Consider the following 57,671-nt stretch of genomic DNA (forward strand, 5'->3'; position numbering starts at 1 on the left):
ACTGAGGACATCGCAAGGAGCTTCAGGTGTTCAATGACATAGGACCGCTCGAGCTGATCACGCTCGTTGTCCTCGCCGTGCTCGTCTTCGGTCCGGACAAGCTTCCGAAGGTCATCCAGGACGTGATGCGCACGGTCCGGAAGATCCGTGACTTCTCGGAGAGCGCCAAGCAGGACATCCGGCAGGAACTGGGCCCCGAGTTCAAGGACTTCGAGTTCGAGGATCTCAACCCCAAGACGTTCATCCGCAAGCAGCTGGACAACGACGAGCTGGGGATCAAGGAGATCCGCAACGGCTTCGACCTGAAGAAGGAGATGGCCGAGGTCACGGACGCGGTGCACAGCGCCGACAGCTCGTCCTCGGCGTCCTCGTCGTCCCCGTCCGCCGGTTCCGCGGGCGGCCGGATCGACATGACGAAGAAGCCCGAGGCCCCCGGCGCCCGCGAGGAGCACCCGCCGTTCGACGCGGACGCCACCTGAGCGCCGTATCCGGGCCGTCGAACCCTCGACGCGTCACGTACGCCACCTGGCGTACGTGATGCGTTTCATATGCCGTCAGGGCCGCGCACGGCCCGAACGGGACCTCGGAGCGCCTCGCGCGCCGGGCGGTTTCCCGGCTGCCCGCGGCGAGGTGGATATGCTGCCGAGTTGTTGCGCGGACCGGACGAGTACGCCCGTAGGGGGGCGGGCCGCCCGGATCCGACGAGAGCGAGGAGGCGTCCGGGCACATGGAGACGACAAGTGGAGCGGTCGCGCAGGCACCGGCCACGGAGGGTGGACAGCAGTCCCCCGCCGCCTGGCGCACGGTCGACGGCTACCTGCCGGCGACCTTTCCCTGGTACGGCCTCGACGAGGCCTTCACCGGGCCGCGCTGGCTGATGCAGGTCGGTGCGGCGGCCGACGGCGCCGTCGAGCACGGGTCGATCGGACACGGTGAGGAGCCGTCCGTCCGCCACGAGTCGACCGAGGACCGGGAGCGCTTCGCGGTCGTGGTCACCGTCGCCGCCAACCCGGTGCGGCACAGCCCGGACGGCACCGGCGTGCTGGAGGCCACCTCGGTGTCCTCGGCGGCCTGGCTCGCGGGCGTCGGGCTGCTGTCCTTCACCTGGCCCGGCCAGATGGACCACAGCCTGCGCGACTCCTGGCTGGACCAGCAGACCGAGACGGCCTGGGTGCTGGCCGACGACCTCTCCGGACCGGACTGGTCGACGCTGTCCCTGCCGGTCGACGGTGTGCCGACGCCGTTCCACTACCGGGAGTCCGAGTTCGGCTGGGTCCTGGCCGGCTCGACCGAGACGGGCGTCCACGTGGGGGCGTACGGCAGGGGCATGAGCGCGTACGGTCTGGGCTTCGCCATGATCAAGGACATCACGACGTACGCCTAGCCGAGGCACGGCGGCACGGCAAAGGGGGGCTGTCCCGAGCGGGACAGCCCCCCTTGCCGTACCGGCTCTAGAACTTGTTCCTCGGCGTGATGCCCAGGGACAGCCCGGACAGGCCGCGCTGACGTCCGCCCAGCTTGCCCGCGATCGCCCGCAGGGCCGAGCCGGCCGGGGAGTCGGGGTCGGTGAGGACCACCGGCTTGCCCTCGTCGCCGCCCTCGCGCAGCCGGACGTCGATCGGGATGTTGCCGAGGACCGGGACGGTCGCGCCGGTCGTACGGGTGAGGCCGTCGGCCACCGTCTGGCCGCCTCCGGTGCCGAAGACGTCGACCATCTCGCCGCAGTGCGGACACGGCAGGCCGGACATGTTCTCGACCACGCCGACGATCTTCTGGTGGGTCTGCACGGCGATGGAGCCCGCGCGCTCGGCGACCTCCGCGGCCGCCTGCTGGGGCGTGGTGACGACCAGGATCTCCGCGTTCGGGACGAGCTGCGCCACCGAGATGGCGATGTCGCCCGTGCCCGGCGGCAGGTCGAGCAGCAGCACGTCCAGGTCGCCCCAGTAGACGTCCGCCAGGAACTGCTGGAGCGCGCGGTGCAGCATCGGGCCACGCCAGACGACCGGGGCGTTGCCCGGGGTGAACATGCCGATCGAGATGACCTTCACGCCGTTCGCCGACGGCGGCATGATCATGTTCTCGACCTGGGTGGGGCGGCCGTCGGCGCCCAGCATCCGCGGTACCGAGTGGCCGTAGATGTCGGCGTCGACCACGCCCACCTTGAGGCCGTCGGCGGCCATCGCGGCCGCCAGGTTCACCGTCACCGACGACTTGCCGACGCCGCCCTTGCCGGACGCCACCGCGTACACCCGGGTCAGGCTCCCGGGCTTGGCGAAGGGCACCTCGCGCTCGGTCTGGCCGCCGCGCAGGGCGGTCGCCAGCTCCTTGCGCTGCTCGTCGCTCATCACGTCGAGGGTGACGTCGACGCGCGTGACGCCCTCGATCCGGGAGACCGCCTCCGTCACGCGCTGCGTGATCGTGTCGCGCATCGGGCAGCCGGAGACTGTCAGGTACACGGTGACCGCGACCGCTCCGTCCGCGCCGATCTCCACCGATTTGACCATCCCCAGTTCGGTGATGGGGCGGTTGATCTCGGGGTCGTTCACCGTCGCCAGTGCCTCGCGCACCGCGTCTTCCGTAGCCATAAGGACGATGGTACGGCGCCGGGCCGGGGCCCCGGGAAGCCCGTCAACGGTCGTCTATGTCACGTACGGGCGGCCGATCCGACCGTTCTGCCGGGAATGTGCGGTGTCCGTTCGTGCGCCGCTCCTCCAGCTCCTTCGTCACGTCCTGCAACTCGGAGCGGATCCAGTCACGGGTGGCCACCTCGCCCAGACCGATGCGCAGGGCGGCGATCTCCCGGGTCAGGTACTCGGTGTCGGCGATCGACCTCTCGTTCTGCTTGCGGTCCTGCTCCAGGTTGACCCGGTCGCGGTCGGCCTGCCGGTTCTGCGCGAGCAGGATCAGCGGGGCCGCGTAGGAGGCCTGGAGGGACAGCATCAGGGTCAGGAAGATGAACGGGTACCTGTCGAAGCGCAGATGGTCCGGCGCCGAGACGTTCCACACCACCCACAGGATGATGACGACCGTCATCCAGACGATGAACCTGCCCGTGCCCAGGAACCGCGCGATCCGCTCCGACAGCCGCCCGAAGGCCTCCGGGTCGTACTCGGGCAGGATCCGGCGCCGGGGCGGGCGCGGCTGGTCCAGCCGGGCGCGCGGCCGGGTGGCGGCGGTGGCGCCCACGGGCGTCCGCTCGCGGGCGGGGTCGCGCTCGCGCTCAGGTGCCATGACCGGCCGCTTCCTCGTCCGCTTCCTCGTCGAGGTGGAACTCCGTCTCCCGCCAGTCCTCCGGCAGCATGTGGTCCAGCACGTCGTCCACGGTCACCGCGCCCAGCAGCGAGCCGGCCTCGTCGACGACCGGCGCCGCGACCATGTCGTACGTCGCGAAGAACCCGGCGACGACCGGCAGCTCGGCGTCCGGTTCGAGGGGGCGCAGATCGTCGTCGATGATCGCGCTGACCAGGGTGTACGGGGGGTCCCGCAGCAGCCGCTGGAAGTGGACCGTGCCGAGGTACTTGCCGGTGGGTGTGTCGTCGGGCGGCCGGCAGACGTAGACCTGGGCGGCCAGCGCGGGGGAGAGGTCGGAGTTGCGGACCCGGGCGAGGGCGTCGGCGACCGTGGCGTCCGGCCGCAGCACGATCGGCTCGGTGGTCATCAGACCGCCCGCGGTGTGCTCCTCGTACGACATCAGGCGCCGCATGTCGGCGGCGTCGTCGGGCTCCATCAGGCTCAGCAGCCGCTCCTTGTCCCGCTCCGGCAGCTCGGACAGCAGGTCGGCCGCGTCGTCCGGGTCCATCGCCTCCAGGACGTCGGCGGCGCGCTCCTCCTTGAGCTTGCCGAGGATCTCGATCTGGTCGTCCTCCGGGAGCTCCTCCAGGACGTCGGCGAGCCGGTCGTCGTCGAGGGCGGCGGCGACCTCGGCGCGCCGTTTCGCCGAGAGGTGGTGCAGGACGTTGGCGAGGTCGGCGGGGCGCAGCTGCTCGAAGGTGGCGAGCAGGCTCTCCGCGCCCTGTCCGTGCTCCTCCAGGGAGAAGCCGGTGACGGCGGACCACTCGACGGTCAGCGTCTCGCCCCGGTCGCGCCGGAAGGCGCTGCTCTTGCGCCCCTTGCGCACGAAGATCCGGTCGACCTCCCAGTCGCGGCGGGCGGGCAGCTGTCGTACCGACAGGTCGAGCACGGTGACCTCTTCGTCGGTCTCGGTCAGCGTGACGCGGCGGTCGAGGAGCTCGCCGAAGACGAGCCGCTCGGTGGGGCGCTGTTCGAAGCGGCGGACGTTGAGCACGCCGGTGGTGATGACCTGGCCGGACTCGATGCCGGTCACCCGGGTCATGGGCAGGAAGATGCGGCGGCGGGTGGACAGTTCCACGACCAGTCCGAGCAGGCGCGGGGGCCGTCGTCCGACGCGCAGTATGACGACCAGGTCGCGCACGCGTCCCACCTGGTCGCCGTTCGGGTCGAAGACGGGAACGCCGGCGAGGTGCGAGACGAAGATCCGGGGGGAGCCGGCTGCCATCACTCACCGTCTCTTTCCGTCTGTCCAGAATTGCCCGCTCGGGTGGGGTTCAGGCTAGCCCGTACCGATCGGCCACGCCCTGGTGAGCGGTCCGGACGGACTGGCTCCACCGGTCCCGTACGGCCCCGGTACGCTGCCGTACGGCGTCGAGGACCCGTGAGAGAGGCAGCCCCGTCTGTGACTGCGATTGCCCAGGGCCGTGGCCGTCGGGCCGCGCTGGTGAGCGCGCTGTGTGCCCTGGTCGTGACCGGCACGGGACTGACCGGGTGCAGTTCGGACCCGGACGCGGGCACGAACGGGGTGGGCAAGCTGTCCGCCGGGCAGATCGAGAGCAGGACCAGGACGGCGGCCGAGTCCGTGGACGCGGTGCGGCTGTCGGGGACCGTGGTCGCCGGGGGGAGCACCTACACGCTCGACATGCGCCTGAAGCCCGACGGCGGGACCGGCTCGGTCACCTCGCAGGGGGCGACCTTCCATCTGCTGCGGATCGACGACCAGCTCTACCTCAAGGCGAACGCGGAGTTCTGGAGCCATGAGGACGGCAAGGCCGGCGGCGGCACGGACACGGCGGCCGCCGACAAGCTCGACGGCAAGTACGTGAAGGTGCCCAAGGACGACCCCGCCTACCAGCGGTTCAGCGGCTTCACCGACAAGGACGTCCTGCTCGACGGCCTGCTGTCCCTGCACGGCGCGCTCGGCACGGACGGCCACCACGAGCAGTCGGGCGTGCGCACGATCCGTATCACCGGCGACAAGGGGTCCGGCGGCACGCTGGACGTCTCCCTGGAGGGCAAGCCGTACCCGCTGCGCCTGGAGCGCGCGGGCGGCGCGGGAACGCTCACCTTCTCCGACTGGGGCAAGGACTTCGCGGTGAAGGAACCCGCGAAGGGCGACACGGTGGACTACGGAAAGCAGTTGCCCACGTCGTAGCGGCTGCCCCGGTCGTGGCGGCCGGTCAGGTCGTGGGGGTGGCCCGCGTCGTGGCGGCTGCCCTCGGTGTCAGGGGTGGCGGCGTCCGCGCTTCTTCAGCAGCAGTCGCGGCAGCCCCGCCGGAACGGGCTGCCGGGTGGTCGCCGGAGAGGGCACCGGGGCCTGGGCCAGCGAACCCTCGGGAAGCGGCGCCGTCGCCCCCGTGGGCTCCAGCCGCAGCACCCGGCACTCGCGGGACCAGCGCTCCGTCATGGCCTCGCCGTCGGGCGCGTTCAGCCGCTTGCCCTTGAGTTCGGCGACCGCCGCCGCCCAGTCCTCGGAACCGGGCGCGAGCCGGACGACCCTGGCCGTCCAGGAGACGAGCCGGCCGCCCTTGTCCTTGCTGCGGACGGTGACCTCGGCCTCGGTCCCTTCGGCCAGCCCCGGCAGTGGCTGTTCCCCGGGCCCGTCACCGACGAGGTGCGCCGCGCCCTCGTGCCACGCGTGCCACAGCGCACGCGCCGCCGGGGCGCCGGCGCCCCTGACCCAGATGAGGCCGGACTTCTTGGTGGCTTCCTCGACGAGGGCCTGGTCGAGGAGGGCCTGGTCGAGCGACTCGCTTGTCATGGGCCCAGCCTATCCAGGACCCGTCACAGCCAGCCGTTGCGCTTCAGCGTGCGGTGGATGCCCACGCAGAGGGCGACCATCGCCGACATGACCACGGGGTAGCCGTACTTCGTGTGCAGCTCCGGCATGTGGTCGAAGTTCATCCCGTACACCCCGCACACCATCGTCGGTACGGCGATGATCGCGGCCCAGGAGGTGATCTTCCGCATGTCCTCGTTCTGCGCGACCGAGGCCTGCGCCAGGTTGGCCTGGAGGATCGAGTTGAGCAGTTCGTCGAAGCCGACGACCTGCTCCTGGACCCGGGCGAGGTGGTCGGCGACGTCCCGGAAGTACTTCTGGATGTCCGGGTCGACCAGCCGCATCGGCCGCTCGCTCAGCAGCAGCATGGGCCGCAGCAGCGGCGACACGGCGCGCTTGAACTCCAGCACCTCACGCTTGAGTTGGTAGATCCGGCTCGCGTCCGTGCCGCGCGGGCTGCCCTTGCGGCCCGGCGAGAACACCTCGGTCTCCACCTCGTCGATGTCGTCCTGCACGGAGTCGGCGACCGCGATGTAGCCGTCGACGACGTGGTCGGCGATGGCGTGCAGCACGGCCGACGGGCCCTTCGCGAGCAACTCCGGGTCGTCCTGGAGCCGGTGGCGCAGCGCGCGCAGCGAGCCCTGGCCGCCGTGCCGGACGGTGATGAAGAAGTCCCGGCCGGTGAAGCACATGACCTCGCCGGTCTGGACGACCTCGCTGTTGGCGGTGAGCCGGTCGTGCTCGACGTAGTGGATGGTCTTGAACACGGTGAACAGCGAGTCGTCGTAGCGCTCCAGCTTCGGTCGCTGGTGCGCCTGCACGGCGTCCTCCACGGCCAGCGGGTGCAGCCCGAACTCGCCCGCGATACCGGCGAATTCGGATTCGGTCGGCTCGTGCAGACCGATCCACACGAAGCCGCCGTCGCGACGCACCAGGCGCATCGCCTCGTGCGGGGTCAGCGGCTTCGCGGTGGCGACGCGGGCCCCGTCGCGGTAGACGGCGCAGTCGACCACGGCGGACGGCGTCGAGGGGTCGCGGGTGGTGTCGTAGGCACCGCCGTCCAGTCGCGGACCGTCCTTGTGCAGACCGTCCTTGCGCAGCGAGACGCGGGACGGTCGGACCGCGGCGCGCAGTTCGCGGATCATCGACATGGGCAGGCTCCTTCGCAACGAGCAACGAAAGGCCGCCGGGGCACGGGTGGAACTGCCCGGAATGGGGACGTCCTGTAGGCGTCTCCCCGCCCTGGGGCAGGGGAAGGATGTTTGGCACGTCCACAAAGCGGGGAGCACCGCACCGTTGCGGTGGCGAGCTTCGCTGCTGATTCAGATCAGACAGATCAGGCAAGACGAAACGAAGTGCTCTTCCGTAGCGGTACGGATGCGAGAGGTGGCAGCCAGCCAGAGCCAGAGCAGCTACATCAGCGGCCGGAAGAGCGGGTGGTACTGCCAGGTCGACTTCGGTCCATTGCAGCCCCACCTCCTCCGGCCGGTCCCTCGTAAGGGAGTCCCATCGGCGTCAGGGCCTGATCGCGACGCTTCAGCGCGCTGCCCCGAACCACCGGGCAAGAGTATCAGCCGACTGAAGTGTCAAGTCGCTGCTTTGCCCTGTGCTGACGAGTTCTATGCTCACCGCATGGCTGATGTTCTTCCACTGGTGGAGGCCCGGTTGCGCACCGCGCTGGGCGAGCCGGACGCACGCGCCGCGGTCACCTTCCTCGGTACGGACCGCATCGAGGTGCTGCGGTTCCGGGACGACTCCAGGGAGGGGGCCGTCGTCCGCTACGCCACGCTCGGTATGTCCGCGCAGCCCATGGCGGACCCCACCGCGATGGTCGCCGACCCGGTCAAGGGGCCCCGGGCCGAGCTGGTCCTGTCCGTCCGCGCGGGGGTCGCCGACACCGACAAGGTGCTGCGCTCCCTCGCCGTGCTCGCCGCTTCGCCGCAGGTCGAGGGGCTGATCGTGACCCCGGGGGCCTCACTCGACGTGGGGGAGCCGCTGTGGCCGGGCGCCCCGTTCACCTCGGTCCTGGTCGCCGAGCCGGGCGGGCTGGTCGAGGACCTGGAACTGGACGAGCCGCTCGACCCCGTACGGTTCCTGCCGCTGCTTCCCATGACCCCGAACGAGGCCGCCTGGAAGCGCGTGCACGGCGCCCAGGCGCTCCAGGAGCGCTGGCTGACGAACGGGACGGACCTTCGGGATCCGTCCCGCAGGTCCGTCCCGCTGGAGTGAGCAAGGTCACCAACACCCGCCCGGAAAGCGTCGGTTGATTCGTCCCGCTGTTGCTCGAAGCCCTCAGCCCGCGAAGACGGTGACGCCGTCCTCTGTCGCGTGCCGGGTCTCCAACTGCTCCGCCATGGGGGTCCCCCCGCTCGAGCGAAGCCGAGAGTGGGGGAGGGTGAGCGCGTCGCGTCGTACGAAGACCACCACCGCGCCGACGACGGCCGTGACCGCCGCGACGACGAACGGGACGTGGACGTCGCTCCACTCCTCGATCTTCGGTGCGAAGAACGGCGCGGCGGCGGCCGCGAACCACCGCACGAAGTTGTAGCCCGCGCTCGCCACGGGGCGCGGCGCGTCCGAGACACCGAGCGCCAGCTCGGTGTAGACGGTGTTGTTCACCCCGATGAAGGCACCGGACAGGACGGTGCAGACGACGGCCGTGGCGTGGTCGCCGTAGCCGAGGACGAGCACGTCGGCGCCGAGCAGCAGGAGCGAGCCGCCGAGCACCTTCAGTGAGCCGAACCGCGCCTGCATCCGCGGGGCCACCAGCACCGAGAAGACGGCCAGCAGCACGCCCCAGGCGAAGAACACGGCCCCCGACCTGTAGGGGGTCATGTTCAGCACGAACGGGGTGAAGGCCAGCACGGTGAAGAACGTGTAGTTGTAGAAGAACGCCGAGACCGCGGCCGAGGCGAGGCCGCCGTGACCGAGTGCCCTGATCGGGTCGAGCAGCGAGGTCCTGCGGGCCGGCTTCGGCTGCTCCTTGAGGAACACCGTGATGCACAGGAAGCCGACCGCCATCAGGAACGCGGTGCCGAAGAACGGGTAGCGCCAGCTGGCGTTGCCGAGCAGGGCGCCCAGCAGCGGGCCGCACGCCATGCCGAGGCCCAGGGCGGACTCGTACAGCAGGATCGCGGCGGCGCTGCCGCCGGCCGCCGCGCCGACGATCACGGCGAGGGCCGTGGAGACGAAGAGCGCGTTGCCCAGACCCCAGCCGGCCCGGAAGCCGACGAGTTCGGCGACCGAGCCCGAGGTGCCCGCGAGGCCCGCGAAGACCACGACGAAGGCGAGGCCGAGCAGCAGGGTCTTGCGGCCGCCGATGCGGCTGGAGACGAAGCCGGTCACCAGCATCGCGAAGGCGGTGATCAGGAAGTACGAGGTGAAGAGCAGCGAGACCTGGCTGGCCGTGGCGTTCAGACCCTGGGCGATGGACGGCAGGATCGGGTCGACGAGGCCGATGCCCATGAACGCGACGACCGAGGCGCCGGCCGTCGCCCAGACGGCCTTGGGCTGTCGCAGGAGGCCGCCGGCTCCGGCGTCGAAGGGGTCCATCGGGTTCTCCGATCAGCGGGAAGATGGTTGGCGTATACACATATTAGATTAGCGTGGCTAACTAATGCAAGACGCACGTAGTTTTGGGGCGTGCGGGCCGACCGGTGACGCACCGGCGCGGGTTCCGTCCGGACGGGTGATCGTCCTTGACGTGGGCGTGCGGGGGTAGGACCGTGGGGCCCTATGAGGGGCGAACCCAGTTGCCCGAAGTGTGGTGGCCGGGTCAGGGCTCCCGGACTCTTCGCCGATTCCTGGCAGTGCGATGTCCATGGCGCGGTGCATCCGCTGCAGCCCGTGATCCCGCCCAGCGTCGAGGCCCTCAGTGTCGTGGTGCACCGCACCCAGGTGCCGGTGTGGATGCCGTGGCCGCTGCCGGTCGGCTGGCTCTTCACGGGGGTGGCCTACGCCGGTGACGACCGCAGCGGCGGCCGCGCCACCGCCGTGGCCTGCTCGGGACCCGGCCCGCTCGGCGGCATGGGGGAGCTGATCCTGGTCGCGGAGGAACTCGGGGTCGGCCTCGGCGCCCGCTACGCGGGGATCGACGCGCCGGATCCGGGCCCGTACATGAACGTCGAGAAGCCGCCCCAGGCCAAGGTGCTGGCCGCCGGCCGCCCGACCCCGCTCTGGCACGTCACCGGTGCTCCGGTCGACCGTGCCGTGTTCGCGGGTGAGGCGCTCGGGCTGTGGCTCTGGGCGGTGGTGTGGCCCGAGCAGTCGGGCCTGCTGATGTACGACGAGCTCGTGCTGACCGATCTGCGCGACGCCGGGGCCGAACTGGACCTGGTGCCCTGCGGCGCCCTGTCGCCGCGGCTGCTGGAGCCGTAGGCCCTGTCGGGGCTGTCGGAGTCCCGGTCCCGGGGTTTCGCCGCGGTCGCCGGCGCCCCGGGCCCGCTGTGCGGATCTGTAGGGGGCGTACCGGTGCTTCGGGTGTGACAAGGCGGGCGTCGTCCTCCCGCTATGCTGGAGCGTCCGCTTCCGTCCCGTCCGCCCCGTCACCGTCTGGAGTTCGCGTCGTGCGCATCGACCTGCACTGCCACTCCACGGCCTCCGACGGTACGGACACCCCGGCCGAACTGGTGCGTAACGCCGCCGCGGCCGGACTGGACGTCGTCGCGCTGACCGACCACGACAGCACCCGCGGGCACGCCGAGGCGACCGCCGCGCTGCCGCGAGGGCTCACGCTGGTCACCGGCGCCGAGCTGTCCTGCCGGGTCGACGGGGTCAGCATGCACATGCTGGCCTACCTCTTCGACCCCGAGGAGCCCGCCCTGCTCGCCGAGCGTGAGCTGGTGCGCGACGACCGGGTGCCGCGGGCCCAGGGCATGATCGCCAAGCTGAACGAACTGGGCGTGCCCGTCAGCTGGGAGCAGGTCGCGCGGATCGCCGGTGACGGTTCCGTCGGGCGGCCGCACGTCGCCACCGCGCTCGTCGAACTGGGCGTCGTGCCGAGCGTGGGCGACGCGTTCACCCAGGACTGGCTGGCCGACGGCGGCCGCGCCTTCGTGGAGAAGCACGAGACCGATCCGTTCGAGGCGATCCGGCTGGTCAAGGCCGCCGGGGGAGTCACGGTGTTCGCGCACCCGGCCGCCGCCAAGCGCGGCCGCACGGTGCCGGAGTCCACGATCGCCGAACTGGCCGCCGCCGGCCTGGACGGCGTCGAGGTCGACCACATGGACCACGACGAGGACACGCGGGTGCGGCTGCGCGGCCTGGCCGCCGACCTGGGCCTGCTGGTCACGGGGTCCTCGGACTACCACGGCAGCCGCAAGACCGTCGCGCTCGGCGAGTACACCACCCACCCCGACGTGTACGGGGAGATCACCCGGCGGGCGACCGGGGCGTTCCCCGTGCCGGGGACCGGCGGAGCCTGAGGCTCGTCCTCGCGCCCTGTCCCACCCGTCTGTCCACTTCGCAAGGCTTCCTCACGCATGTTCGACGTCGCCGTCTTCGGCTCTCTCTTTCTGACCCTTTTTGTCATCATGGATCCCCCCGGGATCACCCCGATCTTCCTCGCCCTGACCGCCGGCCGCCCCGCCAAGGTGCAGAAGCGCATGGCCTTCCAGGCCGTGTGCGTGGCCGGAGGGGTGATCGCCGTCTTCGGCCTGCTCGGCCACCAGATCCTCGACTACCTGCATGTCTCCGTGCCCGCGCTGATGATCGCGGGCGGGCTGCTGCTCCTGCTGATCGCCCTCGACCTGCTGACCGGCAAGACCGACGAGCCCAAGCAGACCAAGGACGTCAACGTGGCGCTCGTACCGCTGGGCATGCCGCTGCTGGCGGGCCCGGGTGCGATCGTGTCCGTCATCCTGGCCGTGCAGAAGGCCGACGGCGTGGCCTCGCAGGTCTCGGTGTGGTCGGCGATCCTCGCCATCCATGTGGTGCTGTGGCTGGTCATGCGGTACTCGCTGCTGATCATCCGGGTGATCAAGGACGGCGGTGTGGTCCTGGTGACCCGGCTCGCGGGCATGATGCTCTCCGCGATCGCCGTGCAGCAGATCATCAACGGCGTCACCCAGGTGATCCGGGCGAGCTGAGTCCGCCCGGCCGGGTCCGCGGACGCGGCAACGTATACAGAGCCCCGTGGGGCGCCGGTCGTTCCGGCGCCCCACGGGGCTCTGAAATCTGTGGATGGTGATCCGCGCGTTATGAGGCCGTGGTGTCGGCCGGACGGATCCACAGGCGCTGCCCGATGGCGGCGGCCTGCTGAACGATCCCGTTGACGGAGGCGGCGTCCACGACGGTGCAGTCCACGGGCGTGCCGTCGATGTCGTCGAGTCGCAGGATTTCGAAGCGCATGGGCTTCCCCTTCGTCTGGTCATCCTCCTGAGGAGAACTACTCGGTGGTATGAGCAGGGGTGTCTGTCCCCCGTTCTGTAGCTAGTCAACGCGCTGTGTGTTACAGACATTCCCTTGGCTAAAGAAATTTTTCGAACGTCTAACTACTGACCGGTAAAGAGGTTTGTGGAGACTGAACGGGACCGGTTGTGTTCGCAGCGTGACCGCCGGGACAATGGAGGCGATGAACGACGACCTCGCGGACCTGACCGCCCGCATCGACCGTACGAACGAACTGCTCCAGCGCATGCTCGCCGAGGTGGCGAAGACGCCCTCGACCCACGCGATCTTCGTCGACGCGGGATACCTGTACGCGGCGGCCGGCCGGCTGGTGGCCGGGACCGAGGACCGCCGGTCCTTCGACCTCGACGCCGAAGGCCTGATCGACGCGCTCATCGACCGCGCCCGCACGGTCTTCGCGGACAGCAGGCTGCTGCGGGTCTACTGGTACGACGGCGCCCGGCGCCGCATCCACACCGCGGAGCAGCAGTCCATCGCGGAGCTGCCGGACGTGAAGGTGCGCCTGGGCAACCTCAACGCCAACAACCAGCAGAAGGGGGTCGACTCCCTGATCCGTACCGACCTGGAGTCGCTCGCCCGCCACCGCGCCATCAGCGACGCGGCTCTGCTCGGCGGGGACGAGGACCTGGTGTCGGCCGTCGAGGCGGCGCAGGGGTACGGCGCCCGGGTGCACCTGTGGGGCATCGAGGCCCCCGAGGGCCGCAACCAGGCCGAGCCCCTCCTGTGGGAGGTCGACAGCCAGCGCACGCTCGACCTCGACTTCTTCAAGCCGTACGTGTCCCGGCGCACCGCCGCGACCTACGAGCCGTCGTCGGCGGCCGCCCGGCCCTCACGCGAGGACGTCCGCTTCGTGGGCGCCCAGATCGCGGCGAAGTGGCTGGCGGCGCGGGGCCGGGAGTCGCTGGTGGAACTGCTGCCCGGTCACCCCTACCTCCCCGGCTCGGTCGACCAGGACCTGCTGGTCGAGGCCGAGCAGCTTCTCGCGTACTCGCTGCGCGGCCAGTCGGACCTGCGGCGCGCCCTGCGGGACGGCTTCTGGGAGCACTTGCAGACGCAGTACTAGCCAGTGCCTGCCGGAGGGTGCGGGCGGGGCGGCCGGCGCTACTGCGGGTGTCTGTCCCAGAAGTCGGCGAGGGCGTCCGCGGTCGGCAGCGGCTGGTCCACGTTCGGCGAGTGCTCGGCACCGGGTACGACCGTCCGGTGCGCGCCCAGCCGCTCCGCCATCTCGTCCAGGAGGGCCAGCGGCCAGGTGTCGTCACGGGCGCCCGACAGCACGTGGAACGGCAACGGCAGGGCGGCGAGTTCGCCGATCCGGTCCGGCTCGCTGCACAACTGGCGGCCCGTCGCGAGTAGTTGGGCGGGCTTGGTGCTCAGCCAGCGGCGCCGCAACTGCTCCTGGGTGCCCGGGCCGCGGGCCGGACCGCCGACCTCCTCGGGGGGACCCATGGCCTGGATCGCCTCCCAGACCTCGGGCATCGACATCACGGCGAGCGCCTCGCGCAGCAGCTTCACGCGCGCCTCCTGGGAGGTGGAGATCCGGGCGGGACCCGAGGCGACGAGGGTGAGCGTGCGGAAGGGGGAGTGGTCCAACAGGGCGGCGGAACGCGCGATCTGGCCGCCGAGAGAGTGCCCGACGAGATGCACGCGAGAGCCGAGGGCCTCGGCCTGCGCCAACACGTCCCGCGCCAACTCGCCCTGATCGTAAGCGGATTCGTCCTCGGCCGGCCCGTCGGACTCGTACTGCCCGCGCCCGTCCACGGCGACGGTCCGGTACCCGCGACGCGAGAGCGCCCCGTGCACCTGGTTGAAGTCCTCCTTGCTCCCGGTGAATCCGGGCAGCATCAGGGCGATGCCCCGCGCCTCGGTTCCGGTGGCCGCGGGCATGTCGACGACGGCGAACTCGCCGCGTGCCGTGCGCAGCGGGTAGGCGCGAGCGCCGGGGGGCGTGTCGAAGGCGGTGGGGTCGGTCACGGGGTGAGGCTATCGGCAACGGCGCGGGGGCGGGAACGCCGGATGCCCGGCCCACATGGGTGGACCGGGCATCCGGGTTCGTGCTCTGCTCAGCTCTCCGCGGGGTCGGCCGAGGCCGCGACCTTACGGGTGCGACGCGCCCTCGGCTTGGCCTCGGGCTCGGCGCCCTCCGCCTCGGCGGTGGGCGCGGCAGCCGCGGTCTTGCGGGTGCGGCGCGGCTTGGGCTCCGGCTCCTGCGCGGTCTGCGCCGGGATGTCGGCCGCCGTTGCCGTGGCCTTGGCCGCCGCGGTCTTGCGGGTGCGGCGCGGCTTGGCTTCCGTGGCATCGGCCGTGTCCGTCGCTGCCGTCGCTTCCGGGGCGGTCGCGTTGGCGGTGGTCTTGCGGGTGCGGCGGGGCTTGGCCTCGGTCGCCTCCGCGGTGTCCACGGCCGTCTCGGCCGCCGTTGCCGTGGCCTTGGCCGCCGCGGTCTTGCGGGTGCGGCGGGGCTTGGCTTCCGTGGCGTCGGCCGTGTCCGTCGCTGCCGTCGCTTCCGGGGCGGTCGCGTTGGCGGTGGTCTTGCGGGTGCGGCGGGGCTTGGCCTCGGTCGCCTCCGCGGTGTCCACGGCCGCTTCGGCCGCCGTTGCCGTGGCCTTGGTCGCCGCGGTCTTGCGGGTGCGGCGCGGCTTGGGCTCCGGCTCCTGCGCGGTCTGCGCCGGGATGTCGGCCGGGGCCGTCGTCCCGGACTCGGCGGCCTTGCGGGTGCGGCGACGCGGCGTGGTCGCCGGCGCCTCGACGGCCTCGGCGGTGTCCACGGCCGTCTCGGCCGGTGCCGCCGCCGTCTTGCGGGTGCGGCGGGGCTTGGCCTCGGTAGCCTCCGCGGTGTCGACGGCCGTCTGCGCGGTGTCGGCGGCCGTCTCCACGGCAGCCGTCGCCTTGCGCGTACGACGACGCGGCGTGGTGACCGGCGCCTCGACGGGCTCGGCCGGCGCCGACTCGGTGACCTGGGCGGTCTCGACCGGAGTCACCGGCGTCTCCACCGCCGCGGGCGCCTCCGCGGCCCTGCGGGTGCGGCGACGGCGCGGACGCTCCGCGGCCTGCGGGTCGTCGAGGACCGCGTCCTCCACGACCGCGACGGCGGCGGTCTCCGCGACCGGGGACTCGGCGGTCGTCGCCGTGGCCGGCGTCGCCTCCGGGCCCGGACCGCCACGGGTGCGGCGGCGACGGCGCGGGGTGCGCGGGGCGGTGCCCTCCTCCGTCGCGGACGTCCGCTCGACCGCGGGTGCGCCGCCCGTCTCGGACACGACCGGCTGCGTCGCGTCCAGCGGCGTACCGCCACGGGTGCGGCGGCGGCGACGCGGGGTACGGGCCGGACGCTCGTTGTCGGCGGAACGGGACTCGTTGCGGTCGCCGCCCCGGTCGGGACGGTCACCGCGGCCGCCACGGCCGCGTGCCGCGCGGCCGCCCGGCTCGCCGAGGTCCTCCAGGACCTCCGCGTCGAGCCCGGCGCGGGTGCGCTCGGTCCGTGGCAGGACACCCTTGGTGCCCGCGGGGATGTTCAGTTCCTCGAACAGGTGCGGGGACGTGGAGTACGTCTCCGGCGGGTCGTTGAAGTCCAGCTCCAGCGCCTTGTTGATCAGCTGCCAGCGCGGGATGTCGTCCCAGTCGACGAGGGTGATCGCGATGCCCTTGGCGCCCGCGCGGCCGGTACGGCCGATGCGGTGCAGGTACGTCTTCTCCTCCTCGGGCGACTGGTAGTTGATGACGTGGGTGACGCCCTCGACGTCGATGCCGCGCGCGGCGACGTCGGTGCAGACCAGGACGTCGACCTTGCCGTTGCGGAAGGCGCGCAGCGCCTGCTCGCGGGCGCCCTGGCCGAGGTCGCCGTGGACCGCGCCGGAGGCGAAGCCGCGGCGCTGGAGCTGCTCGGCGATGTCGGCGGCCGTGCGCTTGGTACGGCAGAAGATCATCGCCAGTCCGCGGCCCTCGGCCTGGAGGATGCGGGCGACCATCTCGGGCTTGTCCATCGAGTGCGCGCGGTAGACGTGCTGCGCGATGTTCGCGACGGTCGCGCCCTGGTCGTCCGGCGCGGTGGCGCGGATGTGCGTGGGCTGCGACATGTAGCGACGGGCCAGGCCGATGACCGCGCCCGGCATGGTCGCCGAGAACAGCATCGTCTGGCGCCTCGGCGGCAGCAGGTTGATGATCTTCTCGACGTCGGGCAGGAAGCCCAGGTCGAGCATCTCGTCGGCCTCGTCGAGGACGAGCGACTTCACGTGCCTCAGGTCGAGCTTCTTCTGTCCCGCGAGGTCCAGCAGCCGGCCAGGGGTGCCGACGACGACGTCGACGCCCTTCTTGAGGGCCTCGACCTGGGGCTCGTAGGCCCGGCCGCCGTAGATGGCGAGGACGCGCACGTTGCGCACCTTGCCCGCGGTCAGGAGGTCGTTGGTGACCTGCGTGCACAGCTCGCGCGTGGGGACGACGACGAGCGCCTGCGGCGCCTCGGTGAGGTCCTCGGGCTTGGCGCGCCCGGCCTCCACGTCGGCGGGGACGGTGACGCGCTCGAGGAGCGGGAGGCCGAAGCCCAGCGTCTTGCCGGTGCCGGTCTTGGCCTGACCGATGACGTCGGTGCCGGTGAGGGCGACGGGGAGCGTCATCTCCTGGATGGGGAAGGGGTTGATGATGCCGACGGCCTCAAGGGCTTCGGCGGTCTCGGGAAGGATCCCGAGCTCTCGGAACGTCGTAGTCAGGGTGCTGCCTCTTCTGTGTGGGCGGTGCGAGGCGAGCGCGGGGGTCGTGTCGGGACCGTGCCGGGGACGTCGGCCGCCTTACGGGCGGGCCGAAGGACGCGGGACCACTGCCGACGCTCTAGCGCTCGAACCGCTGAGGGTTCCCTCCGATCGTCGTACGCACCAGTGCCGTACGGTCAGGGAGGGCTGTCGGGTCGGAGCCGATCGGGCCACCGACCGGGCATCCTCATACGTGCGGCCTGTCGAGGTACGGCTGAGTACCAGCAGGCGCATTACCACCATACCCCGGAATCGCGCACACGTGATGGCCGATTCGGTCATGTAGTCGCCGTCACACCGATTCACGTCGTCGTGGTCACACTGGATGACCAGGGACTTCCGTCATGCGGCGAGCGGGCTATTGTGCGCTTCATGACGAGCTCTGACAAGCCCGAGAACGCCCCCGAAACCGCCGCCGAATCCACCGAACCCACCGGGTCCGCGCAGTCCGCCGGATCCGCCGAGCGCACCGGGATCGCGGCCCAGGACTGGGCGCGGGCCTCCGCCGAGCCGCAGTACCGGGCGGCCGTCGTGGATCTGCTCGGCGCGCTGGCCTACGGCGAGCTGGCGGCGTTCGAGCGGCTCGCGGAGGACGCCAAGCTGGCGCCGACGCTCGCGGACAAGGCGGAGCTGGCGAAGATGGCGTCGGCCGAGTTCCACCACTTCGAGCGGCTGCGCGACCGGCTCACCGAGATCGGTGCCGAGCCGACCCAGGCGATGGAGCCCTTCGTCGCCGCGCTCGACGGGTTCCACCGCCAGACGGCGCCCTCGGACTGGCTGGAGGGTCTGGTCAAGGCGTACGTCGGCGACTCGATCGCCAGCGATTTCTACCGTGAGGTGGCGGCCCGCCTCGACGCGGACACGCGCGAACTGGTCCTCGCCGTCCTCGACGACACCGGGCACGCGGGGTTCGCCGTGGAGAAGGTGCGCGCGGCCATCGACGCGGACCCGCGGGTCGGCGGACGGCTCGCGCTGTGGGCGCGCCGGCTGATGGGTGAGGCCCTGTCCCAGTCCCAGCGGGTGGTCGCCGAGCGGGACGCGCTGTCGACGATGCTGGTCGGCGGGGTCGCGGACGGCTTCGACCTCGCCGAGGTCGGCAGGATGTTCTCCCGGATCACCGAGGCGCACACCAAGCGGATGGCCGCGCTGGGCCTGGCCGCCTAGGACGGGCCCGGGCCCGGGCGTCAGGACCGTTCAGCTCTGGTCCTGACGCCGGCCCTGGTCCTGACCGTGGTCCTGTACGTGGTCGTCGTCCCCGTGGAGTTCCCGGCGGCCGTCGGCGTGTTCGGCGGTCACGCCGGCGCCGAACGCCGCCGGAGTCTTCCCGCGGGGCGCAGCAGCAGCGAGAGCGAGGCCGTGGAGACCACCGCCGCGCCGAGCAGGCTCGGCAGGAGGCTGTCGGGCCCCACCGCGCTGTGGGTGATGAAGTCGCCGAAGAGCGCTCCGGCGATGCCGGTCGCGAAGACGAAGGCCCGGTTCGGCAGGCGGTGGGAGAAGCGGCGGTCCGCCGCCCACGCGAGCGCCACGCCGAGCATGGCGGAAGCGAGCGCTTCCAAGATCATGTCGAGTCCCTCCGGGCGGCCGGACTGTGCACCAAGGTCGTAGCCCGTCATACCCGTGACCTGCGGAATGCAATCCTCCCCTGTGCGGTGGTTGTGCTCCCTTTGTGCCGGGAGACACGGGCCGGGAACGGCGCCGGGATCGGGCGGTGGAAGTCCGGACGAACACCGTGCCGACAGCCGGTGAAGCCACCGGTTCGCCACCGGTTCGCCACCGGTGACGGCCCCCGATGGCGTACCCGTGCCGGATGCTCGTGGACGCGACGGGACACGACGGGACACGACGGGGAGGGGCCCGGCGACATGATGTCGCCGGGCCCCTCCCTTGTTCCGTCCACGAGCGCCGCGTGCGGCGCGGGCACGTACTACAGCGCGCCGAAGCCCACCTTGCGCGGAGCCGGCTCGCCGAGCTCGACGTAGGCGAGACGGTCCGCCGGGACGAGGACCTTGCGGCCGTGCTCGTCCACGAGGCTCAGCAGCTGAGACTTGCCGGCCAGTGCCTCGGCCACCGCCCGCTCGACGTCCTCGGCACTCTGACCGCTCTCCAGAACGATCTCGCGCGGCGCGTGCTGCACGCCGATCTTGACCTCCACGGCTATGTCCCTCCGACGGTCAGTGAAGTGCGCGACCATTCCGCGCCGTACGCAGCAAACATTAGCCCGGTGAGGGGACGAACACGCTCCGGTCGACAACGCCAGGAGCGAACAGCGACCGGGAACAAACCCTCACCGGGTGCGCGTCAGTGGTGCTCGTTGCCGTGCAGCGGGAAGCCGGCGATGCCCCGCCAGGCCAGCGAGGCCAGCAGCTGGACCGCCTGGTCGCGCGGGACGCTGCGGTCGCTGTGCAGCCAGGAGCGGGCCACCACCTGGGCCAGACCGCCCAGGCCGGAGGCCAGCAGCATCGACTCGGCGCGCGAGAGCCCGGTGTCCTCGGCGATGACCTCGCAGATCGCCTCGGCGCACTCGGTGGTGACCTTGTCGACGCGCTCGCGCACGGCGGGCTCGTTGGTCAGGTCCGACTCGAAGACCAGCCGGAAGGCGCCGCCGTCGTCCTCGACGTACGCGAAGTAGGCGTCCATCGTCGCCCGGACGCGCTGCTTGTTGTCGGTCGTCGACGCCAGCGCGGCCCGTACCGCCTGGATCAGCGACTCGCAGTGCTGGTCCAGCAGCGCGAGGTAGAGGTCGAGCTTGCCCGGGAAGTGCTGGTACAGCACGGGCTTGCTGACGCCGGCGCGCTCGGCGATGTCGTCCATCGCCGCCGCGTGGTACCCCTGCGCGACGAAGACCTCCTGGGCGGCGCCCAGCAGCTGGTTCCGTCGAGCTCGGCGCGGCAGGCGGGTGCCGCGCGGGCGTGCCGCCTCAGTTTGCTCGATGGCTGTCACGCCGCCTCCCAAAGTCGTCCACTTGCGGTGTGCGCCGCGCCGCCATCGTACTTTTCGGTAACCCTGGTGTGCGCGGTGCGAGCGGAGAATTTCACGGACCGGACGTCGATGAAAACGGTGTGTAACGGAGCGAACACGTGCATGCCGGGCGGGCCGGGGGTCCGGTCCTGCTCAGCGCGTTGTCCGGCGGGCGTTCCCGCGGTCTCGAAAGGTGCCGTCCAAAGGTCTCCTCGACGCGTCCTCGTGTGCTTCCCCGGTCCGCTCGGCGCCGTCGGCGTCAGCGGTAGTCGTCCTCGTCCAGCGACACCACGCGCGCCTGCTCGACGAGGTCGGCCTCGTTCGCGCGCGCCGGGTCCACCTCGTCCAAGGGGTCGTCGCGCTCCGGGGTGAGGACCTTGGACTGTTCCGCCGCGTCGTTCTCCGGCGCCTCGACGTCGATCTCCCGCGGATCACCGGCCCCGAACGCGTCGAGCTCCTCGAACACCTCGGGGTCGGTGGGTTCGACGGCCATGACGGGCTCCCTTCCTCGAACGGCCCTGAAATGAGCAGGGGCTGTAGCGGGTGCCCTCTCCCCGAGCCTAGGAGACACCCGATCCGGACGCCATGCGATCCGCGTGCGATCCGCGTGCGATCCATGTGCGGTCCGGGTGTGGTCCGCGTGGGGTCGCGTGGGACTGGCGTGCGGTCCGCGTGTGACGGGCGTGGGGTCGCGTGGGATGTGTGACGGCGAACACAGGGGATGACGCATCAGTCGCTACGTGATCGTCTCGTAACATTGCCGCATGTCGCCGACCGAGCTGCCGTCAGTGCCTCCCACCGACCTCCTTCCGGAAGCCATCGCCGTCAGGGTCGCGGAGGGCGAACGGCTCAGGTCGGTCGGGCTGCCCGGGGTCACCCTGTCGGTGCGGTCGAGGCCGTCCGGGAGCGAGGGGCAGGCGCCCGCGCTGTTCGTCCACGGCCTCGGCGGTTCCTCGCAGAACTGGTCCTCACTGATGGCCCTGCTCGACGGGGTCGTGGAGAGCGAGGCGCTCGACCTGCCCGGCTTCGGAGACTCCCCGCCACCGGACGACGGCGACTACTCCGTCACGGGACACGCGCGCGCTGTCATCCGTTACCTCGACGCGTCCGCGCGCGGGCCCGTGCACCTCTTCGGCAACTCGCTCGGCGGCGCGGTCTCCACGCGCGTGGCCGCGGTGCGGCCCGACCTCGTCCGGACGCTCACGCTCGTCTCGCCCGCGCTGCCCGAGCTGCGGGTGCAGCGCACCGCGCTGCCGACCGGGCTGCTGGGCTTCCCCGGCGTGGCGACGCTGTTCACCCGGTTCACCAGGGAATGGACGGCGGAGCAGCGGGTGCGGGGCGTCATGGCGCTCTGCTACGGGGACCCCGGCCGGGTGGCCCCGGAGGCCTTCGACCACGCGGTGGAGGAACTGGAACGGCGGCTGCGGCTGCCGTACTTCTGGGACGCGATGAGCCGGTCCGCGCGCGGGCTGGTCAACGCGTACACGCTGGGCGGCCAGCACGGGCTGTGGCGCCAGGCCGAGCGGGTCCTCGCACCCACCCTTCTCGTCTACGGCGGCCGCGACCAGCTCGTCGGTTTCCGCATGGCCCAGCGGGCGGCGCGCGCGTTCCGCGACTCCCGTCTGCTGACCCTGCCGAGCGCCGGGCATGTGGCGATGATGGAGTACCCCGGTACCGTGGCCACGGCGTTCCAGGAGCTTCTGGCGTATGCGGAACGCTCCGGGACCACGGGCGTGGGCGTCTCCGACGGCGACGCCGGGCCCGTCCGACGAACCAATACCGGGAGCTGAGGGGCTACGTGGGACGCCACAGCCGCCGCGGTCCCGCGCCGAAGGGCGCGGGCAGGACGGATGCCGGGGGAGCCGGGAGCACCGGCGGCGCACGGGGCGACGGGGGCACCGGCGACCGGGTGCCGCCCGCGGCGGCGGGAACCGGCGGGACACCCCCGCGCGCGGTGCCGCGCCCGGCGGACGGCACGCCCGCCCATGGCATGCCCCGGCTCCCGGACGGCACCCCCGCGCACGGCGTGCCCCGGCTGCCCGACGGCACGCCCGCGCACGGCGTGCCGAGGGTTCGGGGCGGGCACCCCGAGCAGCGTGAATCCGGCGGTGGCTGGGGCGCGCCGAGGGGCTCGACGGCCGACCGGGCGGGGAACGGCCCCGGGGGCGGCGGGCCGGGGGCCTCCATCCCGCGGCAGCGCCGGGCGGTCACGCCGGGCCCGCGCCAGGAGTACCTCGACGCCTTCACCGAGGACGACGTCTTCGCGCCCCGCGCCACCGCCTCCGCGCTCGCCACGGAGTCGCGCGCCCGCGGCGCCGGCCGGGCCGCGGGCACCCTGCGGACGGCCACGGGCGGCGGCGCCGCCGACGTCGGCAGCGGCACGGGCGGCAGGACCGTCGGTGACGTCGCGGACGGCGACGCGCCGCCGACCGGTGAGCCCGCGCGGGAGGGCGGGGTCAGGGGCCGGGCCTTCGCTGGCATAGCGGCCGCCGCCGTCACCACCGTGCTGGCCGTCGTCGCGGCCGGCCAGGTCACCGGCCACCAGGACGACAGCGCCGTACGCGCGCAGTCCCTCACCGGCCGGGCCGGCGGCTCCGTGCCCTCCGCGGCGACCAGTCCCTCCGCGGCGACCAGTCCCTCCGCGTCACCCCGCGTGGTGCCGCTGACGTACGCGCAGAAGATGGCCCAGAAGTACCCCCTGAGCGCCACGCTCAAGGGCTCGGGGAAGTTCGACACGGTCCCCGGTGTCGACAAGGCGCCCGGCAAGGGCAGGAAGTACACCTACCGCGTCGACGTGGAACAGGGGCTCGGTCTCGACGGCGCACTCTTCGCCCAGGCCGTGCAGAAGACGCTCAACGACGACCGGAGCTGGGCCCACGACGGCGCCCGCACCTTCGAGCGGACCGACTCGGGCAAGCCCGACTTCGTCATCACGCTCGCCAGCCCCGGCACCACCGCCGTCTGGTGCGCCAAGTCCGGCCTGGACACCACCGAGGACAACGTGTCGTGCGACTCGGCCTCCACGGAACGCGTGATGATCAACGCCTACCGCTGGGCGCAGGGCTCGAAGACCTACGGTGACGCGATCCACCCCTACCGCCAGATGCTGATCAACCACGAGGTCGGCCACCGCCTCGGCTACAGCCATGTGAAGTGCGGCAAGAACGGCGAGCTCGCCCCGGTCATGCAGCAGCAGACCAAGTTCCTCGACCACGACGGCATCACGTGCAAACCCAACCCCTGGGCTTATCCCACAGGTTGACGGACCGTCGACTCATCGCTTTGACATGGACGGAAAGTTCGTTCATATTTCAGCGCATGTCGTTCCGTCACACCGCCGCGCGCGCCGCCATCGAGCTGGCGCTCATCGGTGTGACCGCGCTCTGCGTGGCCGACATCGACTGTCGCTGACGCCCGCCCGCAGGCGCGCGCGTCGCGAACTCCCTCCCCTGCCGTGACCGGTCACGGCAGGCTGCGACCTTTTCTCGACGACCTGGCGCCGGGCCGACGTCTGTCCTCATTCGTCTCACTCCTCGTCATTCTGTCTCATCATTCGAGAGGTCGTCCTTCCGATGCGTCATCCGTCCGTCATAGCGCGCCGCGTGGCAGCGGCATCCGTCAGCCTGGTCCTGGCAGCGGGCGCCGCCGCCTGCGGGCCGAAGGACAACGATGCCAACGGCTCCCAGGGCTCCCGCGGCGACTCCACGCCCCACAAGGGCGGCACGCTCACGGTCCTCAACCGCAACCCGCAGCAGGACTTCGACCCCGCCCGCCTCTACACCACCGGCGGCGGCAAGATCCCCTCCCTCGTCTTCCGCACGCTCACCACCCGCAACCGCGAGAACGGCGCGGCCGGCGCCCAGGTCGTCCCCGACCTGGCCACCGACACCGGCCGGCCCAACAAGGACGCGACCGTGTGGACGTACACGCTGAAGGAGGGCCTGAAGTACGAGGACGGCACGGCGATCACCTCGGCCGACATCAAGTACGGCATCGAGCGCTCCTTCGCCGCCGAACTCTCCGGCGGCGCCCCCTACCTGCGCGACTGGCTCATCGGCGGCGCCGACTACCAGGGCCCCTACAAGGGCGGCAAGAGCCTCGACTCGATCGAGACCCCGGACGCGCGCACCATCGTCTTCCACCTGGACAAGCCCGAGGGCGAGTTCCCCTATCTGGCCACCCAGACGCAGTTCGCCCCCGTGCCGAAGGCCAAGGACAAGGGCACGAAGTACGAGGAGCACCCGGTCTCGTCCGGCCCCTACAAGGTCGTCAGCAACGAGAACGACGGCGAGCGGCTGATCCTGGAGCGCAACACGTACTGGTCCGCCGCGACCGACGCCGAGCGCAAGGCCTACCCGGACCGCATCGACGTACGCTCCGGGCTCGACTCCTCCGTGATCAACCAGCGGCTGTCCGCCTCCCGGGGCGCGGACGCCGCCGCGGTCACCACGGACACCAACCTCGGCCCGGCCGAACTCGCCGAGGTCACCGGGGACAAGGCGCTCGCCTCCCGCGTCGGCACCGGCCGCTTCGGCTACACGAACTACATCGCGTTCAACCCGAAGGTGAAGCCGTTCGACGACGTCAGGGTGCGCCAGGCGATCGCGTACGCCATCGACCGCTCGTCCGTGGTCAACGCGGCCGGCGGCTCGTCGCTGGCCGAGGCCGCGACGACCTTCCTGCCGAACCAGAAGTCCTACGGCTACCAGCCCTACGACCTGTTCCCGGCCGGCGCGTCCGGCAACGCGGCCAAGGCGAAGGAACTGCTGAAGCGGGCCGGCCACGCCGACGGGCTGACCGTCACGCTCACCCACTCCAACAGCAAGGACTTCGAGACCAGCCCCGAGATCGCGACCGCGATCCAGGACGCGCTCAAGAAGGCCGGCATCACCGTCGAGCTGAAGGGCCTGGAGGACAACGACTACTCGGACAAGATCCACAGCGCCAGGACCGAACCCGGCTTCTTCCTCGCCCACTGGGGTGCCGACTGGCCCTCCGGCGGCCCCTTCCTGGCCCCGATCTTCGACGGCCGCCAGATCGTGAAGGACGGCGCCAACTTCAACACCGGCTTCCTCGACGACAAGACGGTCAACACCGAGATCGACGCCATCAACAAGCTGACCGATCTCGACGAGGCCGCCGCGCGCTGGGGCGCACTGGACAAGAAGATCGCCGGACAGGCGCTGACCGTCCCGCTGTTCCACCCGGTCTACAAGCGGCTGTACGGCGAGGACGTCCGCAACATCGTCATCAGCGACTGGGACGGCGTGCTGGACCCGTCGCAGGTCGCGGTCAAGTAGACCCGTGAGCGAGGCACTCGTCGCCTCCCGGACGGCCGGGACGGACGTCTTCGTCCCGGCCGCCTCCGGAGGCCTTCAGTTCTGGCGGCGGCTGCGCACGCAGCGCGCCGCCCTCGGCGCGGCGGTCGTCGTCGCGCTGCTCGTCCTGGTCGCGCTCGCCGCGCCGCTGCTCACCGCGATCGAGGGCCAGGATCCGACCAGTTACCACCCCGCCCTCATCGACTCCGCCCGCGGCGGCGTGCCGACCGGCCCGCTGGGCGGCATCGGCCCCGACCACTGGCTGGGCATCGAACCGCAGACCGGCCGCGACCTGTTCGCGCGGCTCGCGTACGGCGCCCGGGTCTCGCTCGGGGTCGCCCTCGCCGCGACCGTCGTACAGATCGCCGTCGGGCTCGTCCTGGGCATCGCCGCCGGGCTCGGCAACCGATGGGCCGACCAGCTGCTGAGCAGGATCACCGACATCTTCGTCGCCATGCCCCTGATGATCATGTCGCTGGCGCTGCTCGCGATCGTCCCGCCGGCCTTCCCGCGCCCCGTCCTGGTCACCCTGGTCATCGGACTGATCTCCTGGGGCAACATCGCCAAGGTGGTCCGCGCCCGGACGCTCACGCTCAAGGAACTCGACCACGTCGCCGCCGCCCGGCTCAGCGGCTGGGGCACCTGGCGGATCGCCCGCCGGGAACTCGTGCCGGGTCTCGCCGCGCCCGTCCTCACCTACGCGGCGCTCCTGGTGCCCCAGAACGTCACCGTCGAGGCGGCCCTGTCCTTCCTCGGCGTCGGCGTGAAGCCGCCCACGCCCTCCTGGGGACAGATGCTGACCGCCGCCGACGTCTGGTACCAGGCGGCCCCGCAGTACCTGCTGCTCCCGGCCGGCGCCCTGTTCGTGACCGTCCTCGCGCTCACCGTCCTGGGCGACGGCGTACGCACGGCGCTCGACCCGCGCGCCGCCTCCCGGCTGCGCGTCGGCACCGGCCGCAGACGCGAGACGAAGGCCGACAAGGGATCCACCGCGGTGGGCGAGCGGGCCGCCAAGGGATCCACCGGGGTGGGCGAACGGGCCGGCACAGGGGCTTCTGTGGTCGGCGAGCCGGCCGGCGCGGGGGCTTCCGTGGCCGACGAGCGGGCCGCGTCGGGTATTTCCGTGACCGACGAGCGGGCCGCCACGGGCGGTCGGGAGGATTCCGTATGACCGGCTTCGGCGGCTTCCTCGCGCGCCGGGCGATCGGCACGCTGCTCACCCTGTTCGCCCTCTCGGTGATCGTCTACGTCGTCTTCTACGCCACCCCCGGCGACGTCGCCCAGATCACCTGCGGTCCGCGCTGCTCGCCCGCCCAGGTCCACCAGGTGGCCGGGCAACTGCACCTCGACGACCCGCTGTACGTGCGCTACGGGCACTTCCTCCAGGGCCTCCTGGCCGGTCAGGACTACTCCACCGGCACCTCCGTGGAGCACTGCCCGGCGCCCTGCCTCGGGCTGTCGTACCAGAGCGACCAGCAGGTCACCCGGCTCATCCTGACCAAGCTCCCGGTCAGCCTCTCGCTGGTGTTCGGCGCGATGGTGCTGTGGCTCGTCCTCGGCGTCGGCACCGGTGTGCTCTCGGCCTGGCGGCGCGGACGGCTCTCCGAACGGGTGCTGACCGCCCTCACCCTGGCCGGCACCGCCACACCCGTCTTCGTCATCGGCCTGGTCCTGATGATCGTCGTCTGCGGCGAACTGCGCCTGCTGCCCTTCCCGCAGTACGTGAATCTCACCGACGACCCCGAGCAGTGGGCGTGGAACCTGCTGCTGCCCTGGGTCTCGCTCGCCCTCATCGAGGCCGCGGCGTTCGCCCGGCTGACCCGGTCGTCGATGTTGGAGACCCTCGCCGAGGACCACATCCGCACCTTCCGGGCGTACGGCGTCGGCGAGCGGTCCGTCATCGGACGGCACGCGCTGCGCGGGGCGTTCGCGCCGGTCATCGCCCTGAACGCGAACAACTTCGGGTCGGCGGTCGGCGGCGCGGTGCTCACCGAGACGCTCTTCGGACTGCCGGGCGTCGGACAGGAACTGGTGCACGCCGTGACCGTCGTCGACCTGCCGGTCGTGGTCGGCATGGTGCTGGTCATCGGCTTCTTCGTGGTCCTCGCCAACGCCGTCGCGGACGTCCTGTACGCGGTGGCCGACCGACGGGTGGTGCTCTCATGAGTCCGATCGAGAACCGGACCGAAGGCCGGACCGAAGGCCGGGACGAGAACCGGGTCGGAAGCCTGGCCGGAAGCCTGGTCGAGGTCGACGGTCTGACGGTCGGGTTCGGTCCGCTGCGGGCCGTGGACGGCCTCTCCTTCCGGCTGGAGCGGGGTGCCGCCCTCGGCCTGGTCGGCGAGTCCGGCTCCGGCAAGTCCACGGTGGCCGCGGCCCTGCTCGGGCTGCACCGGGGGACCGGGGCCGCCGTCGGCGGCTCGGTGCGCGTCGCCGGCACCGACGTACAGCGGGCGTCCGACGACGAACTGCGGCGCCTGCGCGGCGGGAAGGCCGCGATGGTCTTCCAGGACCCGCTGTCCTCCCTCGACCCGTACTACGCCATCGGCGACCAGATCGCCGAGGTCCACCGCGTGCACGCGCGTGCCTCGCGGCGCGCCGCACGCGCGCGTGCCGTCGAGGTGCTGGAGCGGGTCGGGATCGCGGACGCCGCACGGCGCTCCCGGTCGCGTCCGCACGAGTTCAGCGGCGGTATGCGGCAGCGGGCCCTCATCGCCATGGCGCTCGCCTGCGCGCCCGACCTGCTGATCGCCGACGAGCCGACCACCGCGCTCGACGTGACCGTCCAGGCCCAGATCCTCGACCTGCTGCACTCGCTGCGCGAGGAGACCGGCATGGGCCTGCTCCTCGTCACGCACGACGTGGGCGTCGCCGCGGAGAGCGTCGACGACGTCCTGGTCATGCGGCACGGGCGGGCGGTCGAGCACGGTCCGGTCGCCGACGTCCTCGGGACGCCGGCGCGGGCGTACACCCGCGAACTGCTCGCGGCGGTCCCGCGCGTGGAGGCGGGGCGCGTCGTGGCGCATGCGGTGGACCGGGTCCGGGAAGGCGCCCCCGGGGCGTCGGGTGAGGTCGTGCTGGAGGCGACCGGTCTGCGGCGCGTGTTCGGCCGCGGGAAGCGGGCGTTCACGGCCGTCGACGACGTGTCGCTGACCCTCCGCCGGGGGGAGACCCTGGGGATCGTCGGCGAGAGCGGCAGCGGCAAGACGACCCTGGGCCGGATGCTCGTCGGACTGCTGGCCCCGACCGTCGGCGAGATCCGGTACGCGGGCCGTCCGCACACCGGGGTCGACCCGGCCGTGCAGATGGTCTTCCAGGACCCCGTCTCCTCCCTCAACCCGCGCCGCAGCGTCGGCGAGTCGGTCGCCGACCCGCTGCGGGCGCGCGGCGAGAAGGACGAGGAGTACGTCCAGGGGCGGGTGCGGGAACTGCTGGAGCGCGTCGGGCTCGAAGGGGCGCACTACAACCGCTACCCGCACGAGTTCAGCGGCGGTCAGCGCCAGCGCGTGGGCATCGCGCGGGCGCTCGCGGCCGACCCGCGCGTGATCGTCTGCGACGAACCCGTCTCCGCGCTCGACGTCACCACCCAGGCCCAGGTGGTCGCGCTGCTGGGCGAGTTGCAGCGCGAGCTCGGACTCGCGCTGGTCTTCGTCGCCCACGACCTCGCCGTCGTACGCCAGGTCAGCGACCGGGTCGCGGTGATGCGCCGGGGCCGGATCGTCGAGGTGGGCCCGGCCGACGAGGTGTACGGATCCCCGCGGGACCCGTACACCCGGCAGCTCCTCGCCGCCGTACCCGCCCTCGACCCGGAGGCCGCGGCCCGGCGCAGGGCCGCGCGACGGGAACCCGTCCATATGTGACACGGCGCGTCCGAATGAACTCTTAGCGCGACGGAACGCGACCCGCACGGGAAAGTTACGACCGTTCACCCCTTTTGGTGGCGCGACGGACAACCGTCCATCGCGCCACCGCCTTGTCCGCTTACGTTCTTCCCGCTGCGAGCCGTCGAGTCAACGGCGGCTCCCCATACGGGAGATCGGGGGTGCACTCGTGCGCATCGGACTGCTTACGGAGGGTGGCTATCCGTATGTGAACGGTGACGCCGGTCGCTGGTGCGACCGGCTCGTACGCGGGCTCCGGCAGCACGAGTTCGACCTCTACGCGCTCAGCCGCGGCGAGCGCCAGGTGAACGACGGCTGGGTCGAGCTTCCTCCGCAGGTCGACCGGGTGCGCACGGCGCCGTTGTGGACGGCGGGCGACGACGGCGCGGGGTACGGGCGCCGTGCGCGCCGGCGTTTCGACGAGTGCTTCGGGGAACTCGCGGCCGCCTTGTGCACGGGCGTACCGGAGGGCGCCCGGCAGCCGTCGGAGAACCTCCCCCACCCTTCCGCGGAGATCCACGCCCTTGAGGCGGACCGTTTCAGCAGGGCGCTGTACGGGCTTGCCGAACTCGCCCGCGACGAGGGCGGACTGCCCGGCGCGCTCCGCTCCGAGCGCGCCGTACGCGCCCTGGAGCGCGCCTGCCGAGCGCCCGCTGCCACACGCCCGGCGCGCGAGGCGCGGGTACCCGATCTGCTCGCCGTCGCCGCGCGCCTCGAACGCGCTCTGCGCCCCCTCTCGCTCGACTGGTACGAGGACGACGCGCTCGGCTCGGCCGACCTGTGCCACGCCGCCTCCGGCGGAGCCGCGGCCCTGGCCGGACTGGCCGCCCGGCACTTCTTCGGCGTGCCGCTGCTGGTCACCGAGTACGGTGTCCGGCTGCGCACGCACTACCTGGCCTCCGGGGCGGACCCGGCCACCACGGCCGCCCCCCGCGTACGGTCCCTGCTCGCCGCCTTCCACGGCATGCTCGCCACCGAGGTCTACCGGCAGGCCGCCTGTGTCACCCCCGGAAACGCGCACGCCCGCCGCTGGCAGGAGCGCTGCGGCGCCGACCGGGACAAGCTGCGCACCGTCTACCCGGGCATGGACGCCGCGCCCTTCGCGGAGGTGGGCGAGGCGCCCGACTGCGCCGACGCGGACACGCTGGTGTGGGTCGGCCGTGTCGAACCGGCCAAGGACCTGGTCTCCCTGCTGCACGCCTTCGCCGAGGTCCGCAAGGAGGAGCCGAAGACCCGTCTGCGCATTGTCGCGGCGGCCGTCGGGCCCGAGGGCGAGGCCTATCTGGGGCACTGCCGGATGCTGGCCGCGCAGCTCTTCCCCGACGAGGCGGAGGGCCCGTACGCCATGGGCGACAACCCGGTCTCCTTCGAGGAGATCGGCGGCCCGGAGACGCCCACCGCAGCGGAGGCGTACGCGGCGGGCGGCGTGACCGTCCTGTCGAGCGTCGTCGAGGGCTTCCCCGTCGGTCTCGTCGAGGCCATGCTCTGCGGCCGCGCCACGGTCTCCACCGACGTCGGCGCGGTGGTGGAGGTCATCGGCGGCACCGGACTCGTCGTACCCCCGCGCAATCCGCGGGCGCTCGCCGAGGCGTGCGTGACCCTGTTACGCGACCCCGAGCGCCGTGCACGCCTGGGCGCGGCGGCCCGCGCGCGGGCGCTCGAACTGTTCACCGTCGAGCAGAACGTCAAGGCGTTCCACGGCATTTACCTGGAGATCATCTCGCGCTCCCCGGTCGACCGGACCGCCCTCGACCGCGCCGGGGATCCGCTGCCGTTCGCCGTCCCCGCAGAGGCCCGGCTGCCCGGCCGCTGGACGGGACGGGGCTCCCGTATCGCCGCGCGGGGCCGCCCGAGCTGGGCCGCGGGAGCGCCGACGCGGCCAGCCGCACCGGTGGCCGGCACGGCCACGACGGAGGGGACGCGATGAACGGGCCGACGCGACCGGACAGCCGTCCCGGAACACCGGACGGGCCGAGCACGGCAGCCGCTGCCGGAACACCCGCCTCCGCCGTACAAGTCGGTGACACACCCGCCCGTGACGTACTGGCCCGTGACGTACTGGCCGACGTCGTATCGGTCGAGGGCGTACCGGATGCCGGTGGGCGGGCCGGTGGGCGTTCCGGTGGGATGACGGTCGACCGCAGGGCCTCGACGGGGTCGGCCGCCCCACGGCGAGGGGCGGCCGACCCCGTCAAGGCCCTGATGCACCGCCACCGCGACCTGTGCGAACGGGCCGTGGACCCCCTGGAGATCGCGGCCGGTCTGGAGGCGCACGGCGTCACCGACCGGACCGCCGCCCGCTTCCGCCACCGGGACGTCTTCTCCCTCGCCGAGGAGATGTACGCGCGCGTCGACCGCACCGGCGAGGAACCGCCGCGCCCGCCCACCGCCGCGACCGCCCGGCCCCGCGCGGACTGGGTCCTGCTCGCCCTGCTGCCCGGCGCCCTGTGCGCAGCCACCGTGGCCGGCCTGCGCCTCACCACCGGACAACCCCGGCTGATCACGGCCGCCGTGGGCATCCTCGCCCTGGCGCTCGGCCTGCGGGCGGCGCTGAGCCGCGGCCCGCTGAGCGCCGTCGACCGCCGCACCGGCGCGCACCAGGCCGGCGGCAACAGCTGGCCGTGGTGGCTCCTCGCCTACGCCGCCCTCGGCGACGGTCTGCTCCACGACGCCGTCACCGCAGGCCCCCAGGGCCTGCCGGCCTGCCTCACGGGCGGCTCCTGGACCCTCGCCACGGCACCCGTCCTCGCCCTCGCGCTCGGCTGCGCCCCGGCCGCATGGTCCGCGCACCTCCTCGCCGTGCGCGCGCGCCGGAAACTGACGACCAGTCGGGGTCTGGAGGAGTTCGCCGCCTCCGTGAGACCGCTGCTGCTCGCCGTGTTCGCCCTGTTCCTGGGCGCGCTGACGGCACTGCTGGCCCTGTGCGCGGCGGTCCTGGGCGAGGCCGCCCCTTATGCGCAGGTCCTGACCCTGGGCGCGCTCCTGCTGCTGGCCCGGCTCCTCGCCCTGCACGGCTTCACTCACGCGCCCGCCGTCGTCCTCGGCTCCGCGGCCCTGGCCGAAGCAGCCGCCGTGGGCACGGTCCTCGCGGGCCGCCTGCCCGGCTGCGCGGCCCTGGCCGGCCCCGTCGAGTCCCTGGTGCGGGCCTGGGGCCCCGGCAGCGTCCCGGCTCTCGCCTGCGGAACGGGAGCACTGGTCCTGCTGGTCCATGCGACCCGCAGCCTGACCCGCGCGTCGGCCCACGCCCGACCGGAGGCCGCACGATGACCCCCCGACCCCCGCTCCCGCCAAGTCCCGCACCCGCCCCCACCGCCACGACTGCCGACGCGGCGACGGCGGCCGCGCGGACCGCGGCGCACCCAGAGGCTTCGGCGACCGTGAAGGCACCGGCCACCCCGACGACGAATCCCGTGGCGCCGACGACGGCCGCGGCGGCGACCCGGGCCTCGGCAGGAGCCGGGGTGGCGACGACCGAAGCGGCGGCCGTCTCCACGACAGCGGCCATTCCCACGACCCCGGCTGCCCCCGCGCTGTCGCCCGCTCCCACGACCTCGCCCGCGGCGCACGTGGTGGCCGCCGCGCACGTGGCGTGGGCCGCGCACGTGACGCCTGCGGCGTCGGCCGTGCACACGGCGCCCGCCGCGCCCGCCGTGCCGACCGCCGCGTACCTCCCGCGCTCGCACCCGCGCCGGACTTTCCGACCCGCCGCCTGCCCGGGGGGCACCAGCCCCGGAGCCGGAGGCAACCGCACCACCCCCTCGAAGGAGAGACACGAGATGACCACCTCCCGATCCGGAGCGTCCGGAGCCACCGGAACATCCGGGGCGCACACCCCGGGAGCCGAGCGATGAGGGTCCTGCTGATCGGAGCCAACGGCTACATCGGCCGCTTCGTCGCCGACCGGCTGCTCGCCGACCCGGCCGTCCAGCTCACCGCGCTCGGCCGCGGCGACGACGCCGACGTCCGCTTCGACCTGGCGTCCGGCAGCCCCGGCGCGCTCACCCGCTTCCTCGACGCGGTCCACCCCCAGGTCGTCGTGAACTGTGCCGGAGCCACCCGCGGCGGCGCCCGCGACCTCACCCGGCACAACACCGTCGCCGTCGCCACCGTCTGCGAGGCCCTGCGCCGCAGCGGCTGCGGAGCCCGCCTGGTGCAGATCGGGTGCGGCGCCGAGTACGGACCGAGCCAACCCGGCTCGTCCACCGCCGAGGACGCCGTGCCGCGCCCCGGCGGCCCCTACGGCGTCAGCAAACTCGCCGCCACCGAACTCGTCCTCGGATCCGGCCTCGACGCCGTCGTCCTGCGGGTCTTCTCACCCGCCGGGCCGGGCACCCCCGCGGGCTCCCCGCTCGGCCGCCTCGCCGAGGCCATGCGCCGAGCCATGCAGTCCGGCGACGGCGAACTCAAACTCGGCGGACTCGGCGCCCAGCGCGACTTCATCGACGTCCGCGACGTGGCCCGCGCCGTCCACGCGGCCTCGCTCTCCGCCGCGCAAGGCGTCATCAACATCGGTTCGGGCCGCGCCGTACGCCTGCGGGACGCCGCCACCGTCCTCGCCCGCGTGGCCGGCTACGCGGGCGCCCTGCACGAACTCGACGGGCCGTCCGGCGGGCACCACCTGCGGGTGACCGTCGGCCACCCGCGCACCGACCCCGACCACACGGTTCCGGTCGCCTATCCCGACGGCTGCGGCAGCTGGCAGCAGGCCGATGTGCGCACCGCGCGCGACCGGCTCGGCTGGCGCCCCCGCATCAACCTCGAAGAGTCCCTCGCCGACATCTGGATGGAGGCGGCATGCCGCATCTGACCAGCTCCGCGCAAGGCACGGCGCGCACCGAGGTCCGTACCGGCTTCGGTGTCCCGGGCTGCGGGCACCCCCTGCTCGCCCCGACCGAGTGGGGCGAACTCTCCCGCCCCGGGACCCCGCTGCACTGGGTCGTGCTGAACGTCGCCGAGGGCCCGGGCAGCCGCCCCGATCCGCACTGCCTGGAAGCGGCGGGCCGGGTCCGCAACGCGGGCGTCCGGGTCCTGGGCCACCTCGACACCGCCTACGGAGCCCGCCCCTTCGCCGAGCTGGTGTCCGACGCGCACCGCTACCGCGAGTGGTACCGCGTCGACGGCTTCCTGCTGGACCGGTGCCCGGACGAACGCGCCGCGCTCCCCGCGATCCGCCGCACGGTGGCCGCGCTGCGCGGACTGTGCGACGGCACCCACATCGTCCTCGGCCACGGCACCCATCCCCACCCCGGCTACGCCGAGAACGCCGACCAACTCGTCACGTTCAGCGGCCCCTGGAGCGACTACCGCTGGTCGCAGGTGGCCGAATGGACCGCCGACTACCCGCCCGAGCGCTTCTGCCACCTCGTCCACGGGGTCCCGCGCGGCCACCTCGACGAGGCGCTGCGCATCGCCCGCTGGCAGGGCGCCTCGACGATCTACTTCACCGACCGGACGGACCGGGGCGGCAGCGCCGACCCCTGGGAGACCATGCCCGGCTACTGGGACGACATCGTCTCGCGGATCGGAACGGGAGTCTCGGAATGAAGAAGGCCATGGCAGTGTTACGAGGAGAACAACCGTAGTGATTGACCGACCAACGGAGTCCCCGTGTCGTTGCCACCCCTGGTCGAGCCGGCTGCCGAGCTCACCGTAGACGAGGTCCGCAGGTACTCCCGCCACCTGATCATCCCCGACGTCGGGATGGACGGGCAGAAGCGGCTGAAGAACGCCAAGGTGCTCTGTGTGGGCGCCGGCGGCCTGGGCTCGCCGGCACTGATGTACCTGGCCGCGGCGGGCGTGGGCACGCTCGGCATCGTGGAGTTCGACGAGGTCGACGAGTCGAACCTGCAACGCCAGATCATCCACAGCCAGTCCGACATCGGCCGCTCCAAGGCCGCGTCGGCGCGTGACTCCGTCCTCGGCATCAACCCGTACGTCAACGTGATCCTTCACGAGGAGCGGCTCGAGGCCGACAACGTGATGGACATCTTCAGCCAGTACGACCTGATCGTCGACGGCACGGACAACTTCGCGACCCGTTACCTGGTCAACGACGCCTGCGTGCTGCTGAACAAGCCGTACGTGTGGGGCTCGATCTACCGCTTCGACGGACAGGCCTCCGTCTTCTGGTCGGAGCACGGTCCCTGCTACCGCTGCCTCTACCCGGAGCCCCCGCCGCCGGGCATGGTCCCCTCCTGCGCCGAGGGCGGTGTCCTGGGCGTGCTCTGCGCGTCCATCGGCTCCATCCAGGTCACCGAGGCGATCAAGGTCCTCACCGGCACCGGCGAGCCGCTGGTCGGCCGTCTGATGATCTACGACGCCCTGGAGATGCAGTACCGCCAGGTCAAGGTCCGCAAGGACCCCGACTGCGCGGTCTGCGGCGAGAACCCGACCGTCACCGAGCTCATCGACTACGAGGCCTTCTGCGGCGTCGTGTCCGAGGAGGCCCAGGCGGCGGCGGCCGGCTCGACGATCACTCCCAAGCAGCTCAAGGAGTGGATCGACGACGGCGAGAACATCGAGATCATCGACGTCCGCGAGATCAACGAGTACGAGATCGTCTCGATCCCCGGCGCCAAGCTGATCCCGAAGAACGAGTTCCTCATGGGCACCGCCCTGGAGTCCCTCCCGCAGGACAAGAAGATCGTCCTGCACTGCAAGACGGGTGTCCGCAGTGCGGAAGTCCTCGCCGTGCTGAAGTCCGCGGGCTTCGCGGACGCCGTGCACGTCGGCGGCGGCGTGATCGGCTGGGTCAACCAGATCGAGCCCCACAAGCCCGTCTACTGACCGCACCGCCGACCGACCCGCACGACACCCGAAGCCCACGGCCCCGACCGACCCGGACGCCGTGGGCTTCGTCCGTGGTCGGCCGGCCGCGTTCCCGGCACCGCCGTCGGCGGTGCCCCGCCGCGCTCAGGAGCAGGTCTTGCCGTCCTTCGGCACCGTGCCCTTCAGCAGATACGCGTTCACCGTCGAGTCGACACAGTCGCTCCCGCTCCCGTACGCCCCGTGGCCCTCGCCCTTCCAGGTGAGCACCACACCGACGCCCTTGCCCAGCTCGTCCGCCATCCTGCGCGCCCCCTCGTAAGGCGTCGCCGGGTCGCCCGTGTTGCCGACCACCAGGACCGGCGCCGCGCCCGGCGCGCTCACCTCCGGGGTGTCGTACTGTCCGGCGACGGGCCAGTCGTGGCACCAGCCGGCCGTGTCCCAGCCCAGGAAGTCCCCGAAGACGGGCGAGATCCGCTCGAACTCCGACAGCCGCTTCTTCGTCTCCTCCAGGGTGGGCCGCTGCTTGTCGTCCAGGCACGATATGAGCCGCTGGGAGTGGGTCGTCGTGCCGTAGTGACCCGAGGCGTCCCGCTCGTTGTAGCCGTCGGCGAGCGCCAGCAGCCCGGTGCCGTCGCCCTGCTGCGCCTCCTTCAGCGCGCTGGTCAGGCTCGGCCAGCCGGCCTCGCTGTACAGCGGCAGGACGATGCCGGTGACCGCCAGCGACTGGGTCAGCTTCCGCCCCGACGACGTCGGCAGCGGCGCGTCGTCGATCCGCGAGAGCAGGTCCGCGATCTTCCGCGTGCCCTTCTGCGGGTCCTGGCCGGTGGACTCGAGGTAGTCGTCCAGCGCGCGCTGGAAGCCCCGGGTCTGGTTCTCCGCGTGGCCCACCGTGTCGGCACTGGGGTCGACGACCGCGTCGAGGATCAGCCGCCCGACGTTCTTGGGGAACAAGTGGGCGTAGACGCCGCCGAGTTCGGTGCCGTAGGAGATGCCGAAGTAGTGCATCTTCGCGTCGCCGAGGACCTGGCGCATCAGGTCCATGTCCCGGGCGGTGTCGGTGGTCGAGACATGCGCCATCAGGTCACCGGCGGCCTTCTTGCAGCCCTGGCCGAAGTCGGCGGCGTCCTGGAAGTACGCCTGCTCCTCCGCCGGGGTGTCGGGCGTCACGTCGATCGCCTCGGCGGCCTGGATCCGCCGGTCGTCGCGGCAGCGCACCCCGCCGCTGGCACCGACCCCGCGCGGGTCCCAGCTCACCAGGTCGTACCGCTCGCGCAGCCCGGACACGGTGGAGGCGTACGACGGCATCGTCGACACCCCCGAGCCGCCGGGGCCACCGAAGTTGAACAGGAGCGAGCCGATGCGGTCCCCGCCGTGGGCCTTGGCGCGGATGACGGCCAGACCGATCGTCCGGCCCTCCGGCTTCGCCCAGTCCAGCGGCACCTTGACCCGCGCGCACTGCCAGTCGTCGCCCGGTGCGGGGGAGTCGGCGGTGGCCTTGCAGCGTCCCCAGGCGACCTTCTGGGAGGTCAGCGACGCGGGCGGCGCGGGCGTCCTGGCGGAGGGGGCGGGCGAGGAAGCCCCGGAGGACGCCGTCGCCCCGCTCGTGGCCGTGTCGTTCTTGTCGCTGCCGGACGACGAGCCGCTGCTGCAACCCGCCACCAGCAGCGCGGCGGCGGCCCCCAGTGCCGCCCAGCGTGCCGATCGAGCCATCCGCGTGATCCCCCCAAACAGGCCGTCCGCACCGGACGGCGCACGGCGGTCAGGCCATACTAGGCGGAGCGAGCCCAGCCCGTCGGACCCTGTGGATAACCATCTGACCTGCGGTTTCGCTGACTTGGGCGGGATTTCAGGAGCACACGGTCCCGGCGGCGGGCACCTTTCCCCGCAGCAGATAGTCGTTCACCGCGCCCTGCACGCACCTGTTCTTGCTGTCGTACGCGCCGTGCCCCTGGCCCTTGTACGTCAGCTCCACGCCGACGCCCTTGCCCAGCGCGTCCACCATCCTGCGCGCCCCCTCGTACGGCGTGGCCGGGTCGCCGGTGTTGCCCACGACGAGGATCGGCGCGGCTCCGGGGGCGTGGACGTCCGGATGGTCGGCGGCTCCGGCCACCGCCCAGTCGGTGCAGGTCACCATGCCCCAGGCCAGGAAGTCCCCGAACAGGGGTGAGGCGGCCCGGAATTCGGGCAGCTTCCCCTGCACGTAGTCGGCGGTGTAGCGGGGCTTGTCGTCGGCGCAGTTGATGGCGACGTTGGCGGGGATGATGTTGCTGTACTCGCCGTTGGCGCTGCGCCCGTTCATCGAGTCGGACAGCAGCATCAGGATCCTGCCGTCGCCTTCGTACGCGTCCTGGAGGCCCTCGGTGAGGTACTCCCAGAAGTCCTTCGAGTACAGGGACTGGGCGATGCCGTTGGTCGCCGCCGTCTGGGTCAGCTCACGCGGCAGGACGCCGGGGATCGGCCGCTTGTCGAGCTCCTCGAGCAGGGCGGCGATGCGGTCCTTGACGTCCTGGGGGCTGTTCCCGACCGGGCACTCCTCGGCCTTCGAGGTGCAGTCCTCGGCGTAGTTGTCGAGTGCGAGCTGGAAGCCGGCGGCCTGCCCGAGCGAGCTCTGCTCCGAGTCCTGTGTCGGGTCGACGACCCCGTCGAAGACGGCGCGACCCACGTTCTTGGGGAACAAGTGGGCGTAGACGCCGCCGAGTTCGGTGCCGTAGGAGATGCCGAAGTAGTGGAGCTTGTCGTCGCCGAGGGCCTGGCGCAGCAGATCCATGTCGCGGGCCGCGTCGGTGGTGCGGACATGCGGCAGCACGCGCCGGGAGTTCTTCTCGCAGGCGGCGTTGAACTGCCGGGTGTTGTTCAGGAAGGCGCTGCGCTCGGCGGCGTCGTCCGGGGTGGCGTCCTGCTGGAAGTACCGGTCGAGCTGCTGGTCGTTCTCGCACTTCACTCCGGCGCTGCGGCCCACCCCGCGCGGGTCGAAGCTCACCAGGTCGTAGCGGGTGCGCAGGGCGGCGTAGTCCTGGCCGAAGGCCGGCAGCGTGGTGACGCCCGAGCCGCCCGGCCCGCCGAAGTTGAACACGAGCGAGCCGATGCGTTCGCTCTCAGGGCCGCTCGCCTTCGCCCTGATCAGCGCGATGCCGACGGTGTCGCCCGTGGGGTCGCTCCAGTCGAGGGGCGCCTTCATCGTGGCGCACTGCCAGGCGTCGCCGTCCGGCAGCGGGGAGGGCGCCGTACCGCCGCCCTCGGCCTCGGACGGGGCCGGACAGTCCTGCCAGTCGAGCTTCTGGGCCGCCGGATCCCCGTCCCTGGAGTCGCCGCTGCAGCCCGCCAGCACCGAGGACAGCAGCACGGCGGAGGCGGTCAGCGCGGCGGCACACGGCCGGGAGAGACTGGGCATGATCCCATCGTGGGGCTCCGCCCGCCCGCCCGCGCGGAAGCACGGGCCGTACGAGGTACGGCGGCCGCTCCCGTCAGAGCGATCCCCTGCGCGACAGATGGTTGAACGCCAGCCATCCCGGCAGCACCGGCAGCCACAGCGTCAGCAGCCGGAACAGCAGCACGGCGGGCGCGGCGACCTCCTTGGGGAGCCCGACGGCGATCAGGCCGACCGTCAGCGTCGCCTCGACCGCACCCACGCCGCCGGGCGTCGGCGCCGCGGACCCGAGCGCGTTCCCGGCGAGGAAGACGACGGCGACGCTGGCGATGCTGACCGAGACCGAATCACCGCCGAAGGCCCGGATCGACGCGTCCAGGCACATCACGAAGCAGGCGGTGAGGAGCAGCATGCCGCCGATGCCGGTGACCAGCTTCTGGGGCCGCTGGAGCACGTCCAGCATGCGCGGCACGACTCCGGCGAACAGCGACCTCACGCGCGTGACGATGAACTTCCGCAGGAGCGGCACCGAGGTCACCACCAGCACGAGCACCGCCACCGTCAGCAGGCCCGCGATGACCGTCCGGGACGGCGACAGCGACGGCGTCTTCTCGGTGCCGGTCAGATAGCCGAAGGACAGCAGCATCAGGATGTGGCAGCCGAGCCCGAACAGCTGCGACGCGCCCACGCTCGCCACCGCGAGTCCGGGCCGCACACCCGCCCGTTGCAGGAACCGTGTGTTGAGGGCGACCCCGCCCACCGCGGCCGGAGCCACGATCTTCACGAAGGACCCCGCCACCTGGGCCGCCACGGTCCGCAGGAACGGCACCCGCTCCGGCACGAAACCGAGCAGGCTCATCGCCGCGGCCACATAGCTCAGCGCCGAGAACAGCACCGCCGCGGCGACCCAGCCCCACTGGGCGTCGGAGAACACGGTCGCGAACTCGATGTGGGTGAGCTGCGTCAGCAGGAAGTAGGCGCCGATGGCGCCCGCGATGAAACTGATCAGAGTGCGGGGCCGTACCCGTTCGAGGCGGGCCGGCTCGACCGGCGCCTGCGGTCTGATCCGCAGCACCTGGTGCCGGATCTGGGTGAGCAGATCCTCCTCGCGCGCCTCCTCCAGAGCCTCGTCGATGGCTCGCTTCTCGGCCCGCTGCTCCGCTCGTACGGCCTTCTTGTCCTGCTTGTCGGACACCGCGGGCACGGCTTCGCCCCCGGCCGCCTCCAGGCGGTCCTGCTTGGCCTGCCGGGACGCCTCCAAGACCGCCTCGCGTTCGCGGTGCGCGCGCTCCCGGGCCAGTTTCCGCAGCGTCGCGCGCGTGGAGCGGGTCAGCGCGATGGGCTGGAGCATCGGCAGACAGCCGGCGACGGCGTCGGGACCGAGGACGCCCACCGCCGAGGCGACCGCGCGCTCCGCACCCGCCCGCAGACCGAGCGTGGTCACGAGCTGGGCGACGTCCATGCGCAGCAGCAGATCGCCGGCCGCGATCTCACCGCCGCGCAGGTCGGTGAGGATGACCTTGCCGGAACGATCCACCAGAATCGCCTCGCCCGACAGCCGGCGGTGCGCGATGCGCCGTGACTGAAGCGCCTGCACCTGGTGCCAGGTGTGGTGCAGCAGCTCGTCGGTGATCTCCTCGTCGGACAGCGAGTCCAGGGTGCGCCCGCCGCTGTGCTCGTAGACGAGCATCACGGCGTCGGGGCCGAGTTCGGAGGTCGCGATCAGCTTGGGCGCGTTGGCGCCGGCGGCGATGGCCGCGTACGCCAGCAGCGCCTCCTGCTCCAGCGCCTGGCGCAGCGACTGGAGACTGCTGCGGGTGGCGAAGCCGCGCAGCGTCAGGTTGCGCCAGGCGCGGTAGAAGAAGCCCTGCGCCTGCTGCTCCCGGTCGACCACCGTGACGTCCAGCGGCGGACCGTCCTCCAGGGTGACGAAGTAGCGCCGCCCGCGGTCGCCGTTCTCCGTGGTCTCGGAGACGTCCTCGCGGGCCGCGCTGACCGGGTGGAAGCCGACGGTCCGCAGCCCCGCCATCAGCGTCCGTCCGGTGGGACGGACGTTCGGCGAACCGACCGCGTAGAGCGTTCCGTAGGCCACGGTCCAGCCGATCAGCACCGTCAGGATGATCGAGAACGGCGTCGTGTAGCCGGTGACCAGCATGGAGAACGCGTCGAGGAGCAGCACGATCCACAGCACGGAGCGCCAGCGCGGTCTGCGGGACATGCCGACGGCCGTCATGTACGCGATGACGGGGGCGAGATAGCCGTGCACCGGGTCGGTCAGGGCGTGGATGTCGCCGGGGGAGGGCTGGGTGAGCGCCTCCTGGATCGAGCCGGGCGCGCCCTTGGCGACCCACAGGTCGGTGGCGAGGGTCACCCCGTGCGCGAGGACCGCCGCGAGCACGCCGTCGGCGATGCGCAGCCCGTCCCGCTTGATCAGCCGCTCGATCGCGAAGGCGACCGGCACCAGCAGGATCGCGATGCTGGACGCCAGCCCCGCGATCTTGATCAGCAGGTCGGGTGCCTGACCGGTGCCCTTGTTGATGTCCTGTTCGAGCCCCGAGGTCGTCCCGTGTGCGAACGCGGAGACCGCGAGCAGGACGACGATGGCGAGCACGCCCACCAGCAGCCGCATGAGGTCCGAGGGGCGGTGCACGCGAGCGGGGAGCAGCGGTTCGTCGCCCTCGACCGCGTCGGCGTGCGCCTCGTCACGGTCGTGGTCCGCGGCGGGCCGGGCACCGGCCGCCCGCGCGCTGTCGGCGCCGCCGTCGGCGTCGTCCGCCTGCTTCCGGTACGCGTCGACGGTGTCCGGGCGCGACGCAGCGTCAGAGGTACCCTCCGCGTCCTCGGGGTGCACACCCTGCTGCTTCATCATCTCTTCTTGGCCTCGTATCACCGGTTCACCGCCCGCACGATGGTGGCACGCCGCACCGACACACGGGGGCATCAGGGTGCAAATGTGGGGGCGCACAGTCTGCCTCAAGCCTCGCTCCGGGGCGAGAGTCACGCATGGTCGCGAGACCGTCGCGCTGTCGGTGGGATGCGGCAGGATGGTGCGAATGAGCGAGCAGAGCCTTCCGGAGGACGCCCACCCGGAGTACGCGGACGCGCTGCCGGAGTACGCCGAGCGGGTCCTCGAGGTCGCCGAGTCCATCCCACCCGGACGTGTCATGACCTACGGGGACGTCGCCGAATGGCTGGAGGAGGGGGGTCCGCGGCAGGTCGGCCGGGTGATGTCCCTCTACGGGGGAGTCGCCCCGTGGTGGCGTGTGGTGCGCGCCGACGGTGTGCTGCTGCCCGGCCACGAACTGCGGGCGCTCGACCACTACCGCGCGGAGGGCACCCCGCTTAAGGCGGCGAGCAGGGCCGCCGAGGGCCATGTGCCGCGCGTCGACCTGCGGCAGGCACGCTGGGACGGCGGTGAACGTGCGGATGGTCACATCTGACAGCTTCCGCCACGGCCCTGGCCGGGGGGAAACGCCCGGCCCGCACGAGGGAGGCCGGGCACGCCCGCCGCATGCCGTACGTTCGTGAGGCGAGGGTCGTGCGCGACGCCCGGGCCGCGAGGGTCGCGAGCGCTGTGCGGGAAGAACAGGAAGCCCTGCTTCCGCGGTATCCGTCGGCGTAGCGTCGCCTGCACGCGTCCCCTTCATCCCGCGGACACCGTCCGCCACGGTTGAGGCGCCCGCCCGTGACCCGACGACCACCGTCGCGACGGCGTCCCGCGCCGACCGCGACAGCCCCCAGCACACCCACCAGGACCGGCGAACCACGTGAGCTCCTCTTTCTCCACCGAGCACCTGCCGCACCCCGTGCGGCAGGGGAGCCGTGGTGCTTACCGACTGGTCCGTACCCCGCCGGCGCGACCGGAGCCCCCTGGACTGGACGCTGCCCAGCGCGCCGTGGTTGACCACGGGAGCGGACCACTGCTCGTCCTCGCCGGTCCGGGCACCGGCAAGACCACCACCCTCGTCGAGTCCGTGGCGGCCCGGGTCGCCCGGGGCGACGACCCCGCGCGCATCCTGGTGCTCACCTTCAGCCGCAAGGCCGCCGTCGATCTGCGGGACCGCATGGCACAGCGGGTCGGCGCCGCCCGCGCGCCGCAGGCGACCACCTTCCACTCCTTCTGCTACGCCCTGATCCGTGCCCACCAGGACAGCGAGCTCTTCGTGGAGCCGCTGCGCCTGCTGTCCGGCCCCGAGCAGGACGTCGCCGTCCGCGGGCTGCTGGCCGGCCAGGTCGACCTGGAGCGGCTCGGCCTCGCCCATGTGCGCTGGCCGGACGAGCTGCGTGCCTGTCTGACCACCCGCGGTTTCGCCGACGAGGTCCGCGCGGTCCTCGCCCGCAGCCGTGAGCTCGGCCTGGGGCCAGGGGCCCTGGAGGCCTTCGCCCGCCGCATCGGCCGCCCCGACTGGCGGGCGGCGGCCGTCTTCCTCGCCGAGTACCTCGACGTCCTCGACCTCCAGGGCGTGCTCGACTACGCGGAGCTGGTCCATCGTGCGGTGCTCCTCGCCCGCAGTCCCGAGGTCGCCGGGCGGCTCGCCGCGCAGTACGACGCCGTCTTCGTGGACGAGTACCAGGACACCGATCCGGCCCAGGTCCGGTTGCTGCACGCCCTCGCCGGCGGGGGCCGCACCCTGGTCGCGTTCGGTGACCCCGACCAGTCGATCTACGCCTTCCGGGGCGCCGACCTGAGCGGCATCCTCGACTTCCCCCGGACCTTCCCGCAGGCGGGCGGCCACCCGGCCCCGGTCGAGGTCCTGCGCACCTCCCGCCGTTCCGGTGCCACGCTGCTCGCCGCCACCCGGCTGCTGACCCGGCGGATGCCGCTGACCCGCCTTCCGGCGGAGAAGGTGCGCGCCCACCGCGAGCTCACCCCGGTCCACGAGGGCGGGCGGGTCGAGGTCTACACGTATCCGACGGCCGGCACCGAGCTGGACAACATCGCCGACATCCTCCGCAGGGCGCATCTGGAGGACGGCGTGCCGTGGGGCGAGATGGCGGTGCTGGTGCGCGCCGGCGCGCGCGTCATCCCCTCCGTCCGCCGTGCCCTCACGGCCGCGGGCGTCCCGCTCGACATCGACGGCGACGACCTTCCGCTGCGGCACGAGCCGGCGGTGGCTCCGCTGCTGACGGCGCTGCGGGCGGTGGCGGCGGCGGAGGCCACGGGACGCGGCGGCGACGTACACACGGGCGACCACACGCACGACCACACGGACGATCGCCAGGAGCAGGAGCAGGAGCAGGAGCAGGAGCAGGAGCAGGAGCAGGAGCAGGAGCAGGAGCAGGGCGGCGAGTCGGCGTCGGCCCCGGGCCGGGGCGAGGAGTCGAGGCCGGCGTCGGCGACCGAGTCCGGGCCGGAGCCGGGTGCGGACGCCTGCTGGCTGGGCACCGAAGCCGCGCTGACCCTGCTCACCTCCCCGCTCGCCGGCATGGACGCGGCCGATCTGCGCCGCCTCGGACGGGCCTTGCGCGAGGAGGAGCGGGCGGCCGGCAACCCCGTACCGCCGCCCTCGGACGAGCTGCTCGCGCGGGCGCTCGCCGAACCCGAACGTCTGGTCGCGCACGACCCGGCGTACGCCCGCGGCGCACAGCGACTCGGCGCGCTCCTGAGGAAGGCCCGGGAGCGGCTCGCGGGCGGCGGAAGCGCCGAAGAGGCGCTGTGGGACCTGTGGGAGGGCACACCGTGGCCCGCCCGTCTGGAACGGTCCGCGCGACGCGGCGGCGCGGCCGGCCGCAACGCAGACCGGGACCTGGACGCCGTGTGCGCGCTGTTCGCGACCGCCGCGCGCGCGGAGCAGCGCACCGGGGGCCGGGGCGCGCTGAACTTCCTGGAGGAGATCGAGGCGGAGGACATCGCCGCCGACACGCTCACCCGCCGCGCCGTACGCCCCGACGCCGTCCGGCTGATGACCGCGCACCGCTCCAAGGGCCTGCAGTGGCGCCTGGTCGTCGTGGCCGGGGTCCAGGAGGGACTGTGGCCGGACCTGCGCCGTCGCGGCTCCCTGCTGGAGGCCGACCGCATCGGCCGCGACGGACTCGCCGAACCGCTCACCCCCGGCGCGCTCCTCGCCGAGGAACGACGGCTGTTCTACGTGGCCGCCACGCGCGCGCGGGAACGCCTCGTCGTCACCGCCGTGAAGGCCCCCGCCGACGACGGTGACCAGCCCTCCCGCTTCCTCACCGAGCTCGGTGTGGAGCCCCGGGACGTCACGGGCCGCCCCCGCCGCCCGCTGTCCGTCGCCGCGCTCGTCGCCGAACTGCGCGCCACGACCGTGGACCCGCGGGTCTCCGATGCGCTCAGGGAGGCCGCCGCCGACCGGCTGGCCCGGCTCGCCGTCCTCGCCGACGACGACGGCCGGCCGCTGGTGCCGTCCGCGCACCCCTACCGCTGGTGGGGCATGTTCGAGCCGACCGAGAGCAAGGTTCCGCTGCGCAACCGCGACCACCCCGTCGTGCTGTCCGGCAGCGCCCTCGACCAGCTCGCCAACACCTGCGCCCTCCAGTGGTTCCTGGGCCGCGAGGTGAAGGCCGACACGCCCGCGAGTGCCGCGCAGGGCTTCGGCAACGTCGTGCACGTCCTCGCCGACGAGGTCGCCTCCGGGCACACCCCGGCCGACCTCGACGTCCTCATGGAGCGCCTCGACTCGGTGTGGAACGCGCTCGCCTTCGACGCGCCCTGGAAGTCGGCGCAGGAGAAGGAGAACGCGCGCGTGGCGCTCGAACGCTTCCTGAAGTGGCACGTCATGGATCGCGCCGGGCGTACGCCGGTGGCGAGCGAGCACGACTTCGACGTAACCCTCGGGGCGGGTGACTACGAAGTGCGTATCCGCGGCCAGATGGACCGCGTCGAGAGCGACGCGGACGGCCGCGCCTACGTCGTCGACTTCAAGACCGGCAAGCAGACACCCAGCGCGGCCGAGGTGGCCCGCCATCCCCAGCTCGCCGTCTACCAGCTCGCCGTCCGCGAGGGCGCGGTGGACGACGCCTTCGCCGGTGCCCGGCCCGAGCCGGGGGGCGCCGAACTCGTGCAGCTGCGCCAGGGCGCCGCGAAACGGGACGGCGGCGAGACCCTGCCCAAGGTGCAGGCGCAGGAATCCCTGGCGGGGCCGGAGGGGGAGTGGGTCGGAGACCTGCTGGCCACGGCCGCAGGCAAGGTCCTCGACGAACGGTTCACCCCCACCGCGGGCCAGCACTGCACGCACTGTTCCTTCCAGGCCTCGTGCAGTGCGCGTCCCGAGGGCCGGCACGTGGTCGAGTGACCCGCGCCCGCTCACCGGGCCGTCGCGCGACACCACACCGCAGGTGCGGCACGGCACCGCGGCCGGCGCGACGCACCCCGCGGCCACCCCTGCGACGCAGTCCCTGTGACCCAGCCCCTGTGACGCACCGCACCACCCGTGCTGACCTGCGCTTCGTGCTCGTCCGAGCGGCGATCGGGCCTCCGCTGTCAGTGCCCACGGCTAGCCTCTTCGACGTGCCCGCCCGCATCACCGACCCCGAGCAGCTCAAAGAGCTCCTCGGCATCCCGTTCACCCCGGAGCAGACGGCCTGCATCACCGCGCCGCCCGCCCCGCAGGTCATCGTGGCCGGAGCCGGGTCGGGCAAGACGACGGTGATGGCCGCACGCGTGGTGTGGCTGGTCGGCACCGGCCAGGTCGCCCCCGAGCAGGTCCTCGGCCTGACCTTCACCAACAAGGCCGCCGGCGAACTCGCCGAGCGCGTCCGCAAGGCGCTCGTCAAGGCGGGCGTCACGGATCCCGACGTCATCGACCCGGACCACCCCCCGGGCGAGCCGGTGATCTCCACGTACCACTCCTTCGCCGGCCGTCTGCTGACCGACCACGGCCTGCGCATCGGGCTCGAACCGACCACCCGCCTCCTCGCCGACGCCACCCGCTACCAGCTCGCCGCCCGCGTGCTGCGCGAGGCCCCGGGCACCTACCCCGCGCTCACCCGTTCCTTCGCCGACCTGGTCGGCGACCTCCTCACCCTCGACGGCGAGCTCGCCGAACACCTCGTGACCCCTGAGGACCTGCGCGCGTGGGACACCGCGCTGCTGCGCGACCTGGAGAGCGCCAAGCTCACCAACGTGGAGCTGCGCAAGGTCCCCGAGACGGCCGCCGCCCGCCGTGAGCTGGCCGGTCTCGTGCTGCGCTACCGGGCCGCCAAGCGCGAGCGCGACGTGCTCGACTTCGGCGACCAGATCGCCCACGCGGCCCGGCTCGCCAGGCTTCCCGAGGTGGGCCGCGTGCTGCGCGAGGAGTTCCGTGTGGTGCTCCTCGACGAGTACCAGGACACGTCGGTGGCCCAGCGCATCCTGCTCTCGGGTCTGTTCGGCGGCGGCACCGGCCACCCGGTGACCGCGGTCGGCGACCCCTGCCAGGCGATCTACGGCTGGCGCGGCGCGTCCGTCGCCAACCTCGACGACTTCCCCGAGCACTTCTCCCACGCCGACGGCCGCCCCGCCACCCGCCAGGCCCTCAGCGAGAACCGCCGCAGCGGCGGCCGCCTCCTCGACCTCGCCAACGGCCTCGCCGAGCCGCTGCGCGCCATGCACGCGGGCGTGGAGGCGCTGCGCCCGGCCCCCGGCGCCGAACGCGACGGCACGGTCCGCTGCGCCCTGCTGGGCACCCATGCCGAGGAGATCGACTGGCTCGCCGACTCCCTCGCCCACCTCGTACGGACCGGGACGGCCCCCGGTGAGATCGCCGTGCTGTGCCGTACGGCCGGCGACTTCGCCCTGATCCAGGGGGCCCTCGTCGCCCGGGACGTGCCCGTCGAGGTGGTCGGCCTGTCCGGACTGCTGCACCTGCCCGAGGTCGCCGACCTCGTCGCCGTCTGCGAGGTCCTCCAGGACCCGGGCGCCAACGCGTCACTGGTCCGGCTGCTGACCGGTCCGCGCTGGCGCATCGGTCCGCGCGACCTCGCGCTCCTCGGCCGCCGGGCCCGGCTCCTGGTCTCCCACACGCGCGTGGGCGCCGACGGCGACCCCGACCGCAGACTCGCCGAGGCCGTCGAGGGGGTCGACCCCGCCGAGGTGACATCGCTCGCGGACGCCCTCGACACGTTCCTGGAGACCCCGCTGAACGGCGCCGGGGACGACGACGGGCTGCCGTTCTCGCCCGACGCGCGCGTACGGTTCGCCCGTCTCGCCGGCGAGCTGCGCGACCTGCGCCGCTCGCTGGCCGACCCGCTCATGGACGTTCTGCACCGCGTCCTCGCCGTCACCGGCCTCGAGGTGGAACTGTCGGCGTCCCCGCACGCGCTGGCGGCCCGCCGCCGCGAGACCCTGTCGAACTTCCTCGACGTCGCCGCCGCCTTCGCCGCGGGGGACGGCGAGGCCTCCCTGCTGGCCTTCCTCGGCTTCCTGCGCACCGCCGCCCAGTACGAGAAGGGCCTCGACAACGCCCTCCCCGGCGGCGAGAACACCGTCAAGGTGCTCACCGCGCACCGCTCCAAGGGCCTCGAATGGGATGTCGTCGCGGTCCCCGGCCTGGTCGCGGGGGCCTTCCCCAGCGACCGGGGCCGGGAGAAGTGGACCGCCCAGGGGAAGGTGCTGCCGCACCGGCTGCGCGGCGACGCCGACACCCTGCCCGACATCGACTCCTGGGACTCCCGCGGGATGAAGGCCTTCCACGAGTCCATGAAGGAGCACCAGCACACCGAGGAACTCCGCCTCGGGTACGTCACCTTCACCCGCCCCCGCTCCCTGCTGCTCGGTTCCGGCCACTGGTGGGGCCCCACCCAGAAGAAGCCCCGTGGCCCGTCCGGCTTCCTCCAGGCCCTGTACGACCACTGCGTGGCGGGACACGGCGAGATCGAGGCCTGGGCGGACGAGCCCGAGGAGGACGAGGAGAACCCGGCCCTGCACCTGGCCACCGCCGACCAGGTGTGGCCCCTTCCCCTCGACGAGGCCGCCCTCGCCCGCCGTCGTGCGGCCGCCGAGACGGTCCTCGCCAGGCTGGAGACCCTCGCCTCCCACGGGGACGGCCGTCCCGCGGCCGCGTATGCCCCCGACGCCGCCGAGGACCCGGACTGGCCCCTCCCGCCGGAGGCCGACGAGTCCGCCCACCCGGACCGCACCGGCCCCTTCGACGACTTCGACGAACCGCCGTACTCCGACGAACCTCCTTACGACGACCACGCAGCTCTCCACGAGGACCACGCACCCCGCTACGAGGACGGCGGCCCCTTCGACGAGGACACCCCGGACTGGGAGTCGCTGACCACCGACCGCCCCGCGCCCGCGAGCCTCCTCCCCACGAGCCGCCCCGCGCCCACGAGCCTCCCCGCGAGCCGCCCCGCGCCCGCGAACCGCCCGACGGTCCCGCACCAGGCGACCGGCCCGGAATCCGCACAGGCCGGGCACCGAACGGTCCCCGTGCGCGGCGGGCACCCGGAGCACAGCCACCTCACCCCGGAGGAAGTCCGCACCGTCGCCTCCTGGGACCGTGACCTCGGCGCCCTCACCGACGAGCTGCTGCGCGCCCGGCAGAGCGTCAGGGACGTCCCCCTGCCCATGACGCTCACCGCGTCCCAGATTCTGCGCCTGGCCGCCGACCCGGACGGGTTCGCCCAGGAACTCGCGCGCCCCATGCCGCGCCCCCCGCAACCGGCCGCGCGCCGGGGCACCCGTTTCCACGCCTGGGTGGAAGCGCGCTTCGAAGAGTTGACGCTGCCCATGCTGGAACCAGAGGAGCTGCCCGGCGGTGAACACGACATCGCCGACGAACACGACCTCCAGACGCTCAAGGACGCCTTCGAGCGCACCGACTACGCACACCGCACGCCCTACCGCGTCGAGACCCCGTTCCAGCTCGCGCTCGGCGGCCGCGTCGTCCGGGGCCGTATCGACGCCGTCTACCGGCACCGCGGCGCCGACGGGACGACGTACGAGATCGTCGACTGGAAGACCAGCCGCACCCGCACCGCCGATCCGCTCCAGCTCGCCCTGTACCGGCTGGCCTGGGCCGAGCAGCAGGGCGTGCCCCTGGAGTCCGTGACGGCCGCGTTCCTGTACGTCCGTGACGGCGAGGTCGTACGGCCCGACCGGCTCCCCGACCGGGCCGCGCTGGAGCGTCTGCTCGTCGGGGAGCCGTCCGTGTGACGAAACGCCCAGCCGGGATGTCACTGAGTGCCTATAGGCTCGTGAACATGAGCCAGACCCCGGACAGCGCCGTCCGTACGTACATCGAGCAGCACCGCGCCACCTTCCTCGACGCTCTCACCGAATGGCTGCGCATCCCGTCCGTGTCGGCCCAGCCCGACCACGCGCCCGATGTACGGCGCAGCGCCGACTGGCTCGCCGCGAAGCTCCGCGAGACCGGCTTCCCGACCGCCGAGGTCTGGGAGACCGCGGGCGCCCCGGCCGTCTACGCCGAGTGGCCCGCTGAGGACCCCGAGGCACCCACCGTCCTCGTCTACGGCCATCACGACGTGCAGCCCGCCGCCCGCGAGGACGGCTGGGACAGCGAACCCTTCGAACCCGTCGTACGCGACAACCGCCTCTACGCGCGCGGGGCGGCCGACGACAAGGGTCAGGTGTTCTTCCACACACTCGGTGTCCGCGCCCACCTCGCCGCCACCGGCCGGACCGCCCCCGCGGTCCACCTCAAGCTGCTGATCGAGGGCGAGGAGGAGTCCGGTTCCCCGAACTTCCGCGCGCTCGTCGAGGAGCGCGCGGACCGGCTGTCCGCCGACGCGGTGATCGTCTCCGACACGGGCATGTGGGCCGAGGACACCCCCACGGTGTGCACCGGTATGCGCGGCCTCGCCGAGTGCGAGATCCGGCTCCACGGACCCGACCAGGACATCCACTCCGGCTCCTTCGGCGGCGCCGTGCCGAACCCGGCCACCGCCGTCGCCCGCCTGGTCGCCGCCCTGCACGACGAGCACGCGCGCGTGGCGGTGCCCGGGTTCTACGACGGCATCGTCGAACTCACCGAGCGCGAGCGCGAGCTCTTCGCCGAGCTGCCCTTCGACGAGGAGCAGTGGCTGCGCACCGCCAAGTCGCACGCCCTGCACGGCGAGGCGGGACACACCACCCTGGAGCGCATCTGGGCCCGCCCCACCGCCGAGGTCAACGGCATCGGCGGCGGCTACCAGGGCCCCGGCAGCAAGACGATCGTCCCGTCCACGGCGCTGGTGAAACTGTCGTTCAGGCTGGTCGCGGGCCAGGACCCGGACCACATCGAGAAGGCCGTCCGCGCCTGGGCCGCCGAGCAGGTGCCCGCCGGGATCCGCTGCGAGATCGTCTTCGGCGCGGCCACCCGCCCCTGCCTGACCCCGCTGGACCACCCGGCCCTGCGGTCCGTCGTGCGTGCCATGGGCCGCGCCTTCGGCAAGCCCGTCCGCTTCACCCGCGAGGGCGGTTCGGGCCCGGCCGCCGACCTTCAGGAAGTGCTCGGCGCCCCCGTGCTCTTCCTGGGCATCTCCGTCCCCTCCGACGGCTGGCACGCCCCGAACGAGAAGGTCGAACTCGATCTGCTCCTCAAGGGCGTCGAGACCAGCGCGTACCTGTGGGGCGACCTCGCGCAGAACTGGCGTCATGCGCCCTGACCGCCGCGCGCCCTCCGACAGGGGACCGCGCGCGGGGCACACCGGAGAAACCGCCGTGCTGCCGGAAGCCCCGCCGGACCCGGTCACCTCCTGCCGCACGTACCGCTGAACCACCCGCCGAAACGAACCGTTCCACCGGGGGAGATGGAAGCACCTGTGACCACCTGGACCGACCACACCGCCGACCGACCCATTTCGCTCACCGCGCCCAGCGGCGTCGACCGGGCCGCCCACCACCGGCTCGACGAAGCCTGGCTCGCGGCGGCCTGGAGCCACCCCACGACCCGCTGCTTCGTGGTCTCCGGCGGTCAGGTCCTCATCGACGAGACGTCCGACGGGCGCACCGAGATCGTCATGACGCCGTCCTTCGAGGCTCCGCTCACCGAGGCGCACCGCTACTTCCTGGGCACCGACGGGGACGGTGTCAGCTACTTCGCGCTCCAGAAGGACGCCCTGCCCGGCCGTATCGACCAGTCCGCACGCCCCGCCGGACTGCGCGAGGCCGGTCTGCTGCTGTCCCCCCGGGATGCGGGCCTCATGGTGCACGCCGTCGGCCTGGAGAACTGGCAGCGCACCCACCGCTTCTGCTCCCGCTGCGGCGAGCGCACCGTCATCGCGGCGGCCGGCCACATCCGCCGCTGTCCGGCGTGCGGCGCCGAGCACTACCCGCGTACCGACCCCGCCGTGATCATGGCGGTCACCGACGCGGACGACCGGATCCTGCTCGGGCGCCAGGTCCACTGGCCCGAGGGCCGCTTCTCGACGCTGGCCGGGTTCGTCGAGCCCGGCGAGTCCATCGAGCAGTCCGTGCGCCGCGAGGTCCACGAGGAGGTCGGCATCCTCGTCGGCCGGGTCGAGTACGTGGCCAGCCAGCCCTGGCCCTTCCCGTCCAGCCTCATGCTGGGCTTCAAGGCGTACGCCACGTCCATCGAGATCGAGGTCGACGGCGACGAGATCCACGAGGCCCGCTGGTTCTCCCGCGACGAACTGACCGCCGCCTTCGAGACCGGCGAGGTGCTGCCCCCGTACGGCATCTCGATCGCGGCCCGCCTGATCGAACTCTGGTACGGCAAGCCCCTGCCGATGCGCAGCTTCGTCTGAGGCGCAACGCACCCGTCCCGGACGGAACCGACGACTCCGTCCGGGACGGGTGGTGAAGGGGGACACCGCCCGGCTCAGGGGAGCAGGGGGCGCCCCTCGATCGAGGCCTGGATGTGTTCCTCCCTGAGCGCGTCCTCGCCGTGTTCGGCGACGAAGGCGCGCACGCGGCCCAGTGGGCTGTCCGGCGGCGGTTCCTCGCTGATCGTGAAGCCGAGCATCTGCGCCCAGAACGCGGCGCCCACATCCTGCGGGTCGTTCATGTCCATGTCCCGCACGGTAGACGCAGGGTCTGACAGTCGGGCGGCGCGCAGGCTTTTGGAGCGGGGGAGGGGCACGCGGGACACACAGAACCCCCGATCGGCCGCGGAGGGTCGTCGGGGGTCGTGTCGTGCGCGGGTCAGGCGCCGAGCGCCTGCTTGACCTGGGCGAGGCTCGGGTTCGTCATGACGACCTCGGTGCCACCCGTCGCGGGCACCACCAGGACGGTCGGGACCGTCTGGTTTCCGCCATTCGCCTTCTCCACGAATGCCGCGGAGTCCGGGTCGTGCTCGATGTTGATCTCGTTGTACGTGATGCCCTCGCGGTCCAGCTGGCTCTTCAGCCGCGTGCAGTAGCCGCACCACGTGGTGCTGTACATCGTCACAGTGCCCGGCATGTGTCTCGCGCTCCTTCGACGTTCTGGGGACGGGTGGTCGCAGGGGGTGAACGTACGTGAAGAGGTCACCATTCCCGTCCGGCGGGCGGCGGGGACGTGATGCCTGCCGCATTGGTACGACTGCGAGGGCCCGCCTGTGGACAACCGGCGCACCCGTCCCGGGCGACCTGGCAGCATGGCCGTGTGACACCAGCAACGCATTCCACACTCTTCCCGCAGGTACCGGACTCGGCCGACGCGGTGCTCGACGGGCTGGACCCCGAGCAGCGCGAGGTCGCGACCGCCCTGCACGGACCGGTGTGCGTGCTGGCCGGGGCGGGCACCGGCAAGACCCGGGCCATCACCCACCGCATCGCCTACGGCGTCCGGGCGGGCATCCTCCAGCCCTCCAGCGTGCTCGCCGTCACCTTCACCAACCGGGCCGCCGGAGAGATGCGCGGCCGGCTGCGTCAGCTCGGTGCCGCCGGGGTGCAGGCCCGCACCTTCCACTCCGCCGCTCTGCGGCAGCTCCAGTATTTCTGGCCGAAAGCGATCGGTGGCTCCATGCCCCGGCTGGTCGACCGCAAGGTCCAGCTCGTCGCCGACGCGGCCGCCGCCTGCCGCATCCGCCTGGACCGGGGCGAGCTGCGCGACACCACCGCCGAGATCGAGTGGTCCAAGGTCACCCAGACCGTCCCCGCCGACTACGCGGCGGCGGCTGCCAGGGCGGGCCGCGAGGCGCCCCGCGCCCCCGCCGAGATCGCCCAGCTCTACGCCGCCTACGAGGACCTCAAGCGCGACCGCGGCGTCATCGACTTCGAGGACGTCCTGCTGCTGACCGTCGCCGTCCTGCAGGACCGCCGCGACATCGCCGAGCAGGTCCGGGCCCAGTACCAGCACTTCGTCGTCGACGAGTACCAGGACGTCAGCCCCCTCCAGCAGCGACTGCTGGAGCTGTGGCTCGGCGACCGCGACAACCTCTGCGTGGTCGGCGACGCCAGCCAGACGATCTACTCCTTCACCGGAGCGACCCCCGACCATCTGCTGGACTTCCGCACCCACCACCCCGGCGCCACCGTCGTGAAACTGGTGCGCGACTACCGCTCCACCCCCCAGGTCGTCCACCTCGCCAACGGCCTGCTCGCCCAGGCCCGCGGCCGCGCCGCCGACCACCGCCTCGAACTGGTCTCCCAACGCGCCCCCGGACCGGAGCCCCTCTACACCGAGTACACCGACGAGCCCGCCGAGGCCGAGGGCGCCGCCCGCCGGATCCGCGACCTCATCGGCGCCGGAGTCCCGGCCGGCGAGATCGCCGTCCTCTTCCGCACCAACTCCCAGTCGGAGACCTACGAGCAGGCCCTCGCCGACGCCGGCGTGCCCTACCAGCTGCGCGGCGCCGAGCGGTTCTTCGACCGGCCCGAGGTCCGCAAGGCGGGCATCGCCCTGCGCGGCGCGGCCCGCTTCGGCGGCAACGACTCGCTCCTCGACGACGCCGTCGACCTGCCGTCCCAGGTGCGTGCCGTGCTGTCCGGCGAGGGCTGGACCGCGCGGCCCCCGGCCGGTTCCGGCGCCGTCCGGGAACGCTGGGAGTCGCTGGCCGCCCTGGTGAACCTCGCCCAGGACTTCGCCGCCGCCAAGCCGGGCGCCACCCTGAGCGACCTCGTCGCCGAGCTCGACGAGCGGGCGAACGCCCAGCACGCCCCCACCGTGCAGGGCGTCACCCTCGCCTCCCTGCACTCGGCCAAGGGCCTCGAATGGGATGTCGTCTTCCTGGTCGGCGTGGCCGAGGGCATGATGCCGATCACCTACGCCAGGACCGACGAGCAGATCGAGGAGGAGCGCCGTCTGCTCTACGTCGGTGTCACCCGCGCCCGCGAGCACCTGCACGTCTCCTGGTCGCTGTCCCGCTCCCCGGGCGGACGGGCCGGCCGCAGACCCAGCCGGTTCCTCGACGGGCTGCGCCCCGGTTCGGGCAGCACGGTCGGACGTGCCGGGCAGGGCGGCGCCGGCGGCATCGAACGCGGCTTCACCGGCGGGGGACAGACCGCGGTCCCGCGCCGGACCCAGCGCACCCCGGCCCGCTGCCGGGTCTGCGGGCGCACCCTGACCGACGCCGGCGAGATGAAGCTGATGCGTTGCGAGGACTGCCCCTCCGACATGGACGAGGGCCTCTACGAGCGGTTGCGCGAGTGGCGTGGGGTTCAGGCGAGCAGCAGTGGACAACCGGCGTTCTGTGTCTTCACGGACAAGACGCTGATGGCGATCGCCGAGGCCGCCCCCGACGAACCGGGCGACCTCGCGAGGATCCCGGGCGTCGGGACCCGCAAGCTCAACCGCTACGGGTCCGATGTCCTGGCCATCTGCGCAGGCCGGGAGCCCGGCGGAGGCACCGAGGGGGACTGATGCGAACTCGTCGAAAAAATAGTTTGCGCACGCCCCAGCAATCCCCATAGGTTCTTAGGCACGGGGACGGAGGCCTTCTCGAAGGCCCCGATTCCGTGCTGTACTTACATATCCGTCGGACTGGGCTCACCCCCGGTCCCCCAAGACGCCGAGAGGAGGCGATTCCAGTGATCAGCATCTACACCAGCTCCACCAGCACCGTGAAAATGACCGATCCCTCGGTCGTCTCCGCATGCATGCTCGGCGTCTCCAACCTGGGCACCGGTGCGTCCGGCATTCGTGTCGAGCGTCCGGCCACCTCCCTGTCCCTCGCGGGTCTTCCCGTCCGCGAACGCAGTGAGCGACCGATCGAGGCACTGGAAGCAGCAGTAGTGGCACAGGCCAAGGCCTATGCCTTTACGGCGACCGGTGCCGGAATCCGGAAGCAGCAGACGACGCACCACCACCTGATGTGGGCCTTCCGTGGGCCAGAACCCTGGAGTGATCCAGCCTGATCGTCGATCAGGCCGGCGCCTTCAGGGCCGCGGAACCCCATCCGGGATCCGCGGCCCTTCTGTTTGTCCCCGAACGGGGACGACGGAGCGAAGGGGCCTCGGGACAAGAGAAAAGAACCCGGTACCACGCCGACAGCCGGTTCAACAGAGCCGGACCGACCAGACGAGGAAAACCCGCCGTGCAACTCGAAGCGCACGCCCCGTCCGTACCGCCTTCCGAAGCGATCCCCAAGCCCGGCCTCACGGAGGACCCCACCTTGACCCCGCTCACCCCGCTCACCGCGCTCACCGCGCTCGACGACGCCATCGAGAGCCTCGGCGTGCCCGTCCCCTGCCGGTCCTACGACCCGGAGGTCTTCTTCGCCGAGTCCCCGGCGGACGTGGAGTACGCCAAGTCCCTGTGCCGCACCTGCCCGCTGATCGAGGCCTGCCTCGCCGGCGCCCAGGAGCGGCGTGAGCCCTGGGGCGTCTGGGGCGGCGAGCTGTTCGTCCAGGGCGTCGTCGTCGCCCGGAAGCGGCCGCGTGGCCGCCCGCGCAAGAACCCGGTCACGGCATGAACACCGCAGGAACCATCGACCGTCCCCTCACGAACGACCCCCAGAAGCAGGCCCCGATGAAGACGTCCGCCAGCGAGCCCACCGGCTCCGCGACTCCAGACTTCACCACCAGCGGCGCGACCGGCTCGCGTCAGAACAGGACCCGAGAGATGCAACTCATCCCAGAAGCCTTGGCTCGTGCGCATATGCACGACCGACTGCACGAGGCGGAGCAGGAACGCCGGGCCATGCGCCTGGTGACCGCCCGCCGGATGCAGCGCAGGGCCGAGCGCGCCTCGATGCGTGCCCGCCGTGCGCTCGCCATGGCGGTCATGCAGTGACCACCGACCACATCTGAGGAACAGGCTCCCCGGCGTCCGGGGAGCCGGGCCTCGGGCGGGGGCCGGTCCGTGCGAACGGACCGGCCCCCGCGGTGCGTTGT

48 protein-coding genes are annotated in these 57,671 nt (G+C 72.4%); 30 read left to right on the forward strand and 18 right to left on the reverse strand.

Features of this window, described 5'->3' with window-relative positions; translation table 11 throughout:
• The first annotated feature begins 26 nt into the window (after positions 1–26).
• On the forward strand, positions 27–479 hold the full coding sequence (locus ACZ60B_RS04985) for a sec-independent translocase (protein WP_469384240.1): 453 nt from the start codon (positions 27–29) through the stop codon (positions 477–479).
• Positions 480–727: 248 nt separating this feature from the next.
• Positions 728–1,384: a hypothetical protein gene (locus ACZ60B_RS04990; RefSeq protein WP_469384241.1), complete on the forward strand. Its 657-nt coding sequence runs from the start codon at positions 728–730 to the stop codon at positions 1,382–1,384.
• Between the two features lie 67 nt (positions 1,385–1,451).
• Here the strand turns inward: ACZ60B_RS04990 and ACZ60B_RS04995 are convergent, their stop codons facing one another.
• The 3 genes from ACZ60B_RS04995 to ACZ60B_RS05005 are packed head-to-tail and all read right to left on the reverse strand — an operon-like array spanning position 1,452 to position 4,516.
• Positions 1,452–2,585 (reverse strand): Mrp/NBP35 family ATP-binding protein, encoded by a 1,134-nt coding sequence (locus ACZ60B_RS04995; RefSeq protein WP_469384243.1) that lies wholly within the window; start codon positions 2,583–2,585, stop codon positions 1,452–1,454.
• Between the two features lie 43 nt (positions 2,586–2,628).
• Positions 2,629–3,231, reverse strand: coding sequence for a DUF1003 domain-containing protein (locus tag ACZ60B_RS05000; RefSeq protein WP_469384245.1), 603 nt, complete (start codon positions 3,229–3,231; stop codon positions 2,629–2,631).
• A complete protein-coding gene (locus ACZ60B_RS05005; RefSeq protein WP_469384247.1) occupies positions 3,221–4,516 on the reverse strand; it encodes a magnesium transporter MgtE N-terminal domain-containing protein in 1,296 nt (431 codons plus the stop codon). Before ACZ60B_RS05005 ends, ACZ60B_RS05000 begins: the two co-directional genes overlap by 11 nt.
• A gap of 177 nt (positions 4,517–4,693) precedes the next feature.
• Between ACZ60B_RS05005 and ACZ60B_RS05010 the strand changes: the two genes are divergently transcribed.
• Positions 4,694–5,446 carry a hypothetical protein gene (locus ACZ60B_RS05010; protein WP_469384248.1) on the forward strand — a complete coding sequence of 251 codons (753 nt, stop codon included), beginning with the start codon at positions 4,694–4,696 and terminating at the stop codon, positions 5,444–5,446.
• Between the two features lie 69 nt (positions 5,447–5,515).
• Here ACZ60B_RS05010 and ACZ60B_RS05015 read toward each other — a convergent pair whose 3' ends face one another.
• Together ACZ60B_RS05015 and ACZ60B_RS05020 are read right to left on the reverse strand one after the other, a co-directional pair.
• Positions 5,516–6,052, reverse strand: a complete 537-nt coding sequence (locus tag ACZ60B_RS05015) for a hypothetical protein (protein ID WP_469384250.1) — start codon at positions 6,050–6,052, stop codon at positions 5,516–5,518.
• Between the two features lie 23 nt (positions 6,053–6,075).
• Entirely contained in the window at positions 6,076–7,221 is a 1,146-nt protein-coding gene (locus ACZ60B_RS05020; protein WP_469384251.1) for a magnesium and cobalt transport protein CorA, read from the reverse strand.
• A gap of 481 nt (positions 7,222–7,702) precedes the next feature.
• Here ACZ60B_RS05020 and ACZ60B_RS05025 point away from each other — a divergent pair, with 481 nt between their 5' ends.
• A complete protein-coding gene (locus ACZ60B_RS05025) occupies positions 7,703–8,299 on the forward strand; it encodes a suppressor of fused domain protein (RefSeq protein WP_450661573.1) in 597 nt (198 codons plus the stop codon).
• Between the two features lie 63 nt (positions 8,300–8,362).
• Here ACZ60B_RS05025 and ACZ60B_RS05030 read toward each other — a convergent pair whose 3' ends face one another.
• Positions 8,363–9,622 carry an MFS transporter gene (locus ACZ60B_RS05030; protein WP_469384253.1) on the reverse strand — a complete coding sequence of 420 codons (1,260 nt, stop codon included), beginning with the start codon at positions 9,620–9,622 and terminating at the stop codon, positions 8,363–8,365.
• 183 nt (positions 9,623–9,805) lie between these two features.
• Here ACZ60B_RS05030 and ACZ60B_RS05035 point away from each other — a divergent pair, with 183 nt between their 5' ends.
• The 3 genes from ACZ60B_RS05035 to ACZ60B_RS05045 all read left to right on the forward strand — a co-directional run bounded on the left by ACZ60B_RS05035 (position 9,806) and on the right by ACZ60B_RS05045 (position 12,156).
• Positions 9,806–10,447, forward strand: coding sequence for a DUF6758 family protein (locus tag ACZ60B_RS05035; RefSeq protein ID WP_152894656.1), 642 nt, complete (start codon positions 9,806–9,808; stop codon positions 10,445–10,447).
• Positions 10,448–10,635: 188 nt separating this feature from the next.
• A complete protein-coding gene (locus ACZ60B_RS05040) occupies positions 10,636–11,493 on the forward strand; it encodes a PHP domain-containing protein (RefSeq protein ID WP_469384254.1) in 858 nt (285 codons plus the stop codon).
• A gap of 57 nt (positions 11,494–11,550) precedes the next feature.
• A complete protein-coding gene (locus tag ACZ60B_RS05045) occupies positions 11,551–12,156 on the forward strand; it encodes a MarC family protein (RefSeq protein ID WP_469384256.1) in 606 nt (201 codons plus the stop codon).
• A 109-nt stretch (positions 12,157–12,265) separates the two neighbouring features.
• Here ACZ60B_RS05045 and ACZ60B_RS05050 read toward each other — a convergent pair whose 3' ends face one another.
• Positions 12,266–12,418: a hypothetical protein gene (locus ACZ60B_RS05050; protein WP_152895186.1), complete on the reverse strand. Its 153-nt coding sequence runs from the start codon at positions 12,416–12,418 to the stop codon at positions 12,266–12,268.
• A 223-nt stretch (positions 12,419–12,641) separates the two neighbouring features.
• On the opposite strand from ACZ60B_RS05050, the gene ACZ60B_RS05055 reads away from it, so the two are divergent.
• On the forward strand, positions 12,642–13,541 hold the full coding sequence (locus tag ACZ60B_RS05055) for an NYN domain-containing protein (RefSeq protein ID WP_469384258.1): 900 nt from the start codon (positions 12,642–12,644) through the stop codon (positions 13,539–13,541).
• A 38-nt stretch (positions 13,542–13,579) separates the two neighbouring features.
• Here the strand turns inward: ACZ60B_RS05055 and ACZ60B_RS05060 are convergent, their stop codons facing one another.
• On the reverse strand, positions 13,580–14,449 hold the full coding sequence (locus ACZ60B_RS05060; RefSeq protein ID WP_469384259.1) for an alpha/beta fold hydrolase: 870 nt from the start codon (positions 14,447–14,449) through the stop codon (positions 13,580–13,582).
• An 89-nt stretch (positions 14,450–14,538) separates the two neighbouring features.
• Positions 14,539–17,082, reverse strand: a complete 2,544-nt coding sequence (locus ACZ60B_RS05065; RefSeq protein WP_469384261.1) for a DEAD/DEAH box helicase — start codon at positions 17,080–17,082, stop codon at positions 14,539–14,541.
• A gap of 504 nt (positions 17,083–17,586) precedes the next feature.
• Here ACZ60B_RS05065 and ACZ60B_RS05070 point away from each other — a divergent pair.
• Positions 17,587–18,378, forward strand: coding sequence for a ferritin-like fold-containing protein (locus ACZ60B_RS05070; protein ID WP_469384263.1), 792 nt, complete (start codon positions 17,587–17,589; stop codon positions 18,376–18,378).
• Between the two features lie 128 nt (positions 18,379–18,506).
• Here the strand turns inward: ACZ60B_RS05070 and ACZ60B_RS05075 are convergent, their stop codons facing one another.
• The 4 genes from ACZ60B_RS05075 to ACZ60B_RS05090 all read right to left on the reverse strand — a co-directional run bounded on the left by ACZ60B_RS05075 (position 18,507) and on the right by ACZ60B_RS05090 (position 20,665).
• Complete coding sequence (locus ACZ60B_RS05075) at positions 18,507–18,776, reverse strand: hypothetical protein (RefSeq protein WP_152895182.1); 270 nt, start codon at positions 18,774–18,776, stop codon at positions 18,507–18,509.
• A gap of 362 nt (positions 18,777–19,138) precedes the next feature.
• On the reverse strand, positions 19,139–19,366 hold the full coding sequence (locus ACZ60B_RS05080; RefSeq protein WP_123762915.1) for a DUF3107 domain-containing protein: 228 nt from the start codon (positions 19,364–19,366) through the stop codon (positions 19,139–19,141).
• Positions 19,367–19,512: 146 nt separating this feature from the next.
• On the reverse strand, positions 19,513–20,154 hold the full coding sequence (locus ACZ60B_RS05085) for a TetR/AcrR family transcriptional regulator (RefSeq protein WP_351620748.1): 642 nt from the start codon (positions 20,152–20,154) through the stop codon (positions 19,513–19,515).
• A gap of 277 nt (positions 20,155–20,431) precedes the next feature.
• Positions 20,432–20,665: a hypothetical protein gene (locus ACZ60B_RS05090; RefSeq protein ID WP_469384265.1), complete on the reverse strand. Its 234-nt coding sequence runs from the start codon at positions 20,663–20,665 to the stop codon at positions 20,432–20,434.
• Positions 20,666–20,936: 271 nt separating this feature from the next.
• Between ACZ60B_RS05090 and ACZ60B_RS05095 the strand changes: the two genes are divergently transcribed.
• The 12 genes from ACZ60B_RS05095 (at position 20,937) to moeZ (ending at position 36,157) form a co-directional block, all read left to right on the forward strand.
• Positions 20,937–21,962 (forward strand): alpha/beta fold hydrolase, encoded by a 1,026-nt coding sequence (locus ACZ60B_RS05095; protein WP_469384266.1) that lies wholly within the window; start codon positions 20,937–20,939, stop codon positions 21,960–21,962.
• 8 nt (positions 21,963–21,970) lie between these two features.
• Positions 21,971–23,434, forward strand: a complete 1,464-nt coding sequence (locus ACZ60B_RS05100) for a DUF3152 domain-containing protein (protein WP_469384267.1) — start codon at positions 21,971–21,973, stop codon at positions 23,432–23,434.
• A 56-nt stretch (positions 23,435–23,490) separates the two neighbouring features.
• Positions 23,491–23,583: an Ms4533A family Cys-rich leader peptide gene (locus ACZ60B_RS05105; protein ID WP_338017843.1), complete on the forward strand. Its 93-nt coding sequence runs from the start codon at positions 23,491–23,493 to the stop codon at positions 23,581–23,583.
• Between the two features lie 161 nt (positions 23,584–23,744).
• A complete protein-coding gene (locus ACZ60B_RS05110) occupies positions 23,745–25,472 on the forward strand; it encodes an ABC transporter substrate-binding protein (protein WP_469384268.1) in 1,728 nt (575 codons plus the stop codon).
• Between the two features lie 4 nt (positions 25,473–25,476).
• Positions 25,477–26,661, forward strand: a complete 1,185-nt coding sequence (locus ACZ60B_RS05115; RefSeq protein ID WP_469384270.1) for an ABC transporter permease — start codon at positions 25,477–25,479, stop codon at positions 26,659–26,661.
• Complete coding sequence (locus ACZ60B_RS05120) at positions 26,658–27,656, forward strand: ABC transporter permease (protein WP_469384272.1); 999 nt, start codon at positions 26,658–26,660, stop codon at positions 27,654–27,656. Before ACZ60B_RS05115 ends, ACZ60B_RS05120 begins: the two co-directional genes overlap by 4 nt.
• Complete coding sequence (locus ACZ60B_RS05125) at positions 27,653–29,350, forward strand: dipeptide ABC transporter ATP-binding protein (RefSeq protein WP_469384274.1); 1,698 nt, start codon at positions 27,653–27,655, stop codon at positions 29,348–29,350. The genes ACZ60B_RS05120 and ACZ60B_RS05125 overlap by 4 nt, the downstream gene beginning before the upstream one ends.
• A 190-nt stretch (positions 29,351–29,540) precedes the next feature.
• A complete protein-coding gene (locus ACZ60B_RS05130) occupies positions 29,541–31,298 on the forward strand; it encodes a DUF3492 domain-containing protein (protein WP_469384276.1) in 1,758 nt (585 codons plus the stop codon).
• Positions 31,295–32,638 carry a hypothetical protein gene (locus ACZ60B_RS05135; RefSeq protein WP_469384278.1) on the forward strand — a complete coding sequence of 448 codons (1,344 nt, stop codon included), beginning with the start codon at positions 31,295–31,297 and terminating at the stop codon, positions 32,636–32,638. Before ACZ60B_RS05130 ends, ACZ60B_RS05135 begins: the two co-directional genes overlap by 4 nt.
• Positions 32,639–33,218: 580 nt before the next feature.
• Positions 33,219–34,178, forward strand: a complete 960-nt coding sequence (locus tag ACZ60B_RS05140) for an NAD-dependent epimerase/dehydratase family protein (protein ID WP_469384280.1) — start codon at positions 33,219–33,221, stop codon at positions 34,176–34,178.
• Positions 34,166–34,915 (forward strand): spherulation-specific family 4 protein, encoded by a 750-nt coding sequence (locus tag ACZ60B_RS05145; RefSeq protein WP_469384282.1) that lies wholly within the window; start codon positions 34,166–34,168, stop codon positions 34,913–34,915. Before ACZ60B_RS05140 ends, ACZ60B_RS05145 begins: the two co-directional genes overlap by 13 nt.
• Before the next feature lie 63 nt (positions 34,916–34,978).
• A complete protein-coding gene (gene moeZ, locus ACZ60B_RS05150) occupies positions 34,979–36,157 on the forward strand; it encodes an adenylyltransferase/sulfurtransferase MoeZ (RefSeq protein ID WP_162469032.1) in 1,179 nt (392 codons plus the stop codon).
• Between the two features lie 126 nt (positions 36,158–36,283).
• Here the strand turns inward: moeZ and ACZ60B_RS05155 are convergent, their stop codons facing one another.
• From ACZ60B_RS05155 to ACZ60B_RS05165, 3 genes are all read right to left on the reverse strand, one after another.
• Complete coding sequence (locus ACZ60B_RS05155) at positions 36,284–37,849, reverse strand: alpha/beta hydrolase (RefSeq protein WP_469384283.1); 1,566 nt, start codon at positions 37,847–37,849, stop codon at positions 36,284–36,286.
• A 136-nt stretch (positions 37,850–37,985) separates the two neighbouring features.
• Positions 37,986–39,530, reverse strand: coding sequence for an alpha/beta hydrolase (locus ACZ60B_RS05160; RefSeq protein WP_469384285.1), 1,545 nt, complete (start codon positions 39,528–39,530; stop codon positions 37,986–37,988).
• Positions 39,531–39,603: 73 nt separating this feature from the next.
• Positions 39,604–42,372 carry a lysylphosphatidylglycerol synthase transmembrane domain-containing protein gene (locus ACZ60B_RS05165; RefSeq protein WP_469384629.1) on the reverse strand — a complete coding sequence of 923 codons (2,769 nt, stop codon included), beginning with the start codon at positions 42,370–42,372 and terminating at the stop codon, positions 39,604–39,606.
• 187 nt (positions 42,373–42,559) lie between these two features.
• On the opposite strand from ACZ60B_RS05165, the gene ACZ60B_RS05170 reads away from it, so the two are divergent.
• From ACZ60B_RS05170 to nudC, 5 genes are all read left to right on the forward strand, one after another.
• Complete coding sequence (locus ACZ60B_RS05170; RefSeq protein ID WP_469384287.1) at positions 42,560–42,946, forward strand: MGMT family protein; 387 nt, start codon at positions 42,560–42,562, stop codon at positions 42,944–42,946.
• A 327-nt stretch (positions 42,947–43,273) separates the two neighbouring features.
• Positions 43,274–46,762 (forward strand): ATP-dependent helicase, encoded by a 3,489-nt coding sequence (locus ACZ60B_RS05175; protein WP_469384289.1) that lies wholly within the window; start codon positions 43,274–43,276, stop codon positions 46,760–46,762.
• Positions 46,763–46,977: 215 nt separating this feature from the next.
• Positions 46,978–50,610 carry an ATP-dependent helicase gene (locus tag ACZ60B_RS05180; protein ID WP_469384290.1) on the forward strand — a complete coding sequence of 1,211 codons (3,633 nt, stop codon included), beginning with the start codon at positions 46,978–46,980 and terminating at the stop codon, positions 50,608–50,610.
• A 47-nt stretch (positions 50,611–50,657) separates the two neighbouring features.
• Positions 50,658–52,061 (forward strand): dipeptidase, encoded by a 1,404-nt coding sequence (locus ACZ60B_RS05185; RefSeq protein ID WP_469384292.1) that lies wholly within the window; start codon positions 50,658–50,660, stop codon positions 52,059–52,061.
• Between the two features lie 144 nt (positions 52,062–52,205).
• Positions 52,206–53,162 (forward strand): NAD(+) diphosphatase, encoded by a 957-nt coding sequence (gene nudC / locus ACZ60B_RS05190; protein ID WP_469384294.1) that lies wholly within the window; start codon positions 52,206–52,208, stop codon positions 53,160–53,162.
• A 74-nt stretch (positions 53,163–53,236) separates the two neighbouring features.
• Here the strand turns inward: nudC and ACZ60B_RS05195 are convergent, their stop codons facing one another.
• Together ACZ60B_RS05195 and ACZ60B_RS05200 are read right to left on the reverse strand one after the other, a co-directional pair.
• Positions 53,237–53,428: a hypothetical protein gene (locus ACZ60B_RS05195; protein WP_469384296.1), complete on the reverse strand. Its 192-nt coding sequence runs from the start codon at positions 53,426–53,428 to the stop codon at positions 53,237–53,239.
• A gap of 131 nt (positions 53,429–53,559) precedes the next feature.
• Positions 53,560–53,817 (reverse strand): glutaredoxin family protein, encoded by a 258-nt coding sequence (locus tag ACZ60B_RS05200; protein WP_152891521.1) that lies wholly within the window; start codon positions 53,815–53,817, stop codon positions 53,560–53,562.
• A gap of 183 nt (positions 53,818–54,000) precedes the next feature.
• On the opposite strand from ACZ60B_RS05200, the gene ACZ60B_RS05205 reads away from it, so the two are divergent.
• The 4 genes from ACZ60B_RS05205 (at position 54,001) to ACZ60B_RS05220 (ending at position 57,570) form a co-directional block, all read left to right on the forward strand.
• The gene (locus ACZ60B_RS05205; RefSeq protein ID WP_469384299.1) at positions 54,001–56,199 is read left to right on the forward strand and encodes an ATP-dependent DNA helicase UvrD2; all 2,199 of its coding nucleotides are present in this window, start codon (positions 54,001–54,003) and stop codon (positions 56,197–56,199) included.
• 167 nt (positions 56,200–56,366) lie between these two features.
• Entirely contained in the window at positions 56,367–56,693 is a 327-nt protein-coding gene (locus tag ACZ60B_RS05210; RefSeq protein ID WP_469384301.1) for a hypothetical protein, read from the forward strand.
• Between the two features lie 179 nt (positions 56,694–56,872).
• A complete protein-coding gene (locus ACZ60B_RS05215) occupies positions 56,873–57,250 on the forward strand; it encodes a WhiB family transcriptional regulator (RefSeq protein WP_351607831.1) in 378 nt (125 codons plus the stop codon).
• Positions 57,247–57,570 carry a hypothetical protein gene (locus ACZ60B_RS05220; protein ID WP_469384304.1) on the forward strand — a complete coding sequence of 108 codons (324 nt, stop codon included), beginning with the start codon at positions 57,247–57,249 and terminating at the stop codon, positions 57,568–57,570. The genes ACZ60B_RS05215 and ACZ60B_RS05220 overlap by 4 nt, the downstream gene beginning before the upstream one ends.
• Positions 57,571–57,671: the final 101 nt, after the last annotated feature.

Source organism: Streptomyces sp. NPDC104096 (assembly GCF_055584385.1).

Bases quoted from the DNA above. Each gene is read 5' to 3' on its own strand.
- ACZ60B_RS05195 (WP_469384296.1), bottom strand. From the start codon at position 53,428: ATGGACATGAACGACCCGCAGGATGTGGGCGCCGCGTTCTGGGCGCAG.
- ACZ60B_RS05095 (WP_469384266.1), top strand. From the start codon at position 20,937: ATGTCGCCGACCGAGCTGCCGTCAGTGCCTCCCACCGACCTCCTTCCG.
- ACZ60B_RS05025 (WP_450661573.1), top strand. From the start codon at position 7,703: ATGGCTGATGTTCTTCCACTGGTGGAGGCCCGGTTGCGCACCGCGCTG.
- ACZ60B_RS04990 (WP_469384241.1), top strand. From the start codon at position 728: ATGGAGACGACAAGTGGAGCGGTCGCGCAGGCACCGGCCACGGAGGGT.
- ACZ60B_RS05145 (WP_469384282.1), top strand. From the start codon at position 34,166: ATGCCGCATCTGACCAGCTCCGCGCAAGGCACGGCGCGCACCGAGGTC.
- ACZ60B_RS05185 (WP_469384292.1), top strand. From the start codon at position 50,658: ATGAGCCAGACCCCGGACAGCGCCGTCCGTACGTACATCGAGCAGCAC.
- ACZ60B_RS05125 (WP_469384274.1), top strand. From the start codon at position 27,653: ATGAGTCCGATCGAGAACCGGACCGAAGGCCGGACCGAAGGCCGGGAC.
- ACZ60B_RS05030 (WP_469384253.1), bottom strand. From the start codon at position 9,622: ATGGACCCCTTCGACGCCGGAGCCGGCGGCCTCCTGCGACAGCCCAAG.
- ACZ60B_RS05045 (WP_469384256.1), top strand. From the start codon at position 11,551: ATGTTCGACGTCGCCGTCTTCGGCTCTCTCTTTCTGACCCTTTTTGTC.
- ACZ60B_RS05170 (WP_469384287.1), top strand. From the start codon at position 42,560: ATGAGCGAGCAGAGCCTTCCGGAGGACGCCCACCCGGAGTACGCGGAC.
- ACZ60B_RS05140 (WP_469384280.1), top strand. From the start codon at position 33,219: ATGAGGGTCCTGCTGATCGGAGCCAACGGCTACATCGGCCGCTTCGTC.
- ACZ60B_RS05015 (WP_469384250.1), bottom strand. From the start codon at position 6,052: ATGACAAGCGAGTCGCTCGACCAGGCCCTCCTCGACCAGGCCCTCGTC.
- nudC (WP_469384294.1), top strand. From the start codon at position 52,206: ATGGAAGCACCTGTGACCACCTGGACCGACCACACCGCCGACCGACCC.
- ACZ60B_RS05055 (WP_469384258.1), top strand. From the start codon at position 12,642: ATGAACGACGACCTCGCGGACCTGACCGCCCGCATCGACCGTACGAAC.
- ACZ60B_RS05065 (WP_469384261.1), bottom strand. From the start codon at position 17,082: ATGACGCTCCCCGTCGCCCTCACCGGCACCGACGTCATCGGTCAGGCC.
- ACZ60B_RS05135 (WP_469384278.1), top strand. From the start codon at position 31,295: ATGAACGGGCCGACGCGACCGGACAGCCGTCCCGGAACACCGGACGGG.
- ACZ60B_RS05090 (WP_469384265.1), bottom strand. From the start codon at position 20,665: ATGGCCGTCGAACCCACCGACCCCGAGGTGTTCGAGGAGCTCGACGCG.
- ACZ60B_RS05070 (WP_469384263.1), top strand. From the start codon at position 17,587: ATGACGAGCTCTGACAAGCCCGAGAACGCCCCCGAAACCGCCGCCGAA.
- ACZ60B_RS05165 (WP_469384629.1), bottom strand. From the start codon at position 42,372: ATGAAGCAGCAGGGTGTGCACCCCGAGGACGCGGAGGGTACCTCTGAC.
- ACZ60B_RS05005 (WP_469384247.1), bottom strand. From the start codon at position 4,516: ATGGCAGCCGGCTCCCCCCGGATCTTCGTCTCGCACCTCGCCGGCGTT.
- ACZ60B_RS05050 (WP_152895186.1), bottom strand. From the start codon at position 12,418: ATGCGCTTCGAAATCCTGCGACTCGACGACATCGACGGCACGCCCGTG.
- ACZ60B_RS05075 (WP_152895182.1), bottom strand. From the start codon at position 18,776: ATGATCTTGGAAGCGCTCGCTTCCGCCATGCTCGGCGTGGCGCTCGCG.
- ACZ60B_RS05155 (WP_469384283.1), bottom strand. From the start codon at position 37,849: ATGGCTCGATCGGCACGCTGGGCGGCACTGGGGGCCGCCGCCGCGCTG.
- ACZ60B_RS05110 (WP_469384268.1), top strand. From the start codon at position 23,745: ATGCGTCATCCGTCCGTCATAGCGCGCCGCGTGGCAGCGGCATCCGTC.
- ACZ60B_RS05020 (WP_469384251.1), bottom strand. From the start codon at position 7,221: ATGTCGATGATCCGCGAACTGCGCGCCGCGGTCCGACCGTCCCGCGTC.
- ACZ60B_RS04995 (WP_469384243.1), bottom strand. From the start codon at position 2,585: ATGGCTACGGAAGACGCGGTGCGCGAGGCACTGGCGACGGTGAACGAC.
- ACZ60B_RS05035 (WP_152894656.1), top strand. From the start codon at position 9,806: ATGAGGGGCGAACCCAGTTGCCCGAAGTGTGGTGGCCGGGTCAGGGCT.
- ACZ60B_RS05000 (WP_469384245.1), bottom strand. From the start codon at position 3,231: ATGGCACCTGAGCGCGAGCGCGACCCCGCCCGCGAGCGGACGCCCGTG.
- ACZ60B_RS05120 (WP_469384272.1), top strand. From the start codon at position 26,658: ATGACCGGCTTCGGCGGCTTCCTCGCGCGCCGGGCGATCGGCACGCTG.
- ACZ60B_RS05220 (WP_469384304.1), top strand. From the start codon at position 57,247: ATGAACACCGCAGGAACCATCGACCGTCCCCTCACGAACGACCCCCAG.
- ACZ60B_RS05160 (WP_469384285.1), bottom strand. From the start codon at position 39,530: ATGCCCAGTCTCTCCCGGCCGTGTGCCGCCGCGCTGACCGCCTCCGCC.
- ACZ60B_RS05105 (WP_338017843.1), top strand. From the start codon at position 23,491: ATGTCGTTCCGTCACACCGCCGCGCGCGCCGCCATCGAGCTGGCGCTC.
- ACZ60B_RS05200 (WP_152891521.1), bottom strand. From the start codon at position 53,817: ATGCCGGGCACTGTGACGATGTACAGCACCACGTGGTGCGGCTACTGC.